We start from the raw sequence: 42,913 nt of genomic DNA, 5'->3' as shown, positions 1-42,913 counted from the left end.
AAGACCCCTTGTAGACGACGAGGTTGATAGGTTCGAGGTGGAAGTGCAGCAATGCATGCAGCTGACGAATACTAATCGGTCGAGGGCTTAACCTAATACAGGGATCTTTAATCGTAGATTAAAGTCTCTCTGCTTGAAACCTAAATGTTCAACTTTACGCAAGTTTCGTATCTAGTTTTCAGGGAATAATATTTCCTGAGTGTATATATATCTTGGAGAGATACCCAAGTGGCTATAAGGGGACCCTCTGCTAAGGGGTTAGACTGCGTAAGTGGTGCGAGGGTTCGAATCCCTCTCTCTCCGCCAGTTTCCAAATATATATACCTTTTATGTGGCGGCGTAGCTCAGCTGGCTAGAGCGTACGGTTCATACCCGTAAGGTCGGGGGTTCGAGCCCCTCTGCCGCTACCATAAAACCAAAACCAGTCGGAGGCTTAGCTCAGCTGGGAGAGCATCTGCCTTACAAGCAGAGGGTCGGCGGTTCGATCCCGTCAGCCTCCACCATTTTTATCTTTATGCCGTTGTAGCTCAACTGGTAGAGCAACTGACTTGTAATCAGTAGGTTGGGGGTTCAAGTCCTCTCGACGGCACCACTAATTTTTAGCTTGGAGCTGTGGTGTAGTGGCCTAACATGCCTGCCTGTCACGCAGGAGACCGCGGGTTCGAATCCCGTCAGCTCCGCCATTTATTTTTTTAGTAAATTAGGACAAGCTAAAGACAATTACATAAGGCTCGGTAGCTCAGTCGGTAGAGCAGAGGACTGAAAATCCTCGTGTCGGCGGTTCGATTCCGTCCCGAGCCATTGAGATGGTTGTGCTGCAACAATGCAGTATGGTTATCTCTCATCTGGAGGCTTAGTGAAGTGGCTAAACACGGCAGACTGTAAATCTGCTCTCTTCGAGTTCGGTGGTTCGAATCCATCAGCCTCCATTTTACCTTGAGTCATTAGCTCAGTTGGTAGAGCACCTGACTTTTAATCAGGGTGTCGTAGGTTCGAATCCTACATGACTCACTTTTATAAGTAAACGTTGAAGGCCGTGAGGTCTTTTTTTGTTTTATATAATCACAAAAGGCAGAGTTTGCCCCTTTCTTACATAAAGAAAAAGCATCCATAAGCAGGATGCTTTTTTCTATTTCAACTTGTCTGCAACGGACTTCATTTTTTGCTTCATAGAGGCCGGCTTATCACGGCGATCGTCGATTTTGATGGATGTGGAGACTCGCTCTGCTCCATTCGTAAAAGGGACTTCGTGGACGGCACGAATGACTTCCAGCAGTCGATCTATGGGACCCTCAAGGATGGTACCCATAGGTGTCATTTCAAAAACGATATCGGAATGTTTTTCTAGTTCTTTGTGCAGATCTGCTACATAACCGCTAAGGCTGGTGGTGGCAGTTCCTATAGGGATAATGGTGAATTCAGCGATGGCCATGGAGGTCACTTTCTCCTTTCATTTTGTAATGCTCTCTTACATTGTAGATGAGTGACAACAGGCAATGCAATTCACCGAGAAGCTAACTCCGTAAATTAAGAAATGGCGAGGTCAAAAATATAATCAGCTGTTCTTGCTGCAAGCGCCATGACGGTGTTAGTGGGATTCCCTCCACTGGAGGTTACGAAGAGACTTGCATCGCAAATGAACAAGTTGGGAATGTCGTGGCTTTGACCGTAAGAATTGACGACGGAGGTAGCTGGGTCATTCCCCATGCGGCAGCCGCCCATGAGATGCTGTGTGTCAGATACCACGTGGGCAACCTCACCACCGGCTGCTTTGAGGATGAGTTTCATATTCTCAACGGCATGATCGATTAATTTGCGATCGTTATCTCCATAATTGAAGGTTACGGAGGCACGAGGCATTCCATTTTCATCTTTTTCAGCGGATAAGGAGATATGGTTATCCCATTGTGGAAGCACTTCACCAACCATGGTTAAGCGCCCATAGTAATTGTAATCAAGCATGATTTGCCTAAGCTGCGTCCCCCAGATGGGCTCATGAGACGCTTTGCTAATCCCCTGAGCCATATCTATCGGTCTCGAGCCGTGAGAGTGAATCGTATAGCCACGAGCGAAGCCTCTGCGCGGATCGGTTTCATAGAAATCTTGTGTAGAGGCTAACACAGGTGTGCCTTTGTACAAACGAACCTCTTGCTCAAATTTGGCGTAGACATCATTACTGCTATGAGTCATAATCGCACGGCCTACCCAGCCGCTGGAATTCGCTAGACCGTCAGGAAATTGAGAAGTAGCAGAGTGAAGCAGCAGACGAGGGGTCTCGACGACATGAGCGCATATAATGGCTGTTTTGGCACGTTGGCGGTAGGTCTTTCCTTGGTTAACAAAGAGAACCCCGTCCACATGCCCCTCTTTATCGACTTCGATTTGCGTAACCATACAATTAGGAAGAATTTCAGCCCCAAGCTTGAACAGCTTAGGAATATGAACGATCAAGGTACTAAACTTGGCGTTCGGCATACAGCCTTGGATACAGAAGCCGCGATTGGAACATGGAGGACGACCTTCAAAAGGAGCAGATAGAATAGCAATCGGTGTAACCGCGGATTGAATGCCAAGTGCTTCGCAGCCTTTCTGAAATAAATAAGCATTAGGACTTAGGGAGTCACGTTCTGGGTAAGGGTAATGTCCATTGAAATTTCCCCAAGGGAAATGCTTTGGTCCGGAAACCGCAATTTCTTTTTCGATTCTACTGCAGTAAGGTTCAAGATCTTTGTAGTGAATGGGCCAATTTTCACCAGCGCCAATCAATGGACTTTGTTTTGAAATCTGATTCATGGAAGCGCAAAAAAACACCGGTAAAGTTCTGCGTCCCGCCGCCTATCCCCCTACCCGAATTGTGGATCCCCATACCAAATGGTTCCGTCCCATCGACGATACGAGTATCCTCCCATGCTAAACTCCGCATGCTCAGCTCGTCACTAGCGAAATCCTTCTGAGGATCCCGCCAAGGGCCCGCATCGAGCATAACAACACTCAAGCCGGCTTCACTTAACTCTTTGGCTAATACACCGCCTGCTGCCCCTGCACCTACAATTACGATATCGACAGCATCATGTTCATGTCTCCACTTCATGGCTTTCTCACTGCTTCCCAAGGATCAAGTTGGCCTGGATCCACTCTTACATATCCGCGAGGATAGGCAGGACCGCCAAAACCGATCTCCGACCAAACCAATGGATGTGAGTAATAGGCTTCTACACTTAACTGAAGGAGTTTATGAAACAGTGCTTTTTGTGGAATGTCATCCCAAGCTTCCGTCGGAGGGTAGCTGGCCTCACTGATCTGGAGCATGATGTGTTTTTGAGCAGCTTCGTCTAATTGGAAGAAAGGTCGGCTATCGGCTATCCATCCAGCTTCGTCAATTGCTTTAAGCCCCTGACGCAGGAGGTTTTGAATGGGGGGGACATTGACCTTGCGCTGTCCTTCCCCTTTATTTTCTGCCAACGTTTGATCGATATGAGTAAGGATCGTTTGAATAATATCTCCTCGATGATCATCCATGAGCAGAGCGCACCAAGCCCGTAATGTTTCCGTTTCTACTGGAGTTAGAAATTGATAAGAATGTTCACGAACCAGTCGGGAGGACACGATGGTTTGTGTATGGGAATCCCATTCCTTTTGCTCATCCATGACGTTGTAGGTCGGATAATAAGTATGATTCTTCAAGGTAAATCAACCTCCATAAATAGCAGTATGACCCAAAATGCTAATGACAGAAAATAGTAAAGGCATCATCACCGGCGGACCCGTAAGAAATTTAGTAATACAAAGCCACCTACGCCTTTCTGAACACCTTTGATGTGAAAAATAAAGCCGATTATTCCTTAAATGACGCCAAGCCAGAAGCAGATATGGTCACTATATACCAGCCTTTACTATTCAGCAGTGTACTGATGATAGAGACTAAACTAATCACAAGAGCCACACAAAAATTTGTTATTAAAGTTTTGTCGATAATGCGATAAGGTCACCTACACTCACTCCAAACCATTTGTCTGAACCTCCTATAGGACGAATTCACCCCAGTACAATTATTTCCAAATTACCAAAGATTATGAGTTGGTTTTATTTAGCCATATTTACCAAGCTTCCATTGTAACGGCTAGTTGAGTACTTAACTAAGTCACCTAACTAAACAGATCCATTTTGTAGTAGTTGCAGGAGGGTTCTTTCACATTCACATGAGGGGGGGCACATATGTTACAATAAGGAGATAGATATAGAAGATATATGGGAGTAAGGAGAGAGGCAGATGGATTGGGAGCGTGTCAAAGAGCGTTTGGAAGCGGTTTTACAGTCGCCTATGCAGATTAGCTTGATATCCGAGGCGGATTGGGAGCATTTGGCGGAAGAGCAGGCAGAGAATCTTGAGAGCTTTAGTCGAAGTGTTGTGCGTGGTCAGGATGTGCTTTTTTATTTATCCAAAGAACACAAAGATATTCGCATTCTGCAGGTTTCCAAAGACAAATTAACATCTTCAGAGCGCAAGCTCGTGGAACTAACTGTAGAGTCTAAGATGACATTAGAAAAGAAGCAGTGGGGAGTCTTTCTATCTGAAGATGAAAGAAAGGCGCACCAATTAAAAGATTGGCTGCTGCTGCAGATGGAACGCGGTTCAACCCATGCCGAGCTCCCGGATGCGCTTGCTTCACAATCCTCCCTCTATTCAACGAAAATTCCGCTGTTGTTATATGGGGATTATTCTCAAAATCAGCGCGTTTCCTATACGGAACTGAAGAAACTGTTGGAGTCTTTTTTTGAATCGGAGATTATCTTGATTCCTTTACTAGAAAAAGAGTGGCTGATCCTAGCGCCCGAAGGTCTACTAACTAGTGGCAGCGAAGAGCGAGAAGGGGATGAGGAAGAAAGCGTAGAGCAGATACTCGACGCTCTCGGGTCTGGGCTGTATGAAATGCTTGCTAATGAATGGGTTGGCGAATGCCACCTAGCTATTGATTACCCGGTAAAGCCTTCGAAATCGCTGTTTGCCACGATTCTCAAGCTGAGGGAAACCATCATGTTAGGGCGTTCCTTTCATGTAGGCAGCTTTATTCATCTTCGTTGGGAGCTTCGTTTGGAGAAGCTGCTGCACTTGATTGATGAAGAGGAAAAGGCTGAATTCTTAGAGCAGGTGCTTCGCGGCATAGACCATGTGTTGGATGCAGAGACGGTCATCACATTGGAACATTTCTTCACACTGGATTGCAACGTTAGTGAAACAGCGAAGAAGTTATATATACACCGCAATACCTTGCTCTATCGTTTGGACAAGTTTAAAAATGAGACCGGACTCGATGTGAGAACGTTCAATCATGCGGTTTTAGTGAGACTTGCATTACTATTGTACAAAGTAACGAAAAGAAAGTGATTTTTTTGTAGGGATTGTGCATAGTCAGTCCGGACTTCGTAAGGTAAGATGAGTATATTGAAAAGTTGATCAGCAAGCATATGATCGATAAATCGTAGGGGGAATGAAACCATGGCAGGCGTACGTTTAAACCATATCGTGAAAAGATATTCTGGTGCAGAAGAATCCACAGTTAAAGATTTCCATCTTGAAGTTGAAGATAAAGAGTTCGTTGTATTGGTTGGAGCATCCGGTTGCGGAAAATCCACAACTCTTCGTATGATCGCAGGATTAGAGGAAATTACTGAAGGTGAACTTTACATCGGCGACCGCCTTGTAAATGACGTAGCTCCAAAAGATCGCGATATCGCGATGGTTTTCCAATCTTACGCTCTTTACCCACATATGACTGTATATCAAAACATGGCATTCGGCTTGAAACTTCGTAAATTCAAAAAAGCAGATATCGATGCTCGCGTTCGTGAAGCAGCGAAAATCTTGGACATTGTTCATTTGCTTGATCGCAAACCAAAAGCTCTTTCCGGTGGTCAACGTCAACGTGTTGCCTTGGGTCGTGCGATTGTTCGTGAGCCACAAGTATTCTTAATGGATGAGCCGCTTTCCAACTTGGATGCGAAACTTCGTGTACAAATGCGTGCGGAAATCACAAAATTAACAAAACGTCTTGGTGTTACAACGATCTACGTAACGCATGACCAAATCGAAGCAATGACAATGGGCGATCGCATCGTTGTTATGGATAAAGGTATCATTCAACAAGCAGCTACACCTGAAGAAATCTACAACTTCCCAGTGAACATCTTCGTTGCGGGCTTCATTGGATCCCCATCCATGAACTTCATGACAGGTTCATTGACACAAGAAGGCAGTGGTGTTTTCTTCAAAGCAGGTACTGTGAACGTTGAAGTTCCAGCTGGTAAAGCACAAGTATTGAAAGATAAAGGTTTCGTTGGTAAAGAAGTTATTCTGGGTGTTCGTCCAGAAGATATCCACGAAGAGCCAGTATTCTTGGAAGCATCCCCAAACACAGTATTTAACGTTAACGTTGAATTGACTGAGAACTTGGGTCACGAAATGTACTTGTACCTGAATGGTATCGGCGCTAACACTGTAATCGCACGTGTTGACGGTCGTTCAGGAATCAAAGAAGGCACAAATGTTAAATTGGCTCTAGACATGAACAAAGTTCATTTCTTCGATAAAGATACAACATTGTCCATCTTGGTTAACCCTAATCTATAAGTTTTAACAGTAAGGCCAGCCGTTAGCGGCTGGCCTTTTTTGTATGTTCATACAGTTTCATGAACACTTTAGTTGATTTCAACTAACTATTCCATTACGATGAAACTATTGGAAAGAATGAATAACAGCAGATGAAGCACGTTTTGCACAGGCAAAACTCGGAGGAGACAGGACGATGGCCAAAAAAGTGAAGGTTTCCGAATTGGTAGAACAACTCCATATGGAGGTTCTTGCAGGTGAGTCTGGACTGAAACGTCCCATAACAACCGGTGATCTATACCGTCCAGGTCTCGAGATGGCCGGATATTTTAATTACCATCCAAGAGAACGTATCCAAATGTTAGGGAAGACGGAAGTCACCTTCATGGAAATGTTAACGACGGGTGTAAGGCGAAATCGGGTAGAGCAGCTATGTTCGCCGGAGGAAACACCTTGTATCATCGTGACAAGAGGATTAGATGTTCCTGTTGAATTACTGGAAGAAGCGACTAAGCGTGATCTCCCCGTACTTCGAAGCCAAATGTCTACAACGATTTTTGCAAGTCGTTTAACAGGGTTTCTAGAGAATAAATTAGCTCCAAGCACGACAATCCATGGTGTACTTGTCGATGTATACGGAATTGGTATGCTCATTACAGGGAGCAGCGGCATCGGGAAAAGTGAAACAGCACTTGAGCTTGTAAAAAGAGGTCACCGGCTTATTGCGGATGACGCCGTAGAAATTCGTCAAAATGGCGATAAGGTGCTCACAGGAAATGCTCCTGAGCTTATTCGTCATTTGCTTGAAATCCGCGGTGTAGGTATCATTAATGTAATGACTTTATTCGGAGCTGGTGCGATTCGTAATGTGAAGAAAATTTCGGTTGTTGTTAAATTGGAAAATTGGCAGCAGGACAAGCAATATGACCGATTGGGTCTTGATGAAGAATTGACACGCATCATTGATACGGATCTTCCACTCGTCACTATTCCTGTTCGACCAGGACGAAACTTAGCGGTTATCGTGGAAGTGGCCGCGATGAACTATCGTTTAAAACGAATGGGATACAACGCGGCACTTCAGTTTACGAATAAACTGACGGAGTCGTTGAACGAGGATTTTGAGGATTTCGATTGATTAAGAAGCAATTTATATAAAGATTAATGAAGGAGTGAAAATATGCTCGAAAGTGTTGCGTTTTCCTTAGGACCTATTCATGTCCGGTGGTATGGCATTATTTTAGGTACAGCCGCGTTAATTGGTTTGTTACTGGCAATTCGAGAAGGGAAACGGTTCCGAATCGTTCCTGACTTTTTCATGGATTTATTGTTAATTGGGGTACCTTCAGCGATTATTGGCGCTAGAATTTACTATGTAGCCTTCCAATGGTCCGATTATAAGGATAATTTAGCAGAAATTTTTATGATATGGCACGGCGGTATTGCCATTTATGGAGCGCTAATTGGTGCGATAATCGGTACTTTTTTCTATGTAAGAGCCAAAGGGTACTCATTCTTAAGAATCGCGGACATTTGTGCACCAGGTTTAATTGTGGGACAAGCGATAGGACGTTGGGGCAACTTTATGAATCAGGAAGCCCACGGAGGCCCTGTTACGGAGTCATTCTTACGCAACACCTTGCACCTACCTAATTTTATCGTAAATCAAATGAACATTGAGGGTACTTTTTATCATCCGGCTTTCCTGTATGAATCCGTCTGGAATATCTTAGGGCTGCTGGTTCTACTCTGGCTTCGTCGTAGGCCGTTCCTTCGGGCAGGGGAACTATTTTTCAGTTATTTTATCTGGTATTCCATTGGTCGTTTCTTTATCGAAGGTGTGCGTACAGATAGTCTTGATTTCACAGGGCCCACGTGGCTTGCGTCACTCTTGAATACACTGTGGTCACCAATGACGGTTGTATTTGAACCGGGCGTGCTTACCTATGGCGGCAATGTGAGATTCTCGCAGTTGTTAGCGCTTCTGATTGTGATAGGGATGGTTATCGTTATTATCGTGAGAAGGCAAAAAGGTTACGCGAATGTGCGTTATGCTGATCCGATTGTTTCCACGAAAGCTGAAGAGAAAAACAAAGTAATGAAAGATCAAGAGATAGATAAAGGAGCAGACTATGATTCAAACCGTACTGTTTGATCTGGATGGAACGATTGTTGATACTAACGAGCTTATCGTGCAATCTTTTTTGCATAGTTTGGAAGGTGAGACGGCAGAGCCTGTCAGTCGGGAACTCATCATTCCGAATATGGGGCGTCCGCTTGTGGAACAAATGGAATTCTTTACAGGCAGGAAAGAAGTTGAAGAAATCATTAAGAAGTATCGGACCTTCAATTTATCCAAGCATGATGAGCTGGTCAAAGAATTCCCGAATGTGCACACGGCGATGGCGAAGCTGCACGCAAACGGGATTAAAATCGGGATCGTAACGAGCAAGATTCGACAAACAACTCTGATGGGTTTAAAACTGTATGGGCTGGATACTTTCGTTAGTACCATTGTGACCGTTGAAGATGTAAAGGAACCGAAACCGCATCCGGAAGGTATAATTGCAGCGCTTAAGGTGTTAGGAAGTACTGCGGATCAAGCGGTTATGGTTGGAGATAGCCATTACGACATTGAGGCAGCCAAAAATGCGGGAGTCATATCTGTTGGCGTATCCTGGTCATGGAAAGGGCGCTCCTACTTAGAGCAGTATAACCCGGATCATTTGATCGACGATATGCTTGACCTGCTTCCTATTGTGGGGCTGACGTCGGATGTGGATGCTGTTTGAGGAAAACGGATAAGTATCCGGTAGATGGACCTAATGCTTTATGGCAAATCTATCATACCGTTAGCAAATGGAAGGCGATGCGGAATTTCGTTTTCATACAGATAACGCGGTACTCGCCTTCGCTGCGTATGAAAAATTGGATCTACCGGCACGTATTGGGGATGAAGGTTGGTGAACATACCGCTTTTGCTTTGATGGTGATGGTGGATGTCTTTTTTCCAGAGAAGATTCATATTGGGAGCAATACGATTATTGGGTATAACACAACGATATTGGCCCATGAATATTTAACCAATGAGTATAGACTCGGGGCCGTAAATATAGGTTCGCATGTGATGGTCGGTGCCAATACGACGATCCTACCGGGTGTGACGATTGGAGACTATGCCATTATTGGAGCGGGTTCGGTTGTGCACAAGGATGTGGCACCGTATAGCTTTGTAGCAGGGAATCCACTTCAGACGATTCGTGAAAGAATGAATGAGAAATGAGAGTTGTATGCTCTAGAGCCGTACAGCTCTTTTTTTGCGTATGAATGAAGAGATATCAAGAGCGGATAATCAGGGGAAAGACGATTGACGGTCCTAAGCTTACGTGATAAAATAGCCGTACATTCTTTATTTTGGTAGTATGGTAGCACGTTACTGTGTTAAAGTGAATAAAAGGAAATTGAATTCCTACATATTGAGGTGAGACGGTGTCAAAGCCAAAAGTATTTGAAAAACCGTTAGGGGTTAAAGATTATTTGCCCGAAGCGGTTACGAAATTGAGAAATATAGAATTCCGAGTATTGGCCTGTATGGAACGCTGGGGTTATAACCAGATCATTACGCCTACACTCGAATATTACGATACCGTTGGTGTTGCGAGCTCCACAGAAGATAAAAAGCTGTTCAAGCTGCTCGACCGTAAGGGTAAGACGCTTGTTTTGCGGTCTGAATTGACAGCGCCAATTGCGCGTGTGGCTTCTTCCTTGCTCAAAGAACATGCGTTCCCATTGCGTCTGTCCTACCATTCGAATGTCTTTCGTTCGATTGAAGAGGAAGCTGGCCGGGATTCAGAGTTTTTCCAGACGGGCGTCGAGCTTATTGGAGATGGTTCATCTGAAGCGGATGCTGAGGTTGTAGCGTTAGCGATTGCTTCGCTGCAAGCGGCTGGCGTAGGCGCATTCAAAATTGCGCTCGGTCACGTAGGTTTCCTGAACGGTTTGTTCCAGGAAACGCTGGAAGGACGCAGTGATGCACAGCTCGCGCTGAAGGAGCATTTGCTCAGTCGCGATTATGTGGGGTACCGCGAAGCTATTAAGTCGTTGGCTCTTACACCTGAGGTGGAGCGTGAGCTTATTGGCGTGCTGCGACTTAGAGGCGGAGATGAAATATGCGAGCAAGCTCGTATGGTATCTCAGCACCCTATCGCGCAGGATGCGATTCGTCATTTATGCGAAGTATGGGATGTACTGAAAGCCTATGGGGTTAGTGAGCATGTAGTCATTGACTTAACGATGATTGGAGATTTCTCCTACTATACTGGCATGACCTTTGAAGGCTATGCTTCCGATTTAGGCTTCCCGGTTTGCAGCGGCGGCAGATATGACAATCTACTAAGTCAATTTGGACGTCCGGCTCCGGCGACGGGGTTTGCGCTTAAGACGAACAGAATCCTTGAGGTTACAGGCAAAGAAAGCGTAGAGCAGCCAGGCCGTGTGCTGATTGCCTACGATGCTGAGCATCGTGAAGAAGCGCTGCAGCTGGCGAAGGCTATGCGCAGCAGTGATGATGAGGTTATCATTATCACACAGTTGGTGAGCGAGTATGAAGCTTGGTCGAACGAGTTGTTGAACAAGGGAGACGGCCAGTACGAGCTTGGTGGAACGGTTTATAGTGATGTTATTACGATGATTGAAAGAGCGGCGGTTTGATTCGGAGCAAGTGAAAGAACAAGTGCGAGAGCAAGCACAAGAGCAAGTGCAAGAACAATAGCAAGAACAAGAGCAAGAAACAAGTGCAAGAGTGAGAGCAAGAGCAAGAGCAAAAGCAAAAGCAAGTATAAGATCCACAAGTGCAGTAGAAAATGCAGTTGCAAAAGCGAAATCAAATGAATGAGTTCGTCTCGCTCCGTTGGTTGGAAGTTTTGAAGGAGGTTGGTACGGTGGATGATATTCTCAAAGTAGCGATGCCGAAAGGCCGTATATATAAACAAGCAGCAAAGCTTTTTCATAAAGCGGGTCTGCCGATTCCGGAGGACCTGGAAGAAGGACGCCGGTTAATAATTCCGGTTCATGAAGCAAGAATGGAATTCATTTTGGCCAAACCGGTGGATGTTCCTACCTATGTCGAATATGGCGTAGCGGATATCGGGGTTGTCGGTAAGGATGTCCTGATGGAGGAGAACCGCAACGTGTACGAGCTGCTGGATCTGGGCATAGCACGCTGCCGGATGTCGGTTATTGGACTGCCGGATTGGAAGCAAGAGATTAATCCGCGCGTCGCGACGAAATATCCGAACGTTGCTTCTCAGTATTTTCGCGAGCGAGGGCAGCAGGTTGAAGTTATCAAGCTAAACGGCTCAATCGAGCTTGCGCCGCTGATTGGCCTTGCTGACCGGATCGTGGATATGGTCGAAACGGGAGAGACGCTTCGGGAGAACGGACTTGTGGAGCAAGAGGAGATTTTTCAGATTACGAGCCGCTTAATTGCGAATCGGGTGAGTTACCGCATGAAGAATGACTCTATTCAGCGGTTATGTGATATGCTCCAGGCTGTTTTGCCTGTGATTAAAGCGTAGAGCAAACCATCGAGATTTGACCACTCACATTGAATGTTGAATCTGTTATGCAGTCTAAGTTTACTCACTTTAGAGGAACGACGATCCTCTATTTGAACGATAACGTTAAGAAACTCAAATTAGCGGAACGAGAGTACTCTATTTGAGCGAAATTAGGGTTCAATGAGGCAGAAACAACGAAATAAGGGATCCTCGTTCCTCGAATTCATGAAATAGGCTGTTTTCCGGCAAATAACGCATCGACGTTCCCACTCATAGAGGAAATGTTATCGTACTGCGCGGAAAATGGAGCAAATAGATAAAGTAACAAGATCAAGAGATAAAGTAAGACGATCAAGAGAGGATGATGAAGATGCGGATACTTCCCGCCTCGGAATTTCAATTGAACCGCGAGGTCGAATACGGCTCACCCGAGCAAAATGAGACCGTCCGCCGCATCATCGATGAGGTGCGGCAGGACGGAGATGCCGCGCTGCGACGCATGGCGCAGCAGTTCGATCGCGTCACCGTCGCTGAGCTTCGCGTCAGCGACGAGGAGATCCAAGCGGCGTACGCGCAGGTCGACGCCGAGTTCCTGGCGGCGCTGCGACAAGCCGCCGCCAACATTCGTGCGTTTCATGAGAAGCAGAAACGCACATCATGGATGGACCTGCAGGCGAACGGCAGCCTGCTGGGCCAAATCATCCGACCGCTGAAGCGGGTCGGATTGTACGTGCCCGGAGGGAAGGCGGCTTACCCTTCCTCCGTGCTCATGAACGCCATCCCCGCGATCGTTGCGGGGGTGCCGGAGATCGCGATGGTGACGCCTCCGGCCACCGCGGGGGAAGAGGGCATCAACCCGCATATCCTCGTGGCAGCAGCCGAAGCGGGTGTGAAAGAGATCTACCGCGTAGGCGGGGCGCAGGCGGTAGCCGCGCTGGCCTACGGCACGGAATCGATCCCGCCGGTCGATAAGATCGTTGGGCCCGGCAACATCTATGTCGCGCTGGCGAAGCGCTTCGTATTCGGCGTCGTCGATATCGACATGATCGCCGGACCAACGGACATCGTCGTGCTTGCTGATGAGTACGCCGATCCTGAATACGTCGCGGCCGATTTGCTGGCGCAGGCAGAGCATGATGAGATGTCACCGTCGATTCTGGTGACACCATCAAGAGAGCTTGCCGAAGCGGTTCGGCAAGAGCTGTGGCGGCAGCTGGATGTGCTGCCGAAGAAAGCGATCGCCTCTGTGTCCACAGCAACCAAAGGAGCTATACTCCTTGTGGATAACTTGGACGAGGGCGTTGACGTTGTCAATCGTTTAGCGCCCGAGCATTGCGAGCTGCTGGTACAGGAGCCTTTTAACCTGCTGCCTCGCATTGAGAATGCTGGAGCTATTTTCCTCGGCGCCTACAGCACGGAACCCGTCGGCGATTATTTCGCTGGGCCCAATCATGTGCTGCCGACGAATGGCACTGCTCGCTTTTCATCGCCACTGAATGTGGACGATTTCCTAAAAAAATCAAGCGTTATTCACTATAGCAAGGAAGCGCTGATCGCAAATGGCGAAATGATTATGACACTGGCCCGTAACGAAGGGTTGGAAGGTCATGCTAGAGCGGTAGAGATCCGACTCAAGAAGGAAGGGAAGTTGAAATAATGGCTGAACAAGATAAAGGGATCACTCGCTCAGCGCGTGTAACCCGCAAAACGAATGAGACTGACATTGCCCTCGCGTTTCAAGTAGATGGAACAGGGGTTTCTGAGATCCAAACCGATGTTCCTTTCTTGAACCATATGCTTGATTTGTTCACGAAACACGGACAGTTCGATCTGAACGTTGATGCTAAAGGCGATATCGAGATCGATGATCATCATACGGTTGAAGATATCGGCATTTGCTTAGGTCAAACCCTTCGTGAAGCACTAGGCGATAAAAAAGGGATTAAACGTTATGCCAGCGTGTTCGTTCCTATGGATGAAGCCCTTGCTCAAGTGGTTATCGACATTAGCAACCGACCGCATTTCGAATATCGTGCGCAATATCCTTCACAAACTGTGGGCAGTTTTGATACTCAGCTTGTTCAAGAGTTTCTGTGGAAATTTGCTCTAGAAGCCCGTATCACGCTGCATGTTATCGTGCATTACGGACAAAACACGCATCACATGATTGAAGCTGTATTTAAAGCTTTAGGCCGAGCGCTAGATGAAGCGACATCGATTGATCCTCGTGTGCAGGGGGTTCCTTCGACGAAGGGAGTGTTGTAGGAATGATCGCTATTATTGATTATGGGATGGGCAATTTACACAGCGTAAGCAAGGCTGTCGAGCGTTTAGGTTACGAAGCTGTTGTAACAGGGGATGCTGAGCAGATCCTCTCAGCTGAGGGCGCTATCCTGCCAGGTGTAGGCGCATTCGGGGATGCGATGGAGCAGCTGCGCGAGTCGGGCTTGAATGATGTCGTCATCCGTTATGCGGAATCGGGTAAGCCTCTATTAGGCATTTGCCTTGGTATGCAGTTGTTATTCGCCAGCAGCGAGGAGCATGGGGATCATGAGGGGCTTGCCCTTTTGCCTGGCTCGGTCGTTCGCTTTCGCGGCGACTACAAGGTGCCGCATATGGGTTGGAATCGATTAGTCACCAAGCAAAATGAGAGTCCGATTTTCCAAGGTATCGAAGAAGGGCACGTGTACTTCGTCCACTCCTATCATGCGAAGCCGGAGCGCGAAAGCGATCTGCTCGCGGTAACGGATTACCATCAGCCAGTGACGGCCATTGTAGGCAGAGACAACGTATACGGCATGCAGTTTCACCCCGAAAAAAGCGGAGACATCGGCATGCAGCTGCTTAATAATTTCCTCGCTATGTGTGTTAGCAAATAACAGTCTTTATCGTCTCTTATTTGGTGCGATAGGGCGGGTTAGACACAGATAGAAGCTTCTAGGGACTCCTATTCCGTGTGAAAAGTCTGAAAAGGATCGGTTTCGGGAAAATAGAAGTCTGCAAAGACTCTTATTTAGAGTAATTTAGTCAGTTTTGCAGAAATAGAAGCTTTTAGAGACTCTTATTCGATTCAAAGCCATGGAGCTTTATTGTGGAGGATAAGCAATCCAATCCAACAATTTTGCACAAATTGAAGTTTAGCTTAGGAAGGAAGTGCCATCATGTTAGCCAAAAGAATTATACCTTGCCTAGACGTCAAGGATGGCAGGGTGGTCAAGGGCGTTAATTTCGTTAATCTGCGCGATGCAGGCGATCCGGTGGAGCTGGCAGCGATTTATGATAAAGAGGGCGCGGACGAACTGGTGTTCCTCGACATTTCGGCTTCGGTGGAAGGACGGGCGACAATGGTAGAGGTTGTCCGTCAAACGGCAGGAGAGATTACGATCCCTTTCACCGTTGGCGGCGGCATCTCCAGTGTGGACGACATGAAACGCCTGCTTCGCGCCGGAGCGGATAAAATCGGAATCAACACAGCGGCGGTTCGTAATCCTCAGCTGGTTTCGGATGGAGCGCGGAAGTTCGGTTCCCAATGTATTGTCGTTGCCATTGATGCGAAATTTAATGCAGAGTGGGGCGAGTGGGAAGTGTTCACGCATGGCGGACGCAACGCCACTGGCATTAAGACGTTGGAGTGGGCGAAACGTATGGAAGAGCTTGGCGCTGGAGAAATCCTGCTTACTAGCATGGATGCGGACGGGACGAAGGACGGCTTTGATTTGAAGCTAACGCGTGCCGTGTCCGAGCTGCTCACGATTCCTGTGATTGCTTCCGGTGGAGCGGGCAAAGCGGAACATTTCTACGATGTATTTACCGAAGGCAAAGCCGATGCAGGGCTGGCGGCAACTATTTTTCACTATAAAGAGTTAACGATTCAAGGGGTCAAAGACGACCTTAAAGGTAAAGGGGTTGAAATCCGATGACATTTTCAATAAATCAGATTACTTATGATGCACAGGGGCTTGTACCTGCCATCGTACAGGACGCAGTCAGCAAAGAAGTGCTCATGCTTGCTTACATGAATAGCGAGTCATTGCAGCGTACGATACAAACGGGTGATACTTGGTTCTGGAGTCGTTCCCGCGGGGAGCTGTGGAACAAAGGGGCAACTTCCGGTCATACACAAAAAGTAAAATCACTGCGTTACGACTGCGATGCAGATACACTTCTGGTTCTCGTGGAACAAGTGGGACCTGCTTGCCACAATGGTACTTATACGTGCTTCACAGCTAATATCCCCCTAGAAACAGAAGGTTCTGCACAAGAAGATGCACCTACTGCCTCTGCTGGCGATCGTTTCGCGATCCTTGGCGAGTTGGAGGCTGTTATTGCTTCGCGTGACGCTGAGCGCCCTGAGGGTGCTTATACAACTTATCTTTTCGAAAAAGGTGTCGATAAGATTCTCAAAAAAGTCGGCGAAGAAACGGCCGAAGTGATTATCGCAGCCAAAAACAAAGATAACGATGAGCTTCGCTATGAAGCGAGTGATCTTATTTTCCACTTAATGGTCCTTTTACGTAATAATAAATTGCCTTTGGATGATATAATGAAAGAGCTGGCCAATCGGCACGTCAAAAAATAAATAAAAACGACCTGGAGTGGATTCACGATGTTGATTGATTATCATACACATCATGTACGCTGCGGTCACGCCTCCGGGGAACTGGAGGAATACGTCAAACGCGGCATCGAGATCGGGCTCACACAGTTGGGGCTTTCGGATCATATGCCGCTTTTGCATGTGGACCCTGCGACTTATTGGCCGGAAATGGCCATGCCGATGGAAGAGCTGCCTCGCTATGTAGAGGAGTGTCTGCATCTTAAAGAGAAGTACAAAGATCAGATTGATATCCGTGTCGGGCTAGAAGGCGATTATATCGAAGGCTATGAGACGCAGATTGCCGCAATCATCCAAGCGTACCCATGGGACTATGTTATCGGTTCTGTCCATTTCCTTGGCGAGTGGGATATTTCTGATTTTAGGCAGCTAGCGGGTTGGGAAGGCAAGGATATTTACGCCGTTTATACCCAATACTACGAGGCAGTGAAGAAAGCAGTCCGAACCGGACTGTATGACTATATCGGTCATATCGATATGATTAAACGATTTGGTTACGTCCCGGATCGTGATACATGGGAGCTTGAGAAGGCGGCACTGGACACTGTGAAAGAATGTGGGCTTGCGATCGAGCTGAATGCTTCTGGCTTGCGCCATCCGTGTAAAGAGATGTTCCCGAGCCGCCGAATGCTGGAATATTGTCATAAGGTGGGAATTCCACTCACGATAGGTTCGGACGCGCACCAGCCGGATCGGTTGTCCCAATATTTGGACGAAGCTAGGGAACTCTTGAAATCCGTTGGATTTAACGAAATAGCCACATTTTCTGCCCGAAAACGACATCTTGTGACTTTTTAATTTCGACATGTTTCATGTATAATGAGTAGGAACTGTATAATCTATTTAATGAACCTTCGGAGGTAACCATTAACCATGCATAGCGACAATGTTAAAATCTTTTCCGGATCTTCGAATCCGAAGCTTGCGGAACGTATTTGTAAAGAGCTCGGCCAGCCGCTTGGACAAATTAAGCTTTCCCGTTTTAAAAGCGGAGAAATTTACTGTCTTTACGAAGAAACGATTCGTAACTGTGACGTATTCCTGGTACAAACTTTTTCCCATCCGATTAATGAGCACATGATGGAACTTTTGGTCATGATGGATGCGGCGAAAAGAGCTTCTGCAAGAACGATCAACCTTGTCATCCCTTACTATGGTTACTCTCGTCAAGAACGTAAAGCTGCTCCCCGTGAGCCGATTTCTGCTAAATTAGTAGCTGACTTGTTCAGTGCAGCAGGTGCAACTCGTGTTGTAACGATTGACCTTCATGCGCCTGCGATTCAAGGCTTCTTCAATATTCCGGTGGATCATCTGACCGCTCTTGATCTTATCAGTGATTGCATCAAGAAGAAAAACTTACCTAACCCGATCATCGTATCTCCAGATGCGGGACGTGCGACAACCGCTGAAAAAATGGCGAACATTCTCGATGCGCCTTTCGCGATGATGATTAAGAAACGCCCAGAACACAATGAGTCTGTGATTACTCACGTCATTGGTGATGTTGTAGGACGTACACCGATCATTATCGAGGATCTTATCGATACCGGTACGACGATTGTCAACGTTGTTGAGAGTCTGAAGGAAAGAGGAGCGCATGATGTATATATCTGTGCGACACATCCTGTGTTCTCCGGACCTGCCCTGCAGCGTTTAGATCATCCTAGCATTAAGGAAGTTATCATCACGGACTCCATTGCGATTCCGGAAGGACATTCCGATAAATTCAATGTGCTTTCAGTAGCTCCGCTGTTGTCTGATGCGATTCGCATTATCAACGAAGGTGGATCCCTATCCTCCCTCTTCAAATACGGCGGCGTATAAGGAAGCTTTAAAAGGCGACTTTGAAAACGAGGATTAAGCAGGGAAGTGGATTCGGCGTCGAATCTTGAACGAAATCCGGGAACTGTGGTACTCACGTAGGCTTACCTACGCTCCGTTCCTCGTTCCTCGGATTTCGTTCAACCTTCTCGGTTTTGAAAGCCGACTTTTAAAGCCACTATTGCACGAGGGTCTAGAGCAAGTTCAAGAGCAAAGTTTAAGTGCAAAATCAAGACCAGATCTTACCTTCGGATTATGTTTTTGGCTTCCAAGCGATCTATGGTATAATTTGAGTGTAATCAAATTGCCGGAGGTGTCTTGCTATGGAAAAGATTAAGCGTGTGTCCGAAGCGCCAAAGCCTAAAGTTATCTCAATTAACATGGATGCCGCATTCTTTTTCGAGAGAGCGGTTCAATCTTTGGATCGGTTTCATTATGATAAGGCATTGAAATATTTCCGGCGAGCTGCAGAGTATGAGCAGGATAACCCTGTGAATCACTGTAATCTCGCAGGAGTTCTCTCCGAAATGGGCAATTATGACGAGTCGAACCAAATTCTGCAGCATGTCCTTGATACGATCGATCCCGAGATGACGGAATGTCACTTTTATATGGCAAACAACTATGCCAACATGGAAAATTTCGAGCAGGCCGAACAAGCGTTGGTTCGATATTTGGAAACTGACCCAACAGGTCAATTCATGGATGAGTCCGAAGAAATGATGGAAATGCTGAGCTACGAGCTTGAACGTCCCGCCCCTCTCACTAGCATTAAGAGTCGAGAAGGGCTCTTCGAGCATGATAAAGCCCGTGCGCTTCTCGAAGAGGGAAAATTCGCTGAAGCTGTGAGGCAGTTAGAGAAATTGGTGAAGAATCAGCCTGAATTCACAGCTGCCCGCAACAATCTGGCCCTTGCTTATTACTATATGGGTCAGTTTGAGAAGGCGATGGAAACGATTCGTGCGGTGCTCGACATCGATGCCGGAAATCTGCATGCGCTATGTAACATGGCCATTTTCCATCAGCATTTCGGTAACAAGGAGGAGTTAGCTGAGCTAACATCTCTATTGTGCAAGACGTTTCCTTTTCAGCAGGATCATGTGTTCAAGCTTGCTACAACAATGGGTATCCTTTCTGAGCATGAGAAGGCATACCACTTGTTTAAGCGACTGCTTAAAGCAGGAGACGGGACAGCAGACCCTTGCCTCTATCATTACGCAGCGGTAGCAGCCAGCCACATCGGTCGATTCGGCGAAGCTTACCGTTATTGGAAACAAGCCGAGAAGCTTGATCCTGGTGCCGAAATCTCCAAGTTTTACTTGGAGCAGCTGCGCTCACGCGAGAAGGTCGAAGGGCCGCTAACGTGGAGCTATCATTACCATCTGCCTTTCGAAGAGCAGTTTAGGGTATTGGAGAAATCCACGCAAGGAATCCCAGACCAACTGAAGAAAGATCCATTAGTGCGATCCTCCTTCTTCTGGGCTTTGCGCCATGGCGATATCGAGACGAAGCTGCAGGTGATCCAAGCGTTCGGCTTAATTGCTGATAATGAAGTGAGAGATGCTTTACAGGATTTCATCCTAGATCGCCAAGAGGATGACTATTTGAAACGAGTCGCCATTTTCGTGCTCCGCAGCATGGGGATCCGAGAGTCACTTCCAGCTTATCTTGAGAATCAAGAGATTACGGTGGAGGCCTCTCCATACTCGCCGCATTTGCCTATTTGGGATGCCAAATGGCAGAGTGTGATGGAAACAGCGCTGTCGCATATGCACAAACGCTATGATATGGTTCAACAGTATGACTTGGAAATCCTATGGGTTGAATTTCTAACGAAGATCTACCCGGGCGTGCCTAAGATTCATAAATCCGAGGGCTGGGCGGCAGCGTTAGAATATTTGATCGCCAAAATGCATCGCCGAGCTATTTCCTACCAGGAAGTATCTACACGCTATGGCGTTACGGTCTCGACAGTAAGCCGCAATGTAAAGTTGATTGATGACACGTGCGGTTTACGTGAGAAAATGGAAGCTATTTTCAACAAATTCACGAGTATTTGATAGCCAGTCTTTTGCCTTGTCGAAAGACTTGGCTTTCATACATAAATAAAGCGGCGGTTTCAACTGCTCGCATGGAAGCACAATAAAGCGGAGCATACGAAGGCTGTCTTGCTGAAGCAAAACACAGGCGATGCTTACGTAGATAGCTTTCCTGAGGAAAGCACCTAGGAGGGAAACCATATGTACAAATCAGTCGTTGTAGGAACAGGACCATCCGGTCTAACAGCAGCCATTTATTTAGCGCGCGCCAATCTTAGCCCACTCGTTATTGAGGGACCAGAGCCAGGCGGACAGCTTACCACTACTACCGAAGTAGAGAACTTCCCCGGCTTCCCTGAAGGGATTATGGGTCCTGAATTAATGGAGAATATGCGTAAGCAAGCAGAACGTTTCGGCGCCGAATTCAAAACTGGTTGGGTGAACTCTGTTGAGCTGACGAATCGTCCGTTTAAACTGCAAGTTGAAGGTCTCGGCGAGATCGAGACAGAAACACTGATTATCTCCACGGGTGCTTCTGCCAGATTGCTGGGAATTACCAATGAAAGAGAAAACATCGGACGCGGCGTAAGTACTTGCGCAACGTGTGATGGATTCTTCTTCCGCGGCAAAAAGATTGTTGTTGTTGGTGGCGGTGATTCCGCCATGGAAGAGGCGAATTTCCTTACTCGCTTTGCTTCGGAAGTTCGCTTAGTCCACCGCCGCGATGAGCTGCGCGCTTCGAAGATTATGCAGGACCGTGCTCGCGGCAACGAGAAAGTGAAATGGGCACTGAATAATACGCCGCTTGAAGTTGTAGCTGGCGAAAAAGGTGTAACAGGCCTAAAGGTCAAAAATAACGAAACCGGTGAAGATGAAATCATCGAAACGGATGGTATCTTTGTAGCTATCGGACATACACCGAATACGAAGTTCTTAGGTGGACAAATCGATACGGATGAGCAAGGCTATATTATTGTGAAGCCAGGCACGACGGAGACGAATATCCCTGGTGTATTTGCTTGTGGTGACGTGCAAGACACGAAGTATCGTCAAGCGATTACAGCGGCAGGAAGTGGATGCGCAGCTGCTCTGGAAGCTGAAAAGTTCCTAGAAGGCAACATCGTACACGATTGGAGCCAGTCGCTGTAAGTGGTCTGGAGTCTTTACAGCAAACGTGGAGGGCAATCTCTCCACGTTTTCTCATTTCTTTGGGTGCTGTTGAATCTTGACCAGTTTACAGGCTTGACTTATAGTTGGAACAGGAGCATATTACCGAAAATTATATGAATATTCATGAGGTGACCTTGCAATGTCAGATCAGATTTATATCGGTGTAGATTTAGGCGGTACGAATATCAAAGTGGGTATCTGCGACGAGCAGGGAAAACTGCTGCATACGTTTGAAGGCCCTACAGGCGCGGAGAATGGTTCTGATTTTGTAATTGAGCGAATTGCGCAGTATGTACGCCAAATTGTCGAAGAGTCTCCGTTTGAATGGGAGCAAGTGGCTGGTATTGGGGCAGGTTTAGCCGGATTCATGGATATTCCGGAAGGCTTCGTCAAATTCTCTCCAAATTTGCTATGGCACAATGTGCCTGCGAAGAAAATGTTGGAAGAATTTCTTGGTAAAACAGTTAAAATCGACAACGATGCCAATGTAGCTGCGTTAGGCGAAGCTTGGGCAGGCAGCGGAGCAGGAATTCCAAATGTGGTTTGCTATACACTTGGAACAGGTGTTGGCGGCGGGATTATTATTAACGGGAAAATTTATCAAGGTTCTACGGGTATGGCTGGAGAGCTGGGGCATATGTCCGTTGTACCAGACATTGAAGCGATTCAGTGTGGATGTGGACAAATGGGTTGTCTAGAAACAGTTTCGTCGGCAACAGGCATCGTCCGTATGGCCAATGAAGCGGTTGAACGCGGCGAGAAAACGTCACTAGCTCTTCATGAGAAGATTGAAGCGAAGCATGTTTTCGATGCAGCGAAGAGTGGAGATGAAGTATCCCTGCGCATCGTGAACCGTGCTGCTTATTATATTGGACGTTCGATGGCTGCGATGGCTGTTATTATTAACCCGAAACGATTCATACTCGGTGGTGGTGTTTCTAAAGCAGGGGAAATTTTATTCCAACCGATTCGTGAAACCTTTAAAAAATACACGCCAGAGACAGCCTCTGAAGGTGTTGAGATCGTTGCTGCAACACTCGGTAACGACGCGGGCATCGTAGGCGCTGCTGGTTTGAATTTAAGATAGATGTAGTATGAACTGTTCGTATGGTTAGCGAATCTGAGTTGGCCTGCGAGAAGCACTCCAAAGGAAGGTGTCATTCATGGAAGAAAACCACCCTTTAGCGAAACTGGTCATAATTACAGGAATGTCAGGTGCAGGTAAGACGATTGCCGTTCAGAGTCTAGAGGATCTAGGATTCTTCTGCGTCGATAATCTACCTCCTGTGCTGATTCCTAAATTTGCTGAATTGATCGAGCAGTCGATGGGGAAAATCGGCAAAGTGGCACTGGTGATTGATTTGCGAGGGCGTGAATTTTTCACTGCACTTCAGGAGTCGCTTCGTTATATTCAAGAGAATTACACGCTTAGTTATGAAATTCTATTCCTAGATGCTACCGATGCGACGCTAGTGCAGCGTTATAAGGAAAGCCGCCGCCGTCACCCGCTAGCTCCTAATGGAGCGCCGCTTGAAGGTATTGGTCTTGAGCGTAAACTGCTTGAAGAGCTGAAAGGCTTAGCCACACAGGTTATTGACACAAGCACGCTTAAGCCGGTGCAGCTCAAAGAAAGAATTATTTCCAGGTTTACCAATTTGGAAACAAACCGCATATCTATAAATGTAATCTCCTTCGGATTTAAGTATGGTGTCCCTATTGATGCTGATTTAATCTTCGATGTTCGCTTTTTACCGAATCCACACTATGTGGAACAGCTTCGTCCGCAGACAGGTCAAGATCCCGATGTGTATGACTACGTGATGAAGTGGAGCGAAACACAAGAGTTCCTGAATAAGCTGCTCGATATGCTGCATTTCTTAATGCCTCAGTATAAGAAAGAAGGCAAGAGTCAGGTTGTTGTAGGCATAGGTTGCACTGGAGGTAAACATCGATCCGTCGCCATCACTGAATACCTCGGTAAGGTGATGGGGAACAGCGAAACCGAAACCGTGCGTTTGAGTCATCGAGACGCCGAGCGGGACCGTGTATAAGCAGTCCTACGATTAAGAGGGTGAAAGAAGTATGGAACATGTTGAATTACAACGCAAGCCCAGAATAGTCGTTATTGGCGGTGGAACAGGTCTTTCGGTTATGCTTAGAGGATTGAAGGAGAAACCGGTTGATATTACAGCCATTGTGACGGTAGCGGATGATGGAGGAAGCTCAGGTATTCTCCGGAATGAATTGCAGATGCCGCCCCCAGGTGACATTCGCAGTGTGCTAACGGCCCTTGCTGATGTCGAACCCTTGCTGTCGCTTATTCTGCAATACAGATTTCAAGTGGGTACAGGTTTAGCTGGACACAGTCTGGGAAATCTAATACTAGCAGCACTTACGGATATTACAGGTGACTTTGTCACTGCGGTTCAAGAGATGAACCGGGTATTTGCTGTCCGAGGTCGGGTGCTTCCCGCATCGAATCAAGCTATCGTGTTGAAAGCGATCATGGAAGATGGTACCTTAGTCGTAGGCGAGTCCAAGATTCCAAAAGCGGATGGACGCATCAAGCGTGTATTCATCGAGCCGGCTAATGTGACACCGCTAGCTGAAGCCGTTCAAGCTATACGTGAGGCGGATGCTATATTATGCGGCCCCGGTAGTTTATATACCAGCTTGCTGCCGAATCTACTTGTCCCTGGGATTGCGGAAGAGATTGTGAAATCGAATGCTGTAAAGTTGTTCATCTGCAATGTGATGACACAGCCAGGCGAAACCGACGACTACTCGGTCAGCGATCATCTGGATGCCATTTATGATCATCTGGGCCAACATTTGTTTGACTATGTGATTGTGAACAATGGGGAAATCCCTCCGCAAGTCCAGGCGAGATATGCGGAAAAGGGTTCTAAAGCGGTTCATTTGGACCTAGAAGAAGTCACGAAGAGAGGGTATCGGATTATTGCTGATCGACTCGTGCTATTTCGTACCTACCTTCGTCATGATGCAGAGAAATTGAGTGATCATATTTATCAGCTCGTCGAAAGCTGGATGTTAAGGAAGAAGTGAGTCCCTTGTCCTTTGCGGCAACAACCAAAAAAGAATTAACGCTAATTACAGATGCGGAAGCATGTTGTGAGAAAGCGGAGCTGTCGGCTTTGATTCGAATGAATGGATCTGTGCAGTTAACCAGCCAACGCGTCGTACTTGATATCTCCACCGAAAATGCAGCTATTGCTAGGCGGATATATACGCTAATCAAAAAGACGTACAAATTACACACGGAACTGCTCGTGCGTAAAAAAATGCGTTTGAAGAAGAATAACGTGTACATCGTTAGAGTTCCTGGTCAAGTTCAAGAGCTCCTCAGTGATCTGAAAATTGTTTCCGAAGGGTTCATCTTCACCACGGGAATTAACAAAGAGATCATTCGAGGCAACTGCTGCAAACGGGCCTATCTTCGCGGGGCATTCATGGCTGGAGGCTCGGTGAATAATCCCGAGGGTTCTTCTTATCATCTCGAGATTGCCTCGATTTACGAAGAGCATTGTAAGGCATTGTCACAGCTTGCGAACAAATTCGATTTGAATGCCCGCTGCATCGAACGCAAAAAAGGTTTCGTCTTGTATATCAAGGAAGGCGAGAAGATTATCGAGTTTCTAAGTATCATTGGGGCACATCAAGCGCTTCTGCGCTTTGAGGATGTCCGGATCATGAAGGATATGCGTAACTCGGTGAATCGCATTGTCAATTGTGAAACAGCGAACCTCAACAAGACGATTGGTGCTGCTGTTAGACAGATCGAAAATATCCGCCTCCTGCAAAGGGAGGTTGGACTGGATAGCTTGCCTGAGAAGCTAAGAGAGGTTGCCGAAATAAGACTTCAGCACCCCGATCTGAATCTCAAGGAAGTTGGCGACATGCTTAAGGGCAGTGTAAGCAAATCCGGCGTCAATCATCGTCTGCGGAAAATCGACGAATTGGCTGAAAAACAGCGGAATTCGTAGATAAGAAGCCCCTGTACAGCGCATCTATAAGTTTTTCTCATTTTTTCTAGTGTACTTCGGGGAAAAATGCTATAATGTTAAAACATAGGGTATAGCACTGTTATCAATAGTAATTCATATAAGCTCCATATTAGGGGGAATTAGTTCCATGTCCAGACGTCCAGTCGTTGTGAAGTTGAGAACAGGACTTCATGCCAGACCTGCGGCATTGTTTGTTCAAGAGGCGAATAAATTTTCATCCGAGATCTTTGTTGAGAAGGATGAAAAGAAAGTGAATGCGAAAAGCATCATGGGAATTATGAGTCTTGCGATCAGTACAGGGACCGAAGTCTTCATAAGTGCAGAAGGTTCGGACGCCGAGCAGGCTGTAAACGCTTTAGTCACATTAGTTAGCAAGGAAGAATTGGAAAACCAATAATCCTTCAAAAGCTTCCTCTCGAGGAGGCTTTTTTGCGAGTGAAGTGGCCGTACAGTACAGCAAAGTTTAATAAGTGTCAAATTTGTTAACAATTAGGGAAATTAGCAACCTTTTTCTCTTGTCGACGTCTAATGTACGTGGCTGGCGGAGGAAAGGGCTATTTGCCGTTTCTGCCGTGCTGCATTCAAATGTTAAAGGAGCCAGAGAAGAGAATGAAATTGAATTCGCTAAAAAAAGAGGTTACCCTCCTGCTTGCGTTCATCGTGTTTCTTGCTAGTACGATAACAGCGCCGGCAGCTTACGCGGTATCGACAAGCTCGTCCTTCATTTTACTTTATATCGATAAGTCAGAAGCTTTCGTGAATGAGGAGCAAATCCATTTGGAGTCTCCGTCTACGATAATCAATGGAAGTACATTTGTCCCTGCTAAGTTCCTCGGGGATACAATGGGTTTCAAGGTGGAATGGAATGATGCTTCACGGACTATTCAGATGACCCCTCCGGGTTACAACATCGTTCTCGATGCTGATCATAAGACCGTGACGACCAATGGGGTAGATACGGATTTTAACTCGGTTGCTGCAATCGTTAATGGAAAGCTTCTGGTGAAGCTAACTTGGTTAGCCGATTATATGGGCGCGAAGTATAAATATAACAACGAACTTCGCCGAGTGGAAATCGTACACTTTAAGACGCCTGAAGGCATCTACATTGACCAGGATAGCAACTCCAGACCTGTAGCTAAGTTTACAACAGCAAAGCCTACATACCGTCTTGGAGAGCCTGTGAAGTATCTCGATCTTAGCTATGATCCCGATGCAGAAGGTATTGCATCCTATGATTGGGCAGGTAATCAGGAAGCCTTTTTCAAACCAGGTAAATATCCGGTTACGTTGACGGTTAAAGATGGTCACGGACATGTAAGTAAATTGTTCAAAAGCTTTGTAACGGTGGTTAATGAACCTTATTTGACTGAAGTGGAATACCCGATTTATATGAAGCCGGTTGGTGGTTTCATCAAGTCAGACTGGGGCACGATTTGGGCTCATTTCAATGAGATGGCTCCTTTGCCTAAGAAAGTAACCGAAGTTCCAGGGCGTACGCTGCTAGTGAGTGATAGTCCGGAGGAATTTACAGAGAGCGGTATTCTGTACCGCGATAACATCAATGGTAAGGCGCGACTGTATGCCGATCATATCAACGGTACTAAGCAGAAGATGACCATGGCGATATTCGCAACGAATAACTCGGATAAACCGGTTAAGATCAAGACAACGAATAAAGGAGAGGTGTATCCCTCCGTTTATGCGAATTTGATCGGTAGTGAAGCGTCCGTAGACTTTCTTCTAGGCAATGTGTATACGGACGAACTGACAGTGCCTCCTCATGAGACTTACGTGTATGCGAAGCTTCCGGACTTCTATCCGGGACAGGGCGTGAACTTATTTTACGATGTAGAAACAGACGGTGAGCTGCAAATCTCATTCGGTGTGACGGATCGCATGCTGACGCCAACGATAGCGCAGGAGCTTCCGTTATTGGGCTTCACAGGCCACGTACGCGGCACATTCCCGACATCGGAAATTAAATGGGATATAGACGCCTCAAGCTTCACGAAAACGTCGGTACTAACGATTGGTGATAATAAGACGGATCCGTTCGTTAAAGGGTATGACGTGATGCGTAAGCAGAATGTAGAGAATGGCGGTAATTATGGCGTGGTTTATAAAATCCATGCGGATAAGCCGCGCAAAATGGCTGTTATGATTATGGCCAAAGGCGGCGTGTTCAAAGGACCATTCAAAATAAACGGTGAAATCATTCCGGTTCCTTATTCCGGTGTCATTACAGCATTTGACGGAATGGAAGTGCTAGCTCGTACAACAGGTACGGAAGACGCGCTGGACATCGAGTTCACGCCTCCGGCAGGCTCGGCATTCCCGATTGACCTGATTTTCTATCCATTGGATGAGAAGAATTAAGATAAGTTTGAATAGAAAAGAGCCTATGGAGATCCAGTGTTGCATAACACTAGTGTCTCTGGAGGCTCTTTTTTTTCGAGCTTACGGCGGCGGTGAGAAGGGAAGAGTGGGGAGATCCAATAAAAAAACCAGCCGCAGAACCGCTCATTTGAGCAGTCACCGCAGGCTGGTTTTTATTTTACAAATTAGACGCGCTCGATAACTTTATCGATGAGTCCGTATTCGGCCGCTTCCGCAGCGCTCATGAAGTTGTCGCGGTCTGTGTCCTTTTCGATGCGCTCGAAAGTTTGACCCGTACGCTCTGCGAGGATTTTGTTCAGGTTGTCTCTCATTTTCAAAATACGCTTAGCGCGGATTTCGATGTCTGAGGCTTGACCTTCAGCACCACCAAGTGGTTGGTGAATCATAACTTCGCTGTTAGGCAAGGCGTAACGTTTGCCTTTGGCACCTGCTGTGAGGAGGAATGCCCCCATAGAAGCAGCCATACCAACGCAGATCGTGGATACGTCTGGCTTAATGAACTGCATCGTGTCAAAGATAGCCATACCAGCTGTAATGGACCCGCCAGGGCTGTTGATGTAAAGCGAGATATCTTTATCAGGATCTTGTGCGGCCAAGAAAAGTAGCTGAGCAATGATGGAATTAGCCACAACATCGTTGACACCCGTGCCTAAGAAAATAATGCGGTCCTTCAGCAAGCGAGAGTAGATGTCATACCCTCTTTCACCGCGCGCGTCCTGTTCGACGACCATAGGAATAAAACTCATGAGAATGACCTCCTTGGGGTGGGTACATGGTTTAAAAGATGGATACGTGGAGTCAATGTAATCATAGAATAATGAAATTGATCTCCTTTGTACATACTGTTTACAGTATCTACAAGTATGATAACGAAAAAACCTCTGAAGGTCAAGAAAGGTCAAACTAACAATAAAAAAAATCAGCAAGGATGCTGATTTTGGCCAATCTGGTGCTGATTCTGCTGTAATTCTTAAGAACGCGCCCGAAAGGAATCGAACCTTTATCTCAGGCTTCGGAGGCCTACGTCATATCCATTGGACCACGGGCGCATAAAAAGTTAATAAGTGAAGCAAGGGTTATTATATGTCAGACGCCCAGAAAAAGCAAGACAGTAAGCCCTTTCAGCCCATATTAGTGAAAAATGTTTGAACAAATGTTGAATCTGGAAAGAAAATTGGTTATAATGAAATAGTAAGCTATCAGAAAGCATTCACGCAGAACAATCTTCAGTGAATTCCTCTTTCTGATTTGGGATTTGGGTAAGGAACTTTTTTTTCGCCCGGGTGGGACACAAAATGTATACCCGGGACATAAAACGTCCATCGACGGATCAGGAGCGTTATAAGTCGTCATATGAGAGAAATTCTTGACATTCAGAAACAGCTCTTGCCGGATCTCATGGACATCATGAAGAAGCGGTACTCGATTTTACATCATATCTTAGTCTCCGGTGTTGTCGGACGCAGAACGTTAGCTTCTTCGCTCGATATGACCGAACGCGTGCTGCGCGGGGAAGTTGATTTCCTTAAGGAGCTTGGACTTCTCGAATCGGATGCAACAGGGATGAAGATTAGTGAATCGGGTCGTCAATTGCTCGAGGACATGCAGCCCATCATTAAGATGGCTTTTGGATTAACGGACTTGGAGGAAAGTATTGCTAAGTCATATGGCATCTCGCAAGTGATTGTTGTTCCTGGTGATTCCGACACTTCGGTATTTACGAAGAAGGAGCTAGGACGTGCAGGTGCAGCAGCACTCCGCAAGTACGTGTCCAAAGATGATATCATCGCTGTAACCGGCGGATCTACGATGGCGCAGATTGCCAATAACCTGGCGATATCCTCTTCCATGAAAGGCAGCTGGTTCGTACCGGCTCGCGGTGGACTTGGTGAAAGTGTGGATATGCAGGCGAACACCATTGCTTCTATTATGGCCAAGAAAACAGGCGGTAAATACCGATTGCTGCATGTACCGGATCATCTCGGGGAGGAAGCCTACCAATCGCTTATCCAAGATCCGCAAATTCAAGAAGTTGTTGACGCTGTTCGTAGTTGTCGCATCGTTGTACACGGTATCGGGGATGCTATGGTCATGGCACGCAGACGTAAGGTGGACGCTGAGACGACACGCAGTCTGGAACTCGAGGGTGCTCTCGCAGAGGCGTTAGGGTACTATTTTGACCGCCAAGGAAATGTGGTTCACAAGATGCCAACCGTAGGGCTTCGTCTGGAGGATCTTCAGCGTATTGAAGTCGTTATTGGTGTAGCCGGCGGGAAGAGTAAGGGGGAAGCGATCGCTTCCGTGCTTCGTCATGGACAGGAAGATGTTCTTGTAACCGATGAGGCAGCAGCTTTGGAAATTATGAAACATGTTTAATAAAGACGAAAGACATCATAACGTATGCCTTCATCAGCTGCGTTTTGAAATATAATTATTTATTTAATCTTAGGAGGAATTGGCTATGACAACAAAAGTAGGTATTAATGGTTTCGGACGTATTGGTCGTAACGTATTTCGCGCAGCTTTGAACAATTCAGAAGTACAGATCGTTGCAGTAAACGATTTGACTGACGTTAAAACATTGGCTCATTTGCTCAAATATGACACAACTCACGGTAAACTAGACGCTACAGTTGAAGCTGGTGAAGGCGAATTGATCGTTAACGGTCGTTCCATCAAAGTTTTTGCTGAGCGTGACCCTGGGAACCTGCCTTGGGCATCTGTAGGTGCAGAAATCGTTATCGAATCTACTGGTATTTTCACAGCTAAAGAAAAAGCAGCCCTTCACTTGAAAGGCGGAGCTAAGAAAGTTATCATTTCCGCTCCAGCTTCCGACGAAGATATCACAATCGTACTTGGTGTGAACGAAGATAAATACGATCCAGCAGCTCATACAATTATCTCCAACGCTTCTTGTACAACAAACTGTCTGGCTCCTTTCGCGAAAGTTATCAACGATAGCTTCGGTATCGTAAAAGGTATGATGACAACTGTTCACTCTTACACAAATGACCAATCCGTGCTTGACGTTCCTCATAAAGACCTTCGTCGTGCTCGCGCAGCAGCTGAGAACATCATTCCTTCCAGCACTGGTGCAGCAAAAGCAATCGGTCTTGTTCTTCCAGAACTTAAAGGCAAATTGAACGGTATGGCTATGCGTGTTCCTACACCTAACGTATCCGTAACTGATTTGGTTGTTGAGCTTAAAGTTAACGTAACAGTTGACGAAGTAAACGCAGCTCTGAAAGCAGCTTCCGAAGGCCCTCTTAAAGGCATTTTGAATTACACAGAAGATCCGCTTGTATCCAGCGACTTCAATGGTGACCCAGCTTCCTCCACAATCGATGCTCTTTCCACAATGGTAGTTGGCGACAACATGCTGAAAGTGGTTTCCTGGTACGATAACGAGTGGGGCTATTCCAACCGTGTTGTTGATTTAGTAGCTTTCATTGCTAAAAAAGGTCTATAATATTTACTAATCACAGATTTGGAAAACACATGAAGGGGAGAAGAGATTCTCCTCTTTATGTGCGATTTACCCCTAGAAAAGGTTGACAGGAAGTATACCCTACAAGGAGAGACTTTGAGCTCCGCTCAAAGATCCCTAAAAAGGAGAGACTTTGAGCTCTACTCAAAGATCCCTATATTATGTTCAGGAGGCTTTGACCTATGAGTAAGAAAAGTGTTCGCGATGTTGAAGTAGCTGGTAAAAGAGTATTTGTTCGCGTTGATTTCAACGTACCTGTAGAAAATGGTCAGATCACTGACGATACACGGATCAGAGAAACACTGCCTACGATTAAATTTTTAGTCGAAAAAGGTGCGAAAGTCATTCTTGCAAGTCACTTCGGACGTCCAAATGGTCAAGTCGTTGAAGAATTACGTTTAACACCTGTGGCTGCAAAATTGGCTGAATTGCTTGGTCAATCCGTGATTAAAGCGGATGTATCGGTTGGCGAAATCGTGAAAGCGCAAGTGGATGCTCTAGAAAGTGGTGACGTTCTCTTGCTTGAAAACGTTCGTTTCAATGAAGGCGAAGAGAAGAATGATCCTGAATTGGCAAAAGCTTTTGCCGAGCTTGCAGACCTGTTCGTCAATGATGCATTTGGTGCAGCTCACCGTGCGCATGCTTCGACAGAAGGAATCGCACACTTCATTCCAGCGGTTTCCGGCTTATTGATGGAGAAAGAACTTGATGTGCTAGGTAAAGCATTGAACAACCCAGAGCGTCCTTTCACAGCCATCGTTGGCGGATCCAAAGTGAAAGACAAAATCGCTGTCATTAACAACCTCCTGAACATTGCAGATAACGTCCTTATTGGCGGCGGTCTGACTTATACATTCCTGAAAGCACAAGGTCACGAAATCGGTAAATCTCTCGTGGATAACGAGAAACTCGACCTAGCGCTTAGCTTTATTGAAAAAGCGAAAGAAAAAGGCGTTAACTTCTTGATTCCAGTTGATATCGTTGTTGCTGATAAATTCGGCGCAGATGCGAACACACAAATCGTTGACGTTGACGGCATTCCTGCTGATTGGGAAGGTATTGATATCGGACCGAAAACACGTGAACTATACGCAGACGTTATCGCGAAATCCAAACTGGTTGTTTGGAACGGACCGATGGGCGTTTTCGAAATCGAGCCTTTCTCCCATGGTACACGTGCTGTAGCGCAAGCTTGTGCAACTACTGAAGGTTACACGGTTATCGGTGGTGGCGATTCCGCTGCAGCAACAGAGAAATTCCACTTGGCTGAACAAATGAACCATATGTCCACAGGTGGCGGAGCTTCCTTGGAGTTTATGGAAGGTAAAGCATTGCCAGGCGTAGTAGCCTTGAACGATAAATAATGATTTTCACACAGTGAATGCTTACGATGCCAGTTATTCTGGCGAATAACTTTAAGGAGAGCCTATCCAATGAGTAGAAAACCGATTATCGCGGGTAACTGGAAAATGTTCAAAACCGTTTCCGAAGCTATTAGCTTCGTGAACGAAGTAAAAGGCAGCACAGTTGAAGGCGTAGAAAGCGTAATTTGCTCTCCGTTCACGAATCTGCCAGCTCTAGTTGAAGCTGCAAAAGGTACCGATGTTCATGTAGGCGCACAAAATCTGCATTTTGAAGACAATGGCGCGTTCACAGGTGAAATCAGCGGCGTTATGCTGAAAGATCTAGGCGTAGAGTATGTCATTATCGGTCACTCCGAGCGTAGAGCTTATTTCGCTGAGACAGATGAAATCGTGAATAAGAAAGTCGTAGCGGCTTTCAAACACGGCTTAACTCCAATCCTTTGCGTAGGCGAGAAGTTGGAAGAGCGCGAAGCGGGTCAAACGAAAGATGTTTGTAAAGTGCAAACAGAAGCAGCTTTTGCTGGTCTTAGCGCAGAGCAAGCAGCGCAAGTTGTTATCGCTTATGAGCCAATCTGGGCTATTGGAACAGGTAAATCTTCCACTGCTGCAGATGCACAAGATGTTATCGGCTACATTCGTCAGCTTGTGAGCGGTCTATATGGCGCGTCCGTAGCTGATGCGGTTCGCATTCAATACGGCGGCAGCGTGAAGCCGAACAACATTGCTGAGTATATGGCACAGCCTGACATTGACGGCGCACTTGTAGGCGGAGCGAGCTTAGAGTCAGCTTCCTACATCCAGCTTGTCCAGGGGGCGAAGTAACATGTCCAGACCGAAACCGGTAGCACTCATCATTCTCGATGGCTTCGGACTCCGCTCAGAAGAGCAGGGGAATGCGGTTGCTCATGCCAAAAAGCCTAACTACGACCGTTACTGGACGAGTTATCCACATACAACCCTTACCGCTAGCGGTGAGGCCGTAGGTTTGCCGGAAGGCCAGATGGGGAATTCTGAAGTGGGACACTTGAACATCGGCGCAGGCCGTATCGTTTATCAGGATCTGACGCGGATTTCCAAATCGATTCGTGATGGTGAATTTTACGATAATGAAACGATTCTAGGCGCATTTCATCATGCAAAAGAGAACGGAAAGAAGCTGCACCTCTACGGACTGCTCTCCGATGGCGGAGTACATAGTCACATTCAGCATTTGTTCGCTTTGCTGGACTTGGCTAAAAAAGAACAATTTGATGATGTGTACATCCATGCTTTCTTAGATGGCCGCGACGTGGCTCCCGACTCTGCAAAGAGTTATATGGCCAGCCTGCAGCACAAAATCATGGAAGTCGGCGTAGGGCATATTGCGACTGTTCAAGGCCGCTATTATGCGATGGATCGCGATAAGCGTTGGGAGCGGACGGAGAAATCCTACCGTGCCATGGTTTATGGCGAGGGCCCTGCTTACACAGATCCAATGAAAGCTATTGTTGAATCGTATGAGAAATCTGTCTTCGACGAGTTCGTTATGCCAACGGTTATCGTTGGTGATGACGGCAAGCCGGTAGGTCTTGTAGAATCAGGGGATGCAGTTATCTTCTTCAACTTCCGCCCTGACCGTGCGATTCAGCTTTCACAAGTCTTCACGAATGAAGATTTCCGCGGCTTTGACCGTGGTCCTAAAGCAGCTAAGAACCTGTACTACGTATGTCTGACATTGTTCAGTGAGTCCGTAGAAGGCTTCGTTGCCTACAAGCCTAAGGATCTGGACAACACCCTCGGAGAAGTGCTGGCTCAGAATGGTCTGAAGCAGCTTCGCGCAGCGGAAACTGAGAAATATCCGCATGTGACGTTCTTCTTCAGCGGCGGGCGTGATGCTGAATTGCCAGGTGAAACGCGTCTTCTCATTCCTTCGCCGAAAGTAGCTACGTACGATTTGCAACCAGAAATGAGTGCATATGAGTTGGCAGCTGCTGTGGTTAAGGAAGTCGAAGATGAGCGTCATGACGTGATCATTCTCAACTTCGCTAACCCTGACATGGTAGGTCACTCCGGTTTGTTGGAGCCAACGGTGAAAGCAATCGAAGCAACAGATGCTTGTCTAGGTCAAGTGGTAGAAGCAATCCTCGCCAAAGGCGGCGTGGTGTGCATTACAGCCGATCACGGGAATGCGGATGTTGTTACGAACGCAGATGGATCACGCAATACAGCACATACAACGAATCCTGTGCCTTTTATTGTTACGGACAAATCTGTTACACTAAGAGACGGCGGAATTTTGGCAGATATTGCCCCAACGATGCTAGACTTCTTAGAGGTTACACAACCGGAACAAATGACCGGGACAACCATCATAAAGCGCTAATTAAACCATAATATTAAAGGAGTGTTTTCTAACAATGACGATTATTTCTGATGTTTATGCACGCGAAGTATTGGATTCCCGCGGTAACCCGACAGTAGAGGTAGAAGTATATCTAGAGTCCGGCGCATTCGGCCGCGCTATCGTACCTTCAGGCGCTTCCACAGGCGCATACGAGGCTGTTGAGCTTCGTGATGGTGACAAAGGCCGTTACCTTGGTAAAGGCGTTCTGAAAGCCGTTGAGAACGTGAACGAAATCATCGCTCCTGAAATCATCGGTCTAGATGCGCTTGATCAAGTTGGCATCGACCACAAAATGATCGAGCTTGACGGTACTCCTAACAAAGCAAAATTAGGCGCTAACGCGATCCTAGCTGTTTCCATGGCAGTAGCTCGCGCAGCTGCTGACGCTTTGGATGTTCCACTTTACGTATACCTTGGCGGATTCAACGCTAAGACGCTTCCAGTTCCTATGATGAACATCATCAACGGTGGGGCGCATGCCGATAACAACGTTGACGTTCAAGAGTTCATGGTTCTGCCGGTAGGCGCGCCTACATTCAAAGAAGCTCTTCGCATTGGCGCTGAGATTTTCCATAGCTTGAAATCCGTATTGAAAGAAAAAGGCCTTAACACAGCTGTTGGCGACGAAGGCGGGTTCGCTCCTAACTTCACTTCCAACGAAGAAGCAATCACTACCATCCTTACAGCCATTGAAAAAGCTGGCTACAAACCAGGTGTTGATGTATTCTTGGGTATGGACGTAGCTTCCACTGAGTTCTTCAAAGATGGTAAATACCACCTTGAAGGCGAAGGCAAATCCTTCACATCCGCTGAGTGGGTTGACTTCCTTGCTGCATGGGTTGATAAATATCCAATCATCACAGTTGAAGATGGTTGTTCCGAAGACGATTGGGAAGGTTGGAAATTGCTTACTGAGAAATTGGGCAGCAAAGTACAACTGGTTGGTGACGATCTGTTCGTTACGAACACTGAGCGCCTTTCCACAGGTATCGAGCAAAACATCGGTAACTCCATCTTGGTTAAAGTTAACCAAATCGGTACACTTACTGAGACTTTTGATGCGATCGAAATGGCAAAACGCGCTGGTTACACAGCGGTTATCTCCCACCGTTCCGGTGAGAGCGAAGACAGCACAATCGCTGATATCGCTGTTGCTACAAACGCTGGTCAAATCAAAACAGGTGCTCCGTCCCGTACGGACCGTGTAGCGAAATACAACCAACTTCTTCGTATCGAAGACGAGTTGTTCACTGTAGCTCAATACGCTGGTAAAAAAGCATTCTACAACTTGAGAAACTTTAAATAATATAAATCGTAGTAAATAATTAAATACCTTGGGGGTCTGCTGTATGAGCAATTGGGTGAAAACTATTTTATTTCTGATAGGTTCCGCGTTGCTCACGCACTGGATCCCTTCTTCTTTTTTTCGCAACATCGACACGATGGTTCATGAGTTTGGGCATGCAGTAGTCACTTTGGCCCTATCGGGAAAAGTGATGTACATTGAGCTCTATCAGGATCATAGCGGGGTTACTTATTCATCAATTACGAAGCAATGGGCAATCATCCCGGTAGCCTTAGCAGGTTATATAACCGCCTCGCTCTTTGCGTGGTTCCTGTTCTCAGCTTATTCGAGGGGCAAGCAGCGTTTAGGATTGCAGGTTATGATTCTCCTATCTGGTCTTTCGTTAATATTGTTCGTGCGAAATGGTTTTGGAATCACGTTCTTAGTTGGCTTCATTGCTCTGACAATCATTATTTTGGCGCTTACGCCCAAATGGTTAAGTGATTTCTATTATTTATTGCTCGCTTTCTTATGCTTGGAAGAGTCTGTGTTTGGCCCATTCTCTCTGATCATCTATGCATGGGGCAATGCCCGGCAAGCGGGTGATGCCACGAATCTGGCACTGCATACCGGTATTCCGGCTATAGTATGGGCCGTCGGCTTCACACTATTTGCTTTGTTGTGTGCGAAACAAGCCGTGCAAGCTTTTCTAGGACGTAACAAACGTGCTAGGAGCTCTAGCCGACAATCACCAACACCGTCCTACCGTGACTAGAAGGGGAATCACTAGGGTGCCTCTTTGTTGTATTCTAGGACGAACTGTGTTAAAATACTCATGCTAGTTGTATAAGGCAAAGAACAGGCAATTGGGGTGCTAATAACATGGTAATCTTTATGAAAATTTTGTTAATCATAGCTTCGGTTGGATTAATTGCGATTGTACTTTTACAAAAAGGTAAAAGCGCAGGTTTGTCCGGTGCCATTTCCGGTGGTGCAGAACACTTATTTGGTAAGCAAAAAGCACGCGGTTTGGATCTATTTTTGTCCCGTTTTACTATGGGGCTTGCTGCTGCATTTTTCATTCTTTCCATTGTCGTAGCATACGTAGTGAAGGCTTAACACACATAAAACGATAACAGCAGGGGAAATATACTCCTGCTGTTTTTTCATTTTAAACGGGTGTTAGGAGTAGGAGTTGGTTACCATCGAGAGCAGAATTTACAAGTCGACAGAACCATTCTTTTGGTCGGGAAGTGGAGATAATCAAGAGACAGGCATATTGATGATCCACGGATTCACGGGGTCGCCCTCGGAGTTTAGAAGGATTGGATATGTGCTCAGAGATGAAGGCTACACCATCCAGGCTGTAAAGCTTCCAGGACACGGCACCTCACCCGAAGAAATGATACGAACCGGATGGACGGATTGGTATGGGCATGTGCTGGAGAGTTATGACGAGCTTGCAGCTAAATGCAAAAGCGTTATTGTTATGGGACATTCCATGGGCGGACTGCTCGCCTTGAAGCTGGCTGTGGAACGTCATGCGGCTGGCGTTATTTCGCTGGCTACGCCTATTTTTTTGACATCAAGGAAGTCGGCGCTGGCCGTACTGCTGCAATATTTTATCAAATATGTAGCCAAGAAGCCCAAACAAGTCTCCACGTTATTAGATGAGTCATGTGCATATACCAAAACGCCGATTCGTTGCGTAGTAAGCCTGCGCAAGCTGTTAAAACAAGTGAAAAACTTGCTGCCTCAAGTCGAAGCACCGATATGGATCGGTCAAGGGAGCAAGGATGGCGTGGTCCATCAGGAAAGCGCAGCGTTTTTACATAAGCGCATTAGTTCCCAAGTGAAAGAACTTCGTTATTATCCAGAGTCATCCCACGGAATGCTGCTGGATCAAGAGAGAGAGCTTATCTATGCCGATATTACTGCGTTTATCCTTTCTCTGAAAGTGGCATACTATGGAGTAAAGGAAGCAAGTACGGCGAATTAGAAAGCTAGGCTCAACAACAACAAGAAGGTGAAGAGAGTATGATCACAGATAAAGAAATCATAAGTTTGATGCAAGAAGAGGCTTATAAGCCTATGTCCTATAAGGAGCTTGAAAAGCATTTTGGGATTGAAAGTGCGAACGAGTTTAAGGATTTTATTAAATTGTTAAATCAATTAGAGGAAAGTGGTCACATTGTCAGAGGCGGAAATGACCGCTACGGCGTTCCTGAACGAATGAATTTGGTGAGAGGTAAGCTGCAAGCCCATGCCAAAGGCTTCGGTTTCTTAATTCCAGATGATCGGGACCACCCGGACGTATACATTAATGCACATGATCTAAATACCGCAATGAATGGCGACATTGTTTTCGTAAAGATAACGGCAAGGAGTCAAGGCGGAGGCCGGCTTGAAGGGGAAGTCGTGCGAGTTATTACGCGTGCGAATACGCAAATTGTTGGCGTTTTTCAGAGTCAGGAGACGTTTGGGTTCGTGATTGCGGATGATAAGCGTGTGTCTCGGGATATTTTCATCCCTCAGCATGCCTTCATGGGAGCTGTTACGGGGCAAAAAGTCGTCGTCAAGATTGTTAACTATCCAGAGGGACGTTCTGCGGCTGAAGGGGAAGTTATCGAGATTCTTGGCCACAAAGATGATCCAGGTGTTGATATTTTAGCAATCGTACGTAAACACCAACTGCCAGAGGCTTTCCAAGAGGGCGTATTGGCTGAGGCAGATGCCGCACCGGATTCCATTACGGAAGCAGAAATTATTGATCAAGGACGCCGCGATCTTCGTTCCAAGCGTATTGTAACGATTGATGGTGAAGATGCGAAGGACTTGGATGACGCGGTAAATGTGGAGCTTCTGGAAAATGGGAATCTTCGTTTGGGCGTGCACATTGCCGATGTGAGCTATTATGTGCGGGAAGGTACTGCGCTTGATATTGAAGCTTATAATCGCGGCTGCTCCGTGTATTTGACTGATCGTGTTATCCCGATGCTGCCTCATAGATTGTCTAACGGAATATGTTCGTTGAACCCTCGTGTAGACCGTTTAACGATGTCTTGTGAGATGGAGTTCGATGAGGATTTAAAACTGGTGAACCACGAAATTTTCACGAGTGTTATTAAAACTAGCGAACGCATGACGTATACGAATGTGCGTAAGCTTCTGACTGGTGAAGCGGAGCCGGAGATTGTCGAGAAATATGACTACTTGATGGAAGATTTCAAACGAATGGAAGAGCTGGCTGCAAGGCTGCGTTCCAGACGGATGAAGCGCGGGGCGATAGATTTTGATTTTGAGGAGTCTAAAATTATCGTCGATGCCGAAGGCAAGCCTACGGATATTGTGAAAAGAGAGCGTTCCGTCGCAGAAATGATGATCGAAGAGTTTATGTTAGCCGCCAATGAAACGGTTGCTGAGCATTTTTCATGGTTGAAAGTACCTTTCCTTTACCGTGTCCATGAAGACCCGGATGCTGAAAAGTTGATGAATTTCATGGAGTTTGTGACGAACTTCGGGTACTCGGTTAAAGGTAAAGGGAATTCGGTACATCCACGGGCTTTGCAGGCGCTTTTGGAAGAAATTAAAGGGACCCCTGAAGAGACGGTTCTTAGTAAAATTATGCTTCGCTCCATGAAGCAAGCTCGCTATGATGCGCAGAGTTTGGGGCACTTTGGTTTGGCGGCAGAATTTTATTCTCACTTTACATCTCCGATTCGCCGTTATCCCGATTTAATTATTCATCGGGTGATTCGCGAAGTGCTGGAAAGCAGCGGTACATTATCCGATAAGCGTCATGAATATTTGTCTTCGCGGATGAGTGATATTGCGCAGCAATCCTCAGAACGTGAGCGAGTTGCCGTTGATGCTGAACGTGAAACGGAAGCGCTGAAGAAAGCTCAATACATGCTGGATAAAGTCGGCGAGGAATTCGAAGGTATTATCTCCAGTGTTACCGGTTTCGGTATGTTCGTGGAGCTCGACAATACGGTTGAAGGCCTGATTCGCCTTAGCGATTTGACCGACGATTATTACAATTTCCATGAGAGACAGTTTGCCCTCATAGGTGAACGTACGTCCAAGATTTATCGAATTGGCGATGAGATCAAGATTCGTGTTGCTCGTGTCAATATGGATGAGCATACAATTGATTTTGAACTGCTCGATATGAAGCCTCGCAAAGAGGGCGGGTTTAGTCGCGGCGGAGGAAGTTCAAACCGCGGTGGAAAACCTCCATTTAAGGGTGCAGCTGGTTTTAAAGGTTTCCGCGGGGGATCCGATAAAGGCAAACCTGAAAAAGGTAAGAGCGGATTTGCCGCTAAGGGCAAAGGCGGCTATGCGAAGGCTCAGGGAGCTGGTGCTGCTGGCGGAGAGCGCAAGGAAAGAACCGGAGGTTCGGTTGAAGGTAAGGAAAGAGCCGGTCAAGGGCGTGGCGGTATGGGACGTGCAGCTGAAGGAGTAGGTCAAGGGCGCGAAGCGGGACGTGCTGCAGGTGGCGCAGCTCGTAGAATAGAAGCGGCAGCGCGTGCTGAAGCCGGAGCAGGGCAAGGGCGCGGTGAAGGCGCTGGGCGCGCAGAAGGTGGAGCCGGACGCGCAGAGGGCGGAGCAGGACAAGGCAAAACCCGGCGCGGTAAGGCAGGGAGCACGCCGTGGAGCGAGAAGCGCGGCAAAGGTGGAGCTGGCCGCGGCAAAGCAGGCGGTCCTAAGCTCAGCGAAGGCGGCAGCTTGAGTGCAAGGCTTGAATCTGTCGGCGCGGGGCGGACAGAGAGCGGTGTTGCCCGCGGCGAAAGCAAGCGCGGCCGCGGTGGGATTGCGCTTGGGGGCGAAGCCCAAGCGGGTGGCGGTTCGCCTGCTGCTGAACGCAGCACAGGCGGCAGTGATTGGGCGAGCGGCGTGAACGCGCTCGCCAAGGGTGGTCGTCGTCGGAGTGACGACGGCGATGGAAGCAAGAAGCGGCGGAGATAACGCCGCTTCTTGCTTTTCCGCCTTGATCTTGCTACAATAGGATGCACATTGTAGCAGTATTTACCTGCATTGAACGTGCGGGAGGAGGATCTCATGTGGCAACGAAGAAGGCAGATGGCAAATTGCTCGCCCAGAACAAAAAGGCTTCACACGACTATTTTATTGAAGAAACGTATGAATGCGGTCTTGTCCTGACCGGCACGGAGATCAAATCCTTACGGGCAGGTAAAGCAAACATAGGCGATAGCTTTTCCACTATTCGCAATGGCGAAGCATTTGTACACAACATGCACATCAGTCCTTTTGATCAAGGCAACCGAAGCAATCCGGAAGATCCAACACGGACGCGGAAGCTGCTCTTAAAAAAGGCCCAGATCGCCAAGATGTTAGGCCAGGCAAAACAAGAAGGTTATACCCTCGTTCCACTGAAGGTGTATATCCGGAATGGTTACGCCAAACTTTTGGTCGGCATAGGCAAAGGGAAAAAGCAGTTCGACAAGCGTGAATCCGCAGCGAAAAAGGATGCACAGCGAGACATTCAACGTGCTCTGCGCGAGAAGCAGAAGATTGCCAGATAGGTAGCCTACCAATACTGGAAGGCAACTCCTCGACTTCCATGAACGTAGTCGTTCATTTTTCATCAGCATGTGTTATACTAATTTAGCAGCAAAGATTTGAAAGCAATTTGGCTCAAATGATTATCCTGCTTTTCTTTTACCTTCACCGTCTCTGACGGCAACGAAGGCAATCCGGGGGTGTTCTTGGATTCGACGGGGATAGTTTGGGCACGGGTTGCGGGTAGTGGGGCCGCGTCCACTATAAAACGCTAAAGCCTATTAAATGGCAAAACACAAAACAACTACGCTTTAGCAGCTTAATAACCTGTTAGCGTGCTCCTCCTCAGCATCGCCCATGTGACTGGGATAGGGGCTCAACTATAGTGGGATACGACGTTTGGTCTCCGCCTGGGGTCGGACGTAGGAAGACAATCAGGCTGACCCAACGCATAGCCGGTTACGGGGCGATGCTCGGGTGACATCAAAACTGTGACTACACCCGTAGATGCCTGTGTGGCGATATTTTCGGACAGGGGTTCGACTCCCCTCACCTCCATACAATGAAGAAGCACCCGAGAGGGTGCTTTTTTCATTGTACGAGATTCGGGAGGAGAACCCCTCGAGGGTTCAGTCC

Annotated in this window: 37 protein-coding genes, 9 tRNA genes, 1 rRNA gene, 1 other RNA gene and 1 pseudogene; 44 read left to right on the top strand and 5 right to left on the bottom strand. The window is 46.9% G+C overall.

Features of this window, described 5'->3' with window-relative positions:
• From ASG85_RS11885 to ASG85_RS11845, 9 genes are all read left to right on the top strand, one after another.
• Positions 1-95: ribosomal RNA gene (locus tag ASG85_RS11885) — 23S ribosomal RNA — on the top strand; the annotation flags it as partial.
• A gap of 119 nt (positions 96-214) precedes the next feature.
• Positions 215-306: transfer RNA gene (locus ASG85_RS11880), tRNA-Ser, on the top strand.
• Positions 307-333: 27 nt separating this feature from the next.
• Positions 334-410, top strand: a tRNA-Met gene (locus tag ASG85_RS11875).
• Positions 411-427: 17 nt separating this feature from the next.
• A tRNA-Val gene (locus ASG85_RS11870) sits at positions 428-503 on the top strand.
• 13 nt (positions 504-516) lie between these two features.
• Positions 517-592 (top strand) — tRNA-Thr (locus ASG85_RS11865).
• Between the two features lie 14 nt (positions 593-606).
• Positions 607-683, top strand: a tRNA-Asp gene (locus ASG85_RS11860).
• A 45-nt stretch (positions 684-728) separates the two neighbouring features.
• A tRNA-Phe gene (locus ASG85_RS11855) sits at positions 729-801 on the top strand.
• A 46-nt stretch (positions 802-847) separates the two neighbouring features.
• Positions 848-929, top strand: a tRNA-Tyr gene (locus ASG85_RS11850).
• 9 nt (positions 930-938) lie between these two features.
• Positions 939-1,011, top strand: a tRNA-Lys gene (locus ASG85_RS11845).
• Positions 1,012-1,129: 118 nt separating this feature from the next.
• On the opposite strand, the gene ASG85_RS11840 is transcribed toward ASG85_RS11845, so the two are convergent.
• The 3 genes and pseudogenes from ASG85_RS11840 to ASG85_RS11830 form a co-directional block, all read right to left on the bottom strand.
• Positions 1,130-1,432, bottom strand: a complete 303-nt coding sequence (locus ASG85_RS11840; protein ID WP_057302636.1) for an MTH1187 family thiamine-binding protein — start codon at positions 1,430-1,432, stop codon at positions 1,130-1,132.
• A 95-nt stretch (positions 1,433-1,527) separates the two neighbouring features.
• A pseudogene (locus ASG85_RS11835) lies at positions 1,528-3,091 on the bottom strand (GMC family oxidoreductase).
• Positions 3,088-3,684, bottom strand: coding sequence for a gluconate 2-dehydrogenase subunit 3 family protein (locus tag ASG85_RS11830; protein WP_200957372.1), 597 nt, complete (start codon positions 3,682-3,684; stop codon positions 3,088-3,090). The pseudogene ASG85_RS11835 and the gene ASG85_RS11830 overlap by 4 nt, the downstream one beginning before the upstream one ends.
• A 586-nt stretch (positions 3,685-4,270) precedes the next feature.
• Between ASG85_RS11830 and ASG85_RS11825 the strand changes: the two genes are divergently transcribed.
• The 23 genes from ASG85_RS11825 to ASG85_RS11715 all read left to right on the top strand — a co-directional run bounded on the left by ASG85_RS11825 (position 4,271) and on the right by ASG85_RS11715 (position 28,214).
• Entirely contained in the window at positions 4,271-5,386 is a 1,116-nt protein-coding gene (locus ASG85_RS11825; protein WP_057302635.1) for a PucR family transcriptional regulator, read from the top strand.
• A 111-nt stretch (positions 5,387-5,497) separates the two neighbouring features.
• Positions 5,498-6,628, top strand: a complete 1,131-nt coding sequence (locus ASG85_RS11820; protein ID WP_029199455.1) for an ABC transporter ATP-binding protein — start codon at positions 5,498-5,500, stop codon at positions 6,626-6,628.
• A 175-nt stretch (positions 6,629-6,803) separates the two neighbouring features.
• The gene (gene hprK / locus ASG85_RS11815) at positions 6,804-7,745 is read left to right on the top strand and encodes an HPr(Ser) kinase/phosphatase (protein WP_057302634.1); all 942 of its coding nucleotides are present in this window, start codon (positions 6,804-6,806) and stop codon (positions 7,743-7,745) included.
• 42 nt (positions 7,746-7,787) lie between these two features.
• The gene (lgt, locus tag ASG85_RS11810; RefSeq protein WP_082562111.1) at positions 7,788-8,762 is read left to right on the top strand and encodes a prolipoprotein diacylglyceryl transferase; all 975 of its coding nucleotides are present in this window, start codon (positions 7,788-7,790) and stop codon (positions 8,760-8,762) included.
• On the top strand, positions 8,740-9,399 hold the full coding sequence (gene ppaX / locus ASG85_RS11805; RefSeq protein WP_057302633.1) for a pyrophosphatase PpaX: 660 nt from the start codon (positions 8,740-8,742) through the stop codon (positions 9,397-9,399). Before lgt ends, ppaX begins: the two co-directional genes overlap by 23 nt.
• A complete protein-coding gene (locus ASG85_RS11800; protein ID WP_057302632.1) occupies positions 9,396-9,890 on the top strand; it encodes an acyltransferase in 495 nt (164 codons plus the stop codon). Before ppaX ends, ASG85_RS11800 begins: the two co-directional genes overlap by 4 nt.
• Positions 9,891-10,096: 206 nt before the next feature.
• A complete protein-coding gene (locus tag ASG85_RS11795) occupies positions 10,097-11,317 on the top strand; it encodes an ATP phosphoribosyltransferase regulatory subunit (RefSeq protein ID WP_060646324.1) in 1,221 nt (406 codons plus the stop codon).
• 230 nt (positions 11,318-11,547) lie between these two features.
• Positions 11,548-12,183, top strand: a complete 636-nt coding sequence (hisG, locus tag ASG85_RS11790; RefSeq protein ID WP_057302649.1) for an ATP phosphoribosyltransferase — start codon at positions 11,548-11,550, stop codon at positions 12,181-12,183.
• Between the two features lie 352 nt (positions 12,184-12,535).
• Positions 12,536-13,822, top strand: coding sequence for a histidinol dehydrogenase (gene hisD, locus ASG85_RS11785; protein ID WP_057302630.1), 1,287 nt, complete (start codon positions 12,536-12,538; stop codon positions 13,820-13,822).
• The gene (gene hisB / locus ASG85_RS11780; RefSeq protein WP_057302629.1) at positions 13,822-14,430 is read left to right on the top strand and encodes an imidazoleglycerol-phosphate dehydratase HisB; all 609 of its coding nucleotides are present in this window, start codon (positions 13,822-13,824) and stop codon (positions 14,428-14,430) included. The genes hisD and hisB overlap by 1 nt, the downstream gene beginning before the upstream one ends.
• Positions 14,431-14,432: 2 nt before the next feature.
• Positions 14,433-15,044, top strand: coding sequence for an imidazole glycerol phosphate synthase subunit HisH (gene hisH / locus ASG85_RS11775; RefSeq protein ID WP_060646323.1), 612 nt, complete (start codon positions 14,433-14,435; stop codon positions 15,042-15,044).
• 282 nt (positions 15,045-15,326) lie between these two features.
• Positions 15,327-16,085, top strand: a complete 759-nt coding sequence (gene hisF / locus ASG85_RS11770) for an imidazole glycerol phosphate synthase subunit HisF (protein WP_057302627.1) — start codon at positions 15,327-15,329, stop codon at positions 16,083-16,085.
• A complete protein-coding gene (gene hisIE, locus ASG85_RS11765) occupies positions 16,082-16,744 on the top strand; it encodes a bifunctional phosphoribosyl-AMP cyclohydrolase/phosphoribosyl-ATP diphosphatase HisIE (RefSeq protein ID WP_057302626.1) in 663 nt (220 codons plus the stop codon). Before hisF ends, hisIE begins: the two co-directional genes overlap by 4 nt.
• 27 nt (positions 16,745-16,771) lie before the next feature.
• Entirely contained in the window at positions 16,772-17,578 is an 807-nt protein-coding gene (gene hisJ, locus ASG85_RS11760) for a histidinol-phosphatase HisJ (RefSeq protein ID WP_057302625.1), read from the top strand.
• A 75-nt stretch (positions 17,579-17,653) separates the two neighbouring features.
• Positions 17,654-18,604, top strand: a complete 951-nt coding sequence (locus ASG85_RS11755; RefSeq protein ID WP_057302624.1) for a ribose-phosphate diphosphokinase — start codon at positions 17,654-17,656, stop codon at positions 18,602-18,604.
• Positions 18,605-18,924: 320 nt separating this feature from the next.
• Positions 18,925-20,661 carry a tetratricopeptide repeat protein gene (locus ASG85_RS11750; RefSeq protein WP_057302623.1) on the top strand — a complete coding sequence of 579 codons (1,737 nt, stop codon included), beginning with the start codon at positions 18,925-18,927 and terminating at the stop codon, positions 20,659-20,661.
• A 180-nt stretch (positions 20,662-20,841) separates the two neighbouring features.
• On the top strand, positions 20,842-21,789 hold the full coding sequence (gene trxB / locus ASG85_RS11745) for a thioredoxin-disulfide reductase (protein ID WP_057302622.1): 948 nt from the start codon (positions 20,842-20,844) through the stop codon (positions 21,787-21,789).
• Between the two features lie 160 nt (positions 21,790-21,949).
• On the top strand, positions 21,950-22,897 hold the full coding sequence (locus tag ASG85_RS11740) for an ROK family glucokinase (RefSeq protein WP_057302621.1): 948 nt from the start codon (positions 21,950-21,952) through the stop codon (positions 22,895-22,897).
• Positions 22,898-22,973: 76 nt separating this feature from the next.
• Positions 22,974-23,861 (top strand): RNase adapter RapZ, encoded by an 888-nt coding sequence (gene rapZ / locus ASG85_RS11735; protein WP_060646322.1) that lies wholly within the window; start codon positions 22,974-22,976, stop codon positions 23,859-23,861.
• A gap of 31 nt (positions 23,862-23,892) precedes the next feature.
• Positions 23,893-24,876 carry a gluconeogenesis factor YvcK family protein gene (locus ASG85_RS11730; RefSeq protein ID WP_057302620.1) on the top strand — a complete coding sequence of 328 codons (984 nt, stop codon included), beginning with the start codon at positions 23,893-23,895 and terminating at the stop codon, positions 24,874-24,876.
• 5 nt (positions 24,877-24,881) lie between these two features.
• Positions 24,882-25,814 carry a DNA-binding protein WhiA gene (gene whiA, locus ASG85_RS11725; RefSeq protein ID WP_029195994.1) on the top strand — a complete coding sequence of 311 codons (933 nt, stop codon included), beginning with the start codon at positions 24,882-24,884 and terminating at the stop codon, positions 25,812-25,814.
• Positions 25,815-25,962: 148 nt separating this feature from the next.
• Positions 25,963-26,232: an HPr family phosphocarrier protein gene (locus ASG85_RS11720; RefSeq protein ID WP_028555561.1), complete on the top strand. Its 270-nt coding sequence runs from the start codon at positions 25,963-25,965 to the stop codon at positions 26,230-26,232.
• A gap of 212 nt (positions 26,233-26,444) precedes the next feature.
• On the top strand, positions 26,445-28,214 hold the full coding sequence (locus ASG85_RS11715; protein ID WP_060646321.1) for a stalk domain-containing protein: 1,770 nt from the start codon (positions 26,445-26,447) through the stop codon (positions 28,212-28,214).
• Between the two features lie 185 nt (positions 28,215-28,399).
• Here the strand turns inward: ASG85_RS11715 and clpP are convergent, their stop codons facing one another.
• Together clpP and ASG85_RS11705 are read right to left on the bottom strand one after the other, a co-directional pair.
• Entirely contained in the window at positions 28,400-28,981 is a 582-nt protein-coding gene (gene clpP / locus ASG85_RS11710; protein ID WP_029195996.1) for an ATP-dependent Clp endopeptidase proteolytic subunit ClpP, read from the bottom strand.
• A gap of 231 nt (positions 28,982-29,212) precedes the next feature.
• Positions 29,213-29,284, bottom strand: a tRNA-Arg gene (locus ASG85_RS11705).
• Positions 29,285-29,588: 304 nt separating this feature from the next.
• Between ASG85_RS11705 and ASG85_RS11700 the strand changes: the two genes are divergently transcribed.
• From ASG85_RS11700 to ssrA, 12 genes are all read left to right on the top strand, one after another.
• Positions 29,589-30,611: a sugar-binding transcriptional regulator gene (locus tag ASG85_RS11700; RefSeq protein WP_060646320.1), complete on the top strand. Its 1,023-nt coding sequence runs from the start codon at positions 29,589-29,591 to the stop codon at positions 30,609-30,611.
• Positions 30,612-30,696: 85 nt separating this feature from the next.
• Positions 30,697-31,704, top strand: a complete 1,008-nt coding sequence (gene gap / locus ASG85_RS11695) for a type I glyceraldehyde-3-phosphate dehydrogenase (RefSeq protein WP_060646319.1) — start codon at positions 30,697-30,699, stop codon at positions 31,702-31,704.
• Between the two features lie 200 nt (positions 31,705-31,904).
• The gene (locus ASG85_RS11690; RefSeq protein ID WP_060646318.1) at positions 31,905-33,086 is read left to right on the top strand and encodes a phosphoglycerate kinase; all 1,182 of its coding nucleotides are present in this window, start codon (positions 31,905-31,907) and stop codon (positions 33,084-33,086) included.
• Positions 33,087-33,155: 69 nt separating this feature from the next.
• Positions 33,156-33,908: a triose-phosphate isomerase gene (gene tpiA, locus ASG85_RS11685; protein ID WP_057302615.1), complete on the top strand. Its 753-nt coding sequence runs from the start codon at positions 33,156-33,158 to the stop codon at positions 33,906-33,908.
• Between the two features lies 1 nt (position 33,909).
• The gene (gene gpmI / locus ASG85_RS11680; protein ID WP_060646317.1) at positions 33,910-35,448 is read left to right on the top strand and encodes a 2,3-bisphosphoglycerate-independent phosphoglycerate mutase; all 1,539 of its coding nucleotides are present in this window, start codon (positions 33,910-33,912) and stop codon (positions 35,446-35,448) included.
• A gap of 34 nt (positions 35,449-35,482) precedes the next feature.
• Complete coding sequence (gene eno, locus ASG85_RS11675) at positions 35,483-36,775, top strand: phosphopyruvate hydratase (RefSeq protein WP_047678993.1); 1,293 nt, start codon at positions 35,483-35,485, stop codon at positions 36,773-36,775.
• A 43-nt stretch (positions 36,776-36,818) separates the two neighbouring features.
• Entirely contained in the window at positions 36,819-37,529 is a 711-nt protein-coding gene (locus ASG85_RS11670) for a M50 family metallopeptidase (protein ID WP_057302613.1), read from the top strand.
• Between the two features lie 107 nt (positions 37,530-37,636).
• Positions 37,637-37,873, top strand: coding sequence for a preprotein translocase subunit SecG (secG, locus tag ASG85_RS11665; protein WP_057302612.1), 237 nt, complete (start codon positions 37,637-37,639; stop codon positions 37,871-37,873).
• Between the two features lie 76 nt (positions 37,874-37,949).
• Positions 37,950-38,753: an alpha/beta hydrolase gene (locus tag ASG85_RS11660; protein ID WP_235550109.1), complete on the top strand. Its 804-nt coding sequence runs from the start codon at positions 37,950-37,952 to the stop codon at positions 38,751-38,753.
• 38 nt (positions 38,754-38,791) lie between these two features.
• On the top strand, positions 38,792-41,722 hold the full coding sequence (gene rnr / locus ASG85_RS11655) for a ribonuclease R (protein ID WP_082588059.1): 2,931 nt from the start codon (positions 38,792-38,794) through the stop codon (positions 41,720-41,722).
• 95 nt (positions 41,723-41,817) lie between these two features.
• Positions 41,818-42,300 (top strand): SsrA-binding protein SmpB, encoded by a 483-nt coding sequence (gene smpB / locus ASG85_RS11650; protein WP_047679001.1) that lies wholly within the window; start codon positions 41,818-41,820, stop codon positions 42,298-42,300.
• A gap of 173 nt (positions 42,301-42,473) precedes the next feature.
• Positions 42,474-42,838: a transfer-messenger RNA gene (gene ssrA / locus ASG85_RS11645) on the top strand.
• Positions 42,839-42,913: the final 75 nt, after the last annotated feature.

It is taken from the genome of Paenibacillus sp. Soil724D2, from assembly GCF_001427935.1.
Classification (GTDB): Bacteria; Bacillota; Bacilli; order Paenibacillales; family NBRC-103111; genus Paenibacillus_E.
The sequence above is the reverse complement of the archived record's forward strand: the minus strand, read 5'-3'. Positions and strand labels throughout refer to the sequence as shown.

What these genes read in the sequence shown, in the direction of transcription:
- ASG85_RS11840 (WP_057302636.1), bottom strand. Translation starts at nt 1,432, where the DNA reads ATGGCCATCGCTGAATTCACCATTATCCCTATAGGAACTGCCACCACC.
- ASG85_RS11825 (WP_057302635.1), top strand. Translation starts at nt 4,271, where the DNA reads ATGGATTGGGAGCGTGTCAAAGAGCGTTTGGAAGCGGTTTTACAGTCG.
- ASG85_RS11820 (WP_029199455.1), top strand. Translation starts at nt 5,498, where the DNA reads ATGGCAGGCGTACGTTTAAACCATATCGTGAAAAGATATTCTGGTGCA.
- hprK (WP_057302634.1), top strand. Translation starts at nt 6,804, where the DNA reads ATGGCCAAAAAAGTGAAGGTTTCCGAATTGGTAGAACAACTCCATATG.
- lgt (WP_082562111.1), top strand. Translation starts at nt 7,788, where the DNA reads ATGCTCGAAAGTGTTGCGTTTTCCTTAGGACCTATTCATGTCCGGTGG.
- ppaX (WP_057302633.1), top strand. Translation starts at nt 8,740, where the DNA reads ATGATTCAAACCGTACTGTTTGATCTGGATGGAACGATTGTTGATACT.
- hisD (WP_057302630.1), top strand. Translation starts at nt 12,536, where the DNA reads ATGCGGATACTTCCCGCCTCGGAATTTCAATTGAACCGCGAGGTCGAA.
- hisB (WP_057302629.1), top strand. Translation starts at nt 13,822, where the DNA reads ATGGCTGAACAAGATAAAGGGATCACTCGCTCAGCGCGTGTAACCCGC.
- hisH (WP_060646323.1), top strand. Translation starts at nt 14,433, where the DNA reads ATGATCGCTATTATTGATTATGGGATGGGCAATTTACACAGCGTAAGC.
- hisF (WP_057302627.1), top strand. Translation starts at nt 15,327, where the DNA reads ATGTTAGCCAAAAGAATTATACCTTGCCTAGACGTCAAGGATGGCAGG.
- hisIE (WP_057302626.1), top strand. Translation starts at nt 16,082, where the DNA reads ATGACATTTTCAATAAATCAGATTACTTATGATGCACAGGGGCTTGTA.
- hisJ (WP_057302625.1), top strand. Translation starts at nt 16,772, where the DNA reads ATGTTGATTGATTATCATACACATCATGTACGCTGCGGTCACGCCTCC.
- ASG85_RS11755 (WP_057302624.1), top strand. Translation starts at nt 17,654, where the DNA reads ATGCATAGCGACAATGTTAAAATCTTTTCCGGATCTTCGAATCCGAAG.
- ASG85_RS11750 (WP_057302623.1), top strand. Translation starts at nt 18,925, where the DNA reads ATGGAAAAGATTAAGCGTGTGTCCGAAGCGCCAAAGCCTAAAGTTATC.
- trxB (WP_057302622.1), top strand. Translation starts at nt 20,842, where the DNA reads ATGTACAAATCAGTCGTTGTAGGAACAGGACCATCCGGTCTAACAGCA.
- ASG85_RS11740 (WP_057302621.1), top strand. Translation starts at nt 21,950, where the DNA reads ATGTCAGATCAGATTTATATCGGTGTAGATTTAGGCGGTACGAATATC.
- rapZ (WP_060646322.1), top strand. Translation starts at nt 22,974, where the DNA reads ATGGAAGAAAACCACCCTTTAGCGAAACTGGTCATAATTACAGGAATG.
- ASG85_RS11730 (WP_057302620.1), top strand. Translation starts at nt 23,893, where the DNA reads ATGGAACATGTTGAATTACAACGCAAGCCCAGAATAGTCGTTATTGGC.
- ASG85_RS11720 (WP_028555561.1), top strand. Translation starts at nt 25,963, where the DNA reads ATGTCCAGACGTCCAGTCGTTGTGAAGTTGAGAACAGGACTTCATGCC.
- ASG85_RS11715 (WP_060646321.1), top strand. Translation starts at nt 26,445, where the DNA reads ATGAAATTGAATTCGCTAAAAAAAGAGGTTACCCTCCTGCTTGCGTTC.
- clpP (WP_029195996.1), bottom strand. Translation starts at nt 28,981, where the DNA reads ATGAGTTTTATTCCTATGGTCGTCGAACAGGACGCGCGCGGTGAAAGA.
- ASG85_RS11700 (WP_060646320.1), top strand. Translation starts at nt 29,589, where the DNA reads ATGAGAGAAATTCTTGACATTCAGAAACAGCTCTTGCCGGATCTCATG.
- gap (WP_060646319.1), top strand. Translation starts at nt 30,697, where the DNA reads ATGACAACAAAAGTAGGTATTAATGGTTTCGGACGTATTGGTCGTAAC.
- ASG85_RS11690 (WP_060646318.1), top strand. Translation starts at nt 31,905, where the DNA reads ATGAGTAAGAAAAGTGTTCGCGATGTTGAAGTAGCTGGTAAAAGAGTA.
- tpiA (WP_057302615.1), top strand. Translation starts at nt 33,156, where the DNA reads ATGAGTAGAAAACCGATTATCGCGGGTAACTGGAAAATGTTCAAAACC.
- gpmI (WP_060646317.1), top strand. Translation starts at nt 33,910, where the DNA reads ATGTCCAGACCGAAACCGGTAGCACTCATCATTCTCGATGGCTTCGGA.
- eno (WP_047678993.1), top strand. Translation starts at nt 35,483, where the DNA reads ATGACGATTATTTCTGATGTTTATGCACGCGAAGTATTGGATTCCCGC.
- ASG85_RS11670 (WP_057302613.1), top strand. Translation starts at nt 36,819, where the DNA reads ATGAGCAATTGGGTGAAAACTATTTTATTTCTGATAGGTTCCGCGTTG.
- secG (WP_057302612.1), top strand. Translation starts at nt 37,637, where the DNA reads ATGGTAATCTTTATGAAAATTTTGTTAATCATAGCTTCGGTTGGATTA.
- rnr (WP_082588059.1), top strand. Translation starts at nt 38,792, where the DNA reads ATGATCACAGATAAAGAAATCATAAGTTTGATGCAAGAAGAGGCTTAT.